General features: G+C 25.3%; 46 protein-coding genes and 1 rRNA gene (1 of these 47 running past the window's edge). 17 read left to right on the top strand and 30 right to left on the bottom strand.

Going from position 1 to position 55,500, the window contains the following annotated elements; genetic code table 4:
* The 3 genes in view from cypl to EXC66_RS04055 are tightly spaced (each overlapping or abutting the next) and all read left to right on the top strand, a layout consistent with a single transcriptional unit that may run on beyond the window.
* Positions 1 to 523, top strand: the final stretch of a protein-coding gene (cypl, locus tag EXC66_RS04045) for an ABC transporter thiamine pyrophosphate-binding lipoprotein p37/Cypl (RefSeq protein WP_006886440.1). Its footprint begins 572 nt before the window's first position; the window shows 523 of its 1,095 coding nt (coding positions 573-1,095); the start codon falls outside the window, past its left edge; its stop codon occupies positions 521 to 523.
* Positions 507 to 1,238 carry an ATP-binding cassette domain-containing protein gene (locus EXC66_RS04050; protein ID WP_158004701.1) on the top strand — a complete coding sequence of 244 codons (732 nt, stop codon included), beginning with the start codon at positions 507 to 509 and terminating at the stop codon, positions 1,236 to 1,238. Before cypl ends, EXC66_RS04050 begins: the two co-directional genes overlap by 17 nt.
* Positions 1,222 to 2,853 carry an ABC transporter permease subunit gene (locus EXC66_RS04055; protein ID WP_006886442.1) on the top strand — a complete coding sequence of 544 codons (1,632 nt, stop codon included), beginning with the start codon at positions 1,222 to 1,224 and terminating at the stop codon, positions 2,851 to 2,853. Before EXC66_RS04050 ends, EXC66_RS04055 begins: the two co-directional genes overlap by 17 nt.
* 59 nt (positions 2,854 to 2,912) lie before the next feature.
* On the opposite strand, the gene EXC66_RS04060 is transcribed toward EXC66_RS04055, so the two are convergent.
* From EXC66_RS04060 to EXC66_RS04160, 21 genes are all read right to left on the bottom strand, one after another.
* On the bottom strand, positions 2,913 to 4,133 hold the full coding sequence (locus tag EXC66_RS04060; protein WP_006886443.1) for a trigger factor-related chaperone: 1,221 nt from the start codon (positions 4,131 to 4,133) through the stop codon (positions 2,913 to 2,915).
* A 2-nt stretch (positions 4,134 to 4,135) separates the two neighbouring features.
* Positions 4,136 to 5,023, bottom strand: a complete 888-nt coding sequence (locus EXC66_RS04065) for a Cof-type HAD-IIB family hydrolase (protein WP_006886444.1) — start codon at positions 5,021 to 5,023, stop codon at positions 4,136 to 4,138.
* Complete coding sequence (gene lysS / locus EXC66_RS04070; RefSeq protein WP_006886445.1) at positions 5,023 to 6,495, bottom strand: lysine--tRNA ligase; 1,473 nt, start codon at positions 6,493 to 6,495, stop codon at positions 5,023 to 5,025. The genes EXC66_RS04065 and lysS overlap by 1 nt, the downstream gene beginning before the upstream one ends.
* A gap of 140 nt (positions 6,496 to 6,635) precedes the next feature.
* The gene (locus tag EXC66_RS04075) at positions 6,636 to 7,523 is read right to left on the bottom strand and encodes an ABC transporter ATP-binding protein (RefSeq protein ID WP_006886446.1); all 888 of its coding nucleotides are present in this window, start codon (positions 7,521 to 7,523) and stop codon (positions 6,636 to 6,638) included.
* Positions 7,523 to 15,238, bottom strand: coding sequence for an ABC transporter permease (locus EXC66_RS04080; protein ID WP_040544327.1), 7,716 nt, complete (start codon positions 15,236 to 15,238; stop codon positions 7,523 to 7,525). The genes EXC66_RS04075 and EXC66_RS04080 overlap by 1 nt, the downstream gene beginning before the upstream one ends.
* Positions 15,239 to 15,330: 92 nt before the next feature.
* Positions 15,331 to 17,340 carry an ATP-dependent zinc metalloprotease FtsH gene (gene ftsH, locus EXC66_RS04085; RefSeq protein WP_006886448.1) on the bottom strand — a complete coding sequence of 670 codons (2,010 nt, stop codon included), beginning with the start codon at positions 17,338 to 17,340 and terminating at the stop codon, positions 15,331 to 15,333.
* A gap of 48 nt (positions 17,341 to 17,388) precedes the next feature.
* Positions 17,389 to 18,282 carry a tRNA lysidine(34) synthetase TilS gene (gene tilS / locus EXC66_RS04090; RefSeq protein WP_006886449.1) on the bottom strand — a complete coding sequence of 298 codons (894 nt, stop codon included), beginning with the start codon at positions 18,280 to 18,282 and terminating at the stop codon, positions 17,389 to 17,391.
* Positions 18,283 to 18,843 carry an aminoacyl-tRNA hydrolase gene (gene pth / locus EXC66_RS04095; RefSeq protein ID WP_006886450.1) on the bottom strand — a complete coding sequence of 187 codons (561 nt, stop codon included), beginning with the start codon at positions 18,841 to 18,843 and terminating at the stop codon, positions 18,283 to 18,285. It lies immediately after the preceding gene.
* Between the two features lie 77 nt (positions 18,844 to 18,920).
* Positions 18,921 to 19,184 (bottom strand): DUF4177 domain-containing protein, encoded by a 264-nt coding sequence (locus tag EXC66_RS04100; RefSeq protein WP_006886451.1) that lies wholly within the window; start codon positions 19,182 to 19,184, stop codon positions 18,921 to 18,923.
* A gap of 18 nt (positions 19,185 to 19,202) precedes the next feature.
* Complete coding sequence (locus tag EXC66_RS04105) at positions 19,203 to 20,009, bottom strand: alpha/beta fold hydrolase (protein ID WP_006886452.1); 807 nt, start codon at positions 20,007 to 20,009, stop codon at positions 19,203 to 19,205.
* Positions 20,009 to 20,989 (bottom strand): lipoate--protein ligase, encoded by a 981-nt coding sequence (locus tag EXC66_RS04110; RefSeq protein ID WP_006886453.1) that lies wholly within the window; start codon positions 20,987 to 20,989, stop codon positions 20,009 to 20,011. Before EXC66_RS04110 ends, EXC66_RS04105 begins: the two co-directional genes overlap by 1 nt.
* A 105-nt stretch (positions 20,990 to 21,094) precedes the next feature.
* Positions 21,095 to 21,574, bottom strand: coding sequence for a signal peptidase I (gene lepB / locus EXC66_RS04115; protein WP_006886454.1), 480 nt, complete (start codon positions 21,572 to 21,574; stop codon positions 21,095 to 21,097).
* A 76-nt stretch (positions 21,575 to 21,650) separates the two neighbouring features.
* On the bottom strand, positions 21,651 to 23,816 hold the full coding sequence (locus EXC66_RS04120; protein ID WP_006886455.1) for an ABC transporter ATP-binding protein: 2,166 nt from the start codon (positions 23,814 to 23,816) through the stop codon (positions 21,651 to 21,653).
* Positions 23,795 to 24,448, bottom strand: coding sequence for a hypothetical protein (locus tag EXC66_RS04125; RefSeq protein ID WP_006886456.1), 654 nt, complete (start codon positions 24,446 to 24,448; stop codon positions 23,795 to 23,797). Before EXC66_RS04125 ends, EXC66_RS04120 begins: the two co-directional genes overlap by 22 nt.
* 59 nt (positions 24,449 to 24,507) lie before the next feature.
* Entirely contained in the window at positions 24,508 to 26,124 is a 1,617-nt protein-coding gene (locus tag EXC66_RS04130) for a hypothetical protein (RefSeq protein ID WP_006886457.1), read from the bottom strand.
* Positions 26,125 to 26,140: 16 nt separating this feature from the next.
* Positions 26,141 to 28,276, bottom strand: a complete 2,136-nt coding sequence (locus EXC66_RS04135) for an ABC transporter ATP-binding protein/permease (protein ID WP_006886458.1) — start codon at positions 28,274 to 28,276, stop codon at positions 26,141 to 26,143.
* A gap of 89 nt (positions 28,277 to 28,365) precedes the next feature.
* On the bottom strand, positions 28,366 to 30,273 hold the full coding sequence (locus EXC66_RS04140) for a M13 family metallopeptidase (protein ID WP_006886459.1): 1,908 nt from the start codon (positions 30,271 to 30,273) through the stop codon (positions 28,366 to 28,368).
* 9 nt (positions 30,274 to 30,282) lie between these two features.
* Positions 30,283 to 30,963 carry a 16S rRNA (guanine(527)-N(7))-methyltransferase RsmG gene (gene rsmG / locus EXC66_RS04145; RefSeq protein WP_006886460.1) on the bottom strand — a complete coding sequence of 227 codons (681 nt, stop codon included), beginning with the start codon at positions 30,961 to 30,963 and terminating at the stop codon, positions 30,283 to 30,285.
* Positions 30,963 to 31,937 carry a ribose-phosphate pyrophosphokinase gene (locus EXC66_RS04150; protein ID WP_006886461.1) on the bottom strand — a complete coding sequence of 325 codons (975 nt, stop codon included), beginning with the start codon at positions 31,935 to 31,937 and terminating at the stop codon, positions 30,963 to 30,965. Before EXC66_RS04150 ends, rsmG begins: the two co-directional genes overlap by 1 nt.
* A gap of 101 nt (positions 31,938 to 32,038) precedes the next feature.
* On the bottom strand, positions 32,039 to 32,815 hold the full coding sequence (gene rsmA / locus EXC66_RS04155; protein WP_112579209.1) for a 16S rRNA (adenine(1518)-N(6)/adenine(1519)-N(6))-dimethyltransferase RsmA: 777 nt from the start codon (positions 32,813 to 32,815) through the stop codon (positions 32,039 to 32,041).
* Entirely contained in the window at positions 32,815 to 33,615 is an 801-nt protein-coding gene (locus EXC66_RS04160; RefSeq protein ID WP_006886463.1) for a TatD family hydrolase, read from the bottom strand. The genes rsmA and EXC66_RS04160 overlap by 1 nt, the downstream gene beginning before the upstream one ends.
* Positions 33,616 to 33,705: 90 nt before the next feature.
* On the opposite strand from EXC66_RS04160, the gene EXC66_RS04165 reads away from it, so the two are divergent.
* Positions 33,706 to 35,610 (top strand): M13 family metallopeptidase, encoded by a 1,905-nt coding sequence (locus EXC66_RS04165; RefSeq protein ID WP_006886464.1) that lies wholly within the window; start codon positions 33,706 to 33,708, stop codon positions 35,608 to 35,610.
* A 56-nt stretch (positions 35,611 to 35,666) separates the two neighbouring features.
* On the opposite strand, the gene EXC66_RS04170 is transcribed toward EXC66_RS04165, so the two are convergent.
* On the bottom strand, positions 35,667 to 37,868 hold the full coding sequence (locus EXC66_RS04170; protein ID WP_083815533.1) for an AAA family ATPase: 2,202 nt from the start codon (positions 37,866 to 37,868) through the stop codon (positions 35,667 to 35,669).
* Between the two features lie 65 nt (positions 37,869 to 37,933).
* Between EXC66_RS04170 and asnA the strand changes: the two genes are divergently transcribed.
* Entirely contained in the window at positions 37,934 to 38,914 is a 981-nt protein-coding gene (asnA, locus tag EXC66_RS04175; protein WP_006886466.1) for an aspartate--ammonia ligase, read from the top strand.
* A gap of 237 nt (positions 38,915 to 39,151) precedes the next feature.
* Here the strand turns inward: asnA and EXC66_RS04180 are convergent, their stop codons facing one another.
* From EXC66_RS04180 to EXC66_RS04190, 3 genes are all read right to left on the bottom strand, one after another.
* Positions 39,152 to 39,265 (bottom strand): RNA-binding S4 domain-containing protein, encoded by a 114-nt coding sequence (locus EXC66_RS04180; RefSeq protein WP_235666075.1) that lies wholly within the window; start codon positions 39,263 to 39,265, stop codon positions 39,152 to 39,154.
* Between the two features lie 106 nt (positions 39,266 to 39,371).
* Positions 39,372 to 40,478 (bottom strand): DNA polymerase III subunit beta, encoded by a 1,107-nt coding sequence (dnaN, locus tag EXC66_RS04185; RefSeq protein WP_006886468.1) that lies wholly within the window; start codon positions 40,476 to 40,478, stop codon positions 39,372 to 39,374.
* Positions 40,479 to 40,606: 128 nt separating this feature from the next.
* On the bottom strand, positions 40,607 to 42,013 hold the full coding sequence (locus tag EXC66_RS04190; protein ID WP_006886469.1) for a helix-turn-helix domain-containing protein: 1,407 nt from the start codon (positions 42,011 to 42,013) through the stop codon (positions 40,607 to 40,609).
* Positions 42,014 to 42,245: 232 nt separating this feature from the next.
* Between EXC66_RS04190 and mnmE the strand changes: the two genes are divergently transcribed.
* From mnmE to EXC66_RS04205, 3 genes are all read left to right on the top strand, one after another.
* Complete coding sequence (mnmE, locus tag EXC66_RS04195) at positions 42,246 to 43,634, top strand: tRNA uridine-5-carboxymethylaminomethyl(34) synthesis GTPase MnmE (protein ID WP_006886470.1); 1,389 nt, start codon at positions 42,246 to 42,248, stop codon at positions 43,632 to 43,634.
* 10 nt (positions 43,635 to 43,644) lie between these two features.
* Positions 43,645 to 44,052, top strand: coding sequence for a ferritin-like domain-containing protein (locus EXC66_RS04200; RefSeq protein WP_006886471.1), 408 nt, complete (start codon positions 43,645 to 43,647; stop codon positions 44,050 to 44,052).
* A gap of 69 nt (positions 44,053 to 44,121) precedes the next feature.
* Complete coding sequence (locus tag EXC66_RS04205; RefSeq protein ID WP_006886472.1) at positions 44,122 to 44,874, top strand: class I SAM-dependent methyltransferase; 753 nt, start codon at positions 44,122 to 44,124, stop codon at positions 44,872 to 44,874.
* A gap of 15 nt (positions 44,875 to 44,889) precedes the next feature.
* On the opposite strand, the gene EXC66_RS04210 is transcribed toward EXC66_RS04205, so the two are convergent.
* The 3 genes from EXC66_RS04210 to EXC66_RS04220 form a co-directional block, all read right to left on the bottom strand.
* Positions 44,890 to 45,216, bottom strand: coding sequence for a hypothetical protein (locus EXC66_RS04210; RefSeq protein WP_223213202.1), 327 nt, complete (start codon positions 45,214 to 45,216; stop codon positions 44,890 to 44,892).
* Complete coding sequence (locus EXC66_RS04215; protein WP_006886179.1) at positions 45,210 to 46,106, bottom strand: UTP--glucose-1-phosphate uridylyltransferase; 897 nt, start codon at positions 46,104 to 46,106, stop codon at positions 45,210 to 45,212. Before EXC66_RS04215 ends, EXC66_RS04210 begins: the two co-directional genes overlap by 7 nt.
* 409 nt (positions 46,107 to 46,515) lie before the next feature.
* Positions 46,516 to 47,436, bottom strand: a complete 921-nt coding sequence (locus EXC66_RS04220) for a Fic family protein (RefSeq protein ID WP_112579206.1) — start codon at positions 47,434 to 47,436, stop codon at positions 46,516 to 46,518.
* 240 nt (positions 47,437 to 47,676) lie between these two features.
* Between EXC66_RS04220 and serS the strand changes: the two genes are divergently transcribed.
* From serS to yidC, 4 genes are all read left to right on the top strand, one after another.
* Positions 47,677 to 48,945, top strand: a complete 1,269-nt coding sequence (gene serS / locus EXC66_RS04225; RefSeq protein WP_006886181.1) for a serine--tRNA ligase — start codon at positions 47,677 to 47,679, stop codon at positions 48,943 to 48,945.
* Positions 48,946 to 49,121: 176 nt separating this feature from the next.
* The gene (gene rpmH, locus EXC66_RS04230) at positions 49,122 to 49,268 is read left to right on the top strand and encodes a 50S ribosomal protein L34 (protein WP_006886182.1); all 147 of its coding nucleotides are present in this window, start codon (positions 49,122 to 49,124) and stop codon (positions 49,266 to 49,268) included.
* 10 nt (positions 49,269 to 49,278) lie between these two features.
* A complete protein-coding gene (rnpA, locus tag EXC66_RS04235; RefSeq protein ID WP_006886183.1) occupies positions 49,279 to 49,611 on the top strand; it encodes a ribonuclease P protein component in 333 nt (110 codons plus the stop codon).
* On the top strand, positions 49,598 to 51,583 hold the full coding sequence (gene yidC, locus EXC66_RS04240) for a membrane protein insertase YidC (protein WP_006886184.1): 1,986 nt from the start codon (positions 49,598 to 49,600) through the stop codon (positions 51,581 to 51,583). Before rnpA ends, yidC begins: the two co-directional genes overlap by 14 nt.
* Positions 51,584 to 51,659: 76 nt before the next feature.
* Here the strand turns inward: yidC and rrf are convergent.
* Both rrf and EXC66_RS04250 read right to left on the bottom strand, forming a co-directional pair.
* Positions 51,660 to 51,765, bottom strand: a 5S ribosomal RNA gene (gene rrf / locus EXC66_RS04245).
* A 40-nt stretch (positions 51,766 to 51,805) separates the two neighbouring features.
* On the bottom strand, positions 51,806 to 52,357 hold the full coding sequence (locus EXC66_RS04250; RefSeq protein WP_112579204.1) for a hypothetical protein: 552 nt from the start codon (positions 52,355 to 52,357) through the stop codon (positions 51,806 to 51,808).
* Positions 52,358 to 52,544: 187 nt separating this feature from the next.
* Between EXC66_RS04250 and EXC66_RS04255 the strand changes: the two genes are divergently transcribed.
* From EXC66_RS04255 to EXC66_RS04270, 5 genes are all read left to right on the top strand, one after another.
* Positions 52,545 to 53,960, top strand: coding sequence for a HinT-interacting membrane complex protein P80 (locus EXC66_RS04255; protein ID WP_129622404.1), 1,416 nt, complete (start codon positions 52,545 to 52,547; stop codon positions 53,958 to 53,960).
* 92 nt (positions 53,961 to 54,052) lie between these two features.
* Positions 54,053 to 54,598: a hypothetical protein gene (locus EXC66_RS04260; protein WP_129622405.1), complete on the top strand. Its 546-nt coding sequence runs from the start codon at positions 54,053 to 54,055 to the stop codon at positions 54,596 to 54,598.
* A 125-nt stretch (positions 54,599 to 54,723) separates the two neighbouring features.
* Entirely contained in the window at positions 54,724 to 54,897 is a 174-nt protein-coding gene (locus EXC66_RS04360; RefSeq protein WP_165166791.1) for a hypothetical protein, read from the top strand.
* Complete coding sequence (locus EXC66_RS04265; protein ID WP_129622408.1) at positions 54,876 to 55,124, top strand: hypothetical protein; 249 nt, start codon at positions 54,876 to 54,878, stop codon at positions 55,122 to 55,124. Before EXC66_RS04360 ends, EXC66_RS04265 begins: the two co-directional genes overlap by 22 nt.
* Positions 55,070 to 55,381 carry a hypothetical protein gene (locus EXC66_RS04270; protein ID WP_129622410.1) on the top strand — a complete coding sequence of 104 codons (312 nt, stop codon included), beginning with the start codon at positions 55,070 to 55,072 and terminating at the stop codon, positions 55,379 to 55,381. Before EXC66_RS04265 ends, EXC66_RS04270 begins: the two co-directional genes overlap by 55 nt.
* Positions 55,382 to 55,500 lie beyond the last annotated feature (119 nt).

Raw genomic sequence — 55,500 nt, forward strand, 5'->3', positions numbered from 1 at the left:
AATATCAGGAACTGATGATGTAAGGCAAAAAATAATTAAAGCATGAAATGAAAAAGATTGAAAAACTTTTAGAAGTTTTGGTATTGTTCATGGTAGTGCTGATTCAGGAAGTAAATATTTATTACCTGAGAAATTATTAAAAAAGCATTTTAATAAAAACGATAATGCATTTAGCTCATTAGCTTCAGAAATAACAAATTATTCAAATTATTTCATAAACGGAAAAACAAAAGACATGCTTAAAAATAATCATTTTCATATTTGTTTTGATAATGAAGGTTCATATTCTTGAACTCAAAATACAAAAGATAATATAGATAAGTACACTCCGCTAAATAACGAAAAAATGGAAATTTTAGCCTTAACAGATCCTTTACAATATAACATTGGTGTAGTAAATACTAATAAAGTAAATTCTGAAATACAAAACTTAATTGTTTCATCTTTAATTCAACTTTACACTTCAAATCAAGATGATTGAGGAAAAACTGTTGGATTTTATGGTTATGCAAAATATAAATAAAATTGAATTGAAAAACCTTTTTGTGTCTGATAAAAATAATTTGTTATTAAGTAATATTAATCTTGATTTTCATGAAGGTGAATTAGTTGGAATCATAGGAAAAAGCGGAGCTGGTAAAACGACAATTTTAAAAACAATTATTTCATTTGACAATATAAAATCAGGTGAAATATCGTTTAATGGTTCAACAGTAAAAGCAAAAAAAGATATCAAGAATTTTAGGAATAACATATCATATATTTCACAATTTCCGAACTTAGTAAATGACATTAGTGTACTCGATAATATAAATAGACTATGTGAATTTAGAACAAATTGGTTTAAAAGAATCTTTTGGAACCCAAAAACAAACGAAACAAAAAAACTCATCGATATTCTTAGAAAGTTTGGTCTTGAAAATAAAATATTCGAGAAAACCGATAAGTTGTCAGGAGGGGAGAAGCAAAGACTTTTGATTGCAATTGAATTTTTTAATGATAAAGCAATTATTTTTGCTGATGAACCCACTTCAAATTTAGATGTATTAAACTCAGAGAAGATAATGAAAGAATTTAAGGAGGTGTCAAAAAATAAATTGATTGTTATAAATATTCATGATCTTAATTTAGCAACAAGATTTTGTGATAAGTTAATTTGTTTAGAAAATGGTACCGTTAAGAAAATAATTCATAAAGAAGATTTTAGTAAAGGTAATTTAAATGAATTTTTTGACTAATATTCAAAATTTACTATATTGAAAAAATGGTAACAACAAAAAAATCAAGTCATTTTGAAAATATTTGATTTATCTAATTTTGATTGCTTTCTTTATATATTGCTTAATTGATTTAAACTTTTTTACAATTTATTCAGATAATTTAATTGACTTAAAAAACACAATTTACAAATTCTTTTTATTCAATACATTTGATGAGAAAAATTTTGTAAATAATAGTTTATGAATGATTAATTGAATATATTTTTCAAGAACCATTCAATACGTTGTTTTAGGTAATTTTTTTGGTTTTATTTTTTCTATATTCACCGCTTTTTATTCTACTAAGAAATTCCATAAAAATAAATATGCAATATTGCTTGTGAAATTTATAATTATTTTCTTAAGAGTTTTACCGGTGTTTGTTTTTATTTCATTAATAAGTAATTCATTTAGTGGAGTTTTAGGAGCCTCTCTAATAATATTTTGATTTACTTGAATATGATTAAGTTCATATTTGACTAATCTTTTTGAAAACACTTCAGATGTGGAATATTGACAAATGATCTACTCAGGTAAAAGTAAGCTTAAATCATTTTATAAAAATATAATACTAAGAAATCGACCAAAAATAATACTTATGTATTTTCTGTCTCTAGAATCAAATATTAGATGAACCACTGTTTTAGGTGCTGTAGGTATTTCAGGTATAGGTTTTTTATTTGAATTATATCAATCTAAAAATGAATATCTTGCAATTACTATTTTATACTTGTTTATATTAATTTTCTCATTAGAAATAATTATGCTTATATTTAACAAATGACTTTTTAACGCCCATAGATTAAAAACAAATTCAATCATGTTAAATAATATAAACAATCGTAAATTACACATAGTTTTATTAATATTGTTTTTGGTAACCATTTTAATATCGGTGGGAATTATTAAAGATTTTCAAACACAAAAAATTAACTTCCATAACTTCTTTAGGACACTTATACGCTTTTTATCTCCTAATTTTAGTGACTATAATAAATCTGAGTTCAACGGGTTGCTTTGGACATGAAGAATTATTAAACAGTCGTATGTTTGTCTTATTATCTCATTATTTTGCAGCCTAACTTATTCAATATTTTTATCTGAAAAAATGAATCATTGAATAATTTCGTATATTTTTAGAACAGTTCTATCATTTTTAAGAATGCTTCCTTCGATATTTGTTTTCTATCTATTAAACATTTTTCTCGACAGTGTTGGTGCTATGAGTTGAACTTTAGCTTTTACTTCATTTAGAGGGTTAACTAAGTATATTTCTGAAAGTATAAATTCTATTGATATAAAATACTTTGAATACTACAAAATAATGAAAAAAAACAAAATTTTTACTTATAAAAAATTAGTGCTACCATTTATCAAAAAGGATTTAATAAGTTACATTCAATTAGAATTCGAAAACACTTGTAGAGATAGTTTATTTTATGGTTCTTTTACAGGTTGAGGCTTAGGAAACTTATATATTATTTATAGTAAAAAGGATGATATCGAAAAAATATCAGCAATTTTAATACCCATTACTATTATGTTTGTTTTATTCGAACTAATATCGATGTATTTAAGAAGAAATCGAAGGTAATCAAGTCACATGATATGTGATTTTTTTTATAAAAAATCACGAATTAATCGTGATAATTATTATTTTTTATTGTAATTATATTTTTCATATAAATCTGGATTATTTTGTAATAAATAATGTTTAGCAACTTTTCTGTCAATTAAAACTTCAGCGATTTTTTGCGGATTTATATTCATTGTATCTCTATCTTTTTCTGTAGTCATTGACATAAGAGTTCTATATTCTTTTTCTATTTCACCATCTACTAAGGTGATTTTTAGTGATCTAGGTAATCAAGAACGAATAAAATTCATCTTAAACGCTTTAGATGTTTGTGATTTAAATTGATCATAATGTTGTTTTTTGATTTCTTCAAATTCTTTATCACTCATTTGTATTTGCTTATTTTCAATTTTAAATTGGGAAATAAAATCATGTAATCTTCTATCAATTTCTGAATCAATAAGTTCTTTAGGTTCATCTTCAGAAATGTCAATTTTGTTTATAAGTGATTCATAAATAGAAAGAGCATAATTGTGTAATTCTTTATTGAATAGTTGTTCAACAACGGTTGAAATAATAAATTTCTTAGCATCTTCTCTATTTTGTATCTCAGGAACTCCAATAAGTGTTGCATTTTCATCGGTGATAGGCATATTTTTCACTTCTCTAACTCTAATAACATCGACTCCATATTCTTTATTCTCAATGTTGATTTCAACATGAGATCCAACTTTAGCACCTTCTAAGGCAACATCAAGTTCTTTGTGGAATGGATCTTTTTCACCTTCACTATCAAATATGTACTCGGTCTTGTTTTCTAAGTTTGATTGTCTATCTGTAATTTTAATTAATACTAAATTATTTTTCTCAATTGCACTATTAGCTTTATCTATTTTAAATGCATATGAATTCATAAATGAATCAATAAATGGTTGAATTTGAGGTGTTTCTTCTAATTTATCATTAATTTTATACTCTGGTTTAACATCTAAATTGCTAAATCTTTCAAGATTATCAATGTAAAAGAAATGCAATTCCGCAGTACACTCTTCTATTTTTGATACTATGTTTTTAACAAGAGGAGAGAAATATATTCTAGAATAATCATTTGAAAATTCCCTAAAACATTCACCAATTTTATTTGAAATAAAACTTGAAGTCGCAATATTTAAAATATCATTTTGATTAAAATCTTTCTTACCTGAGTTTTGTAAAAAATCAGTTGCATTTTTTTGCTCAGTTAATCATTCGTTTATATTAGCATCAATTTTTTTAATTAAAACTTTATTGTTTTCCATTTTTATTCAACCTCCACTGGTACACCATTTCAAATTAAGTAATTAATAGCTTCACCTATTGCATCATCTTCATGATCACCGATAACAAAATCTGCTGCTTCTTTTGCATCTTTGGTTCCATTACCCATAGCAATTCCAATTCCACATTTTGTAAGCATTTCTGTGTCATTTCCGCTATCTCCAAAAGCAATTACATCTTCGATTTTTAACTTAAGTTGTTGACACAAATATAAAAGCCCTTGGAATTTAGAAATACCTTTTTTATTAACATCTGTATAAACTGAATTTGTTAAAACAACTTGATATTTATCTCCAAGTGCTTTTTGCATTTCTTTAGTATTTTCTACAGCCCTATTTTTTGGACTTCTAATCGCTACTTGAGTAATAGATGCATTTTCTTCTTCTAGTGCAACTCTAACTTGGTCTTCAGTAAATCTATTTAATATTGATAAATCCATTGTTTCGTTTTCTAATCATGATGGTAAATTGTTATCATCATTTGAAAAAATAATTGTTCCATTGAAAGCATCTGTATCTACTGAAAAAATCAATTCGTCTTTTCTAGCTTTTTCTAACATTACTTCAAAAGCATCCATACCTATTGATCCTAATATGGTCGTTTCATTTTTTTCTAAATCAAAAATTAATGCCCCATTAGAACAGACTAAATAATCTATATATTTAAGAACACCATTATTTATAAGTGGAATTACCTTTAGCAAACCCCTACCAGTTGCAATTACATTTGTTGAACCAAATCTTTTTGCCTCCATTAACATTTTTTCAGTCTCGGGATGTAAGGTATTGTCTTTTCTTAAAATTGTTCCATCAAGATCAAAAGCTAAAACCTTATTTGCTAATCCTTTTTTCTTTCTACGAACAACAGGCATTAATTTTCAACCTTTCTTTTAAGAGTAGGAAATAGAAGAACATCTCTAATTGAACTCTTTTCGGTAAATAACATACATAATCTATCAATTCCAATTCCACATCCACCTGCTGGAGGCATTCCGTATTCTAACGCTTCTATAAAATCATAGTCTATATCACTAGCTTCGTCATTACCTTTATTTTTCTCTTCTAATTGCAACTCAAATCTTTCGAGTTGATCAATTGGATCATGAAGTTCGGTGTACATATTAGCATATTCTTTTGTGTTAATAAATAACTCTGCTCTTTCGGTAAATCTTGGGTCTTTTCCTTTAGCTGTTAAAGGAGAGATTTCGATTGGATGTCCATAAACAAATGTAGGTTGAACTAAGGTCTCTTCAATTAATACTTCAAAAAGTTCATTAATAATGTGACCAATTGTAAAGTATTTTTCAACTTTAACCTTATATTTCTTTGCTACTTCTACAGCCTCGTCAAAACTAATTGCTCTAAAATTTACACCTGTTGCTGACGAAACTGCGTCAACCATGTCAATTCTATTAAATGGCTTAGATAAATCAATTTCGACATCACCATTCATAACTTTTTCTTTACCTAGTTTTTTAGCTATTTCTTTGAAAAGTGTTTCTGTACGATTCATCATTCCTTCTAAATTAGAATAGGCTTCATAAAATTCGATACTTGTAAATTCAGGGTTGTGAGTTGTGTCGATACCTTCATTTCTAAAAATTCTTCCAATTTCATAAACACGGTCTCAACCACCTACTAATAATTTTTTAAGAGGTACTTCTGTAGCAATTCTTAAAACAAAGTCTTGACTTAAAGCGTTGTGGAATGTCTTAAATGGCCTTGCGGATGCACCTGAGATATAATGATGTAAAATTGGTGTTTCAACTTCGATATATTCTAAATTATCGAAATATCTTCTGATTTCCGAAATAATTCTACTTCTAGTTAACAATACATTTCTACTTTCATGATTCATAATCATGTCAACATATCTTCTTCTATATCTTTCTTCAACATCAGTTAAACCATGGAATTTTTCAGGAAGTGGTCTAAGAGATTTAGTTAATAATTTTAAGTTATTAGTTCTAACTGAAACTTCACCAGTGTGAGTTTTCATAACAGCACCTTCGATGTAAATAATATCCCCTAAATCAAGTGAATTTACCAATTGAGCTAATTCAACATGCTCTTTTTTATTAAAATAAGCCTGAATTCTACCATGATAATCTTGAATAACAATGAAGGGACCTCTCATAGTCATCACTCTACCAGCTATAGCAGTTGAAATATTTTGAGACTCTAATTCTTCTTTAGTTAAACTTTCATATTTTCTTGCCAATTCATCGCTATATTCGATGTTTTTCAAATCATATGCTAACTTAAAAGCATCAATATTATTTTCTTTATAAAAATCTAATTTTTTTCTTCTGATCAATTCTTGTTCAGTATATTTAAAACTCATTTTTTTCCTTTCAAATAATAAGTATATAAATTATATATATTTATTTAGTTTTTTTGTCCTCTAGTTTTAATAAAATATGCTATTTTATTGTTATAAATGGATAATTTAAACAAAAGCACAACCTTTTGTTGTGCTAATTTTTATAACTGTTTTAATTGATTTGGATGTATTTTATTCAAATTTCTTTTATCGCTAGTGATTTTACCATTTTCAACTCTGATAATTCTATCAGCTATAGGCATCATAGAAGGGTTATGCGACACCATTACAATTGTTGTACCTTCATTTTGATTAATATCATATAAATTCGATAAAACAATTCTTGTTGTGTTTTCATCAAGAGCTCCTGTCGGTTCATCAGCGAAAATTAATTCAGCATTTTTAGCCAAAGCTCTTAAAATAGAAATACGTTGTTGTTGACCTCCAGACATTTGAGCTGGATATTTATCCTTGACTTCATAAATTTCGTATTGTTTAAGAAGTTCGTTAATATCTTTATGTTTATCCTTGTTTTTTTGAAGGTAAAGCCCGGTTTCAACATTATCATACCCTGTTAAATTTTCTAATAAATTATAATTTTGGAAAATGAACGAAACATGTTTGCGTCTAAATAAAGTAAGTTGATTATCACTTAAGTAGGGAAGATTATTATCACAAACTATTACATCTCCATGACTTGGACGGTCTAAACCACTAATTAAATTTAGTAGTGTACTTTTACCTGAACCGGATTTACCGTAAATAATAATAAACTCACCTTTTTTAATTTCAAGGTCAACTTCGTTCAGCACTTTTGTCACAGTATTTCCAGAAAGATAATATTTACTTACTTTTTGAACTTCAATAATGTTCTCACTAGAATTTTTCTTATTAATGTTTTTATCTTTTTTACGTTTTGAGTTTGTAGCTTTGTTTAATAATTTAGCTATTTTATTGTTAACAATGCATTCTTTATCTTTAATTTCGTTATTTATGTAATCAAAAACATTATTTTTTGTGATTTTTAATTTCTTATTAAATTTAAACATTATTTTCCTTTCAATAATTCAACTGGTTTTATGCTATTAATGTGTTTTCATGAAGCAAAAGTAGTTATTCCAAATACACCAAAGATAATTATTAGAGTATAAATTACTTGTAAAATTCCCAATTTAATCGGAACTGCAATTGCTGCAATTTGTATCAATAAATTACTAAATACATTAATAATAATTAATGAGAAGGGAATAGCTATTAATGTTGAGATTATTATAAATGGAACAAAAATTGAAAAGAACATCGTAACTTTTTCTTTTTGGCTATAACCTAAAATAGATCATATTGCAATGTTTTTCTTGTTTTCATTAATTAAAATGTGAGAAATAATTACAATGATAGTCATAGTTATAATTAAACCTAGACTAATTATTATTGATGATAAACTTTCCATATTTGTTGAAATAGACTTGGTAAATGAAACTTCAATATCTTTAGATTCTAATGATGAAGCTGTTGTCATGTATAACCAACCATCAAATATTGCTGAATATTTATCTATTGAAGTCTCTGGATTACTTCTAAGATTGTTAAATACAGATTCATAATTATCAGATGATCCTGAACTTAAAAATAGCGCAACATCTTGTTTTGATGTACCGGAAGTTATCATTACACCATTTTCACCAAATAAATTATCATAAATTTCTTGTTTTTCCTTTAAATCAAGATTATTTATATCATATGTTGATAGACCAGCTCAATAACCTGATGGTGAATAAAGTGAAGTTGAACCTAATATTTGTGTTGCTTTATCTGATGAAGATAAAATACCATTAAACGCCTCATTGTCTTTGAACTTCATTTTATTTAACCCGGTAATTCTATCCGCATCTTTCTTAGCAATAATAAATTCTTGATTTATATATGTTTCACTAATACCTATAACTTTAAACTTATAATTTAGAGTTGGTAAATTATATTCAGAATTTATAGATTTACTTATTTTATAGGTGTATCTATCAATATGATTTAATACATTTAAATCTAATATTGAGTCAAGACCTAAATTAAATTTTTTAGCACTTACATGATTTATTACTAAAGGAATGTAATTAGATTCATTATAAGTATTAAGTTTATTGAGAAGATCTTCACCAGAAGAGTCAACTATTTTGATCAATTTTGAGTCTTGATTATATCCGTAAAGTTTGATTGTTTGATTGTCTATCTCACTTAAAACATAAGTGTATTTTTCATCATATTTAGAATCAAAATAAATACCACCAAAAGAAATTAAAAAGTCTTCAACATTATTTTGCTTAATTTTGTTATAAGCGTTAATTAAGAATTCTCTATATTCTTCTCTTAAATATTTTGTTGTAATTTGTTTAATATCATATTCTTTAGTTTTATCATTTCATTCATAATACATAAATTTTGAGTCAGTGATAACACTTTTATTAGGAATGTAATGGAAGAAGTTTAACTCTTTAGTTGTCTTTTCAAAATCTACTTGTCCATCTTCAGTTATAACTAATCCTTCTTGAGTTAATTCAAGATCTTTTCCTATTTTATCCCTAATCATGTTTATTCTAGATTTTTGTGAGTCAGGCATTGAATTGTAAGCGATTGATCATGGATCTACAGCAACACCAGAATCAACTTTAATATTTACAGAGAATTGTGAAAGAATATGTGAGGTAAATTCATCTGGAACACCATTTTTGCCGTCATAATTTATTATTGAAGAGTATCCTGGTCTGAAATAGTCTGCATAATTTCTTTTTAATTCTACTCCTTCACCTAATGGAACATAAAGTGATTTGTTTAAATCGTTAACATCAAAAGGATGTATTGCTCCACCTTGTGATGTAGGCGTTTCTAAATCATATTTAAACTTATAATGTCTATTTTCATAAGTTTTTTGAATTGATTTATCAAATACGTTGTATGTAGATAATCCAAATATTACTGTTATTCCAGTTAAAATGATGCTAAGTGCAAATGACATTAATTTTCAAAAACTATTAAATAATAAAGATCCACTAAATCTAACTTTAACTGAACTTCTTTTAAGGAATTGTTGAAATTTCACTTGTTTTTGACCGATTTTAATCTCAGTAATTCCAGACATTAAATCAATAGGTTTATAACGTAATGAAATTAATGATATTAATATTATTAATATTGACATTCCAATAAATGGAACAATAATTGTAAGAGCAAAACTCAAGAATGAGAATTTGTATGGATTAGGTGGTAATGTTCAATATGAACTAAATATTTTACCTATCGGTTCCTGTAATATAAATCCGATTATATAACCTGAAATTCCACCAATTAATGCAGTGAACATTGCAAAAACAGTAAATGACAAGGCAAGTTGAATTGTTGAATAACCTTGAGCTACTAAGATACCAATAACTTTGTTTTTATTGTTGATATATCTTCTTATAATAAAGACAATTGATGTCGAAACCAAAATAAGTAAAACTGTAAGAATGATATTAGAAACGTTCTGAATAGAATTAATTAAACCTGAGAGTATACTTACTCTAAGAGATCTTTCAGGGTTAATCGGATCCGTTTCAGTCGATGCATAAACTCTTTTTAATGATGTATTACTACTTTCTAGGTTGGAATTTACAACATTTATTATTGTTTGTTTTAAATCATCTACTTTAGTGCCTTCAGGACTTTTAATTAATAAATATTCTTTAACAACATTACCTTGATAAGCAAATCTAACTCTATCAAATCCATTTTTATTAACGTAAATTAAACCTTGATTTCTTGTGTCTACTTGAATATTATTTTCATCAATAACTGGATATAAATAATCGGCAGTTATGTCTTCACCTATAATTATAAACTTAATCCCATTTACATCGATTAGGAATTTAGAGTCAAGTGAATTGATTAATCTTTCTATCTCGGTAGGACTTTGAGGAATTTTACCTTCATAAATTGCTTTATTATTATTTGCTAAATAAGAGTAATTAACCTTTGCAACATATGAACTTGTGTCATTAAATTTAATAACATTTTCATCATATGTCGCTATAGTAATTGAGCTTAGTGTGTCTAAAATTAACTTTGTGATATCTATATCGAAAAAGGTAAATTTACCTATAAAATCTTTCATTTTAATGTTTAGGGTATTATCGATAACCAAATCAAGATCACTTTCATGTTCAAGAAGTGTGTTTAATGGTTTTTCATTCTTAAATAGTATTGAAAATATGTTTGACTCATTTTTAATTAACTCCTCGAAGTTAACAATTTTACTTTGAATGAATCAAGCCAAGTTTCCTTTTGAATCTTGATTTATCCCATTATTTGAATTGTCGGTAAACAACCAAATTAATAATTCGGGTGTTAAATTTCTCAAAATAGGATCTAGTAACACTGAATTTATACCAAAAAGAGTTGTTAATTCACTTATTTGGTCGTTGTCCAAAATAACTTTAAAAATATCCTTGTTATCATAAAATTTATCACTCTTTAAATCACCATCAATGAGATTTCTAACAAGCTTAGATAATAATGCTTCGCCATCTTGTTTATAATATTTATCAGATGATGCAATATAACTAAACATTTTAGTTATTTCTTTTTTGTGTTCAATTATAAATGGTTTAAATTCTATATTTTCGTTTATAAAATCATTTAATTGTTGATTTAATAATTTTCCTTCTTTTTCTTTAAAGAATAATTCAATCATTCCGTTTAGGTCGACAATTGAACGTGAAACTGTAAAATCTGCACTTTCTGGCAACGGTATATTTGATAATGTGGGATTTAATAATTTGGGATTATTGAAATATTCAATAATATCTCTTCTATTTGCAAACACTAATAAATTATGTGCAAATTTGACTTTTTGTTCCCTTGTATATATGTTTTCATCGAGCATAAATATATTGAATCATAATCTAAATAAGTTTAATCCATCTAGACCATAGCTATATTCAGTAGCTGGTGTATAAGGCACAAATTTATTCAATAAACCGCTTATGATTGTTCAATAGGTATTTGAACTTTCATGATCTATTCCAGAACCAAAATTGTAATTTATTAAGTATCTAGAAAGATTTCCTATATTCATATCTTTAGAAAGATTTATATGATTTCTATCGATTTTAATCATTTCTCTAACTTGATTAAATTTATCTACAAACTTATCAAATTCTTGTTTATTAGTTATATTATATTTTTCTAAAAACGTTTTTTCTAGGTAATTTAAGTCCTTTATGGACTTGAAATCTTTAGGTATATTTTCAAAAATAACTACGTCTTTTTCAAAATCATGTAATTTAGATGAAGTTGAGGTATTAGAATCGAATATTTTTATTAAATCAAAGAAGTCTAGTTTTTCTTCATCAGGCGATGGTATTAATAATCTGTTGTTTTCATCAATATTTATGATTGAGTTCTTGGATGAAATATTCAATCCTTCGATTAATAAATTTTTAATCAGTTTATTTGAACCTGGAATCGAAAATAATGCTTTTAAAGCAGATTGGAGTACATCTGAAATTTTAAATGAATAGATAGCATAGTTTTTCTTAATAGTTTCGTATTCTTCTAAACTTTTGTTATATGTAACTAATTCATCAGTTATTTTATAGATATTTAAATGTTTGTTTAATTCTGAAGAAAAAATATTAAAGTCAAATATCTCCAATATTTGAATTAACATAGATTTGAAAATATTAAATTTTTCTGAATTATTTGAGTCAAAAATCTTCGTTTCTGACAATATAGTTTTAAAGGCGTTTTGAGCGGAAGAAGGTAAAAGTGAAAATAATTTATTTGGCAGTGTACTATTTTCACCAATGACAAATGCGTTTCCATCTAAATTATTTAATATATTTATAATAGCTTTTTTTACTGTTGATTGATTTAATGAATCTAAAAGATAAATTATTATTTGTGAAGCACTTAATTTAATCTCTAGATCTTCATTATCGATTTTAACCACCTTGTTATGTTCACCGCTTTCATAAAAATTCATTACTTTTTCGGAAAATATTTTAAAGTTGAACGATAAAATTATATTTGATATGGAATCTAAAACTACTTTTGGATCTTTTGATAAATTAACTAATTCTGATGCACTAAAATATTTTTCTAAATCGAAACCAAAGAAATTATTTATAAATCCAAAAAAGTTAGATATTTGTTGAGTTAAATAAGTTTTCTGTTCATTAATAGTAGGAAAAGTTTCAAGTTTTATTTTTATATTATTAAATAATCCATTAATAATAACAGAGAAATAATCACCATTATTCGTTTGAGTTAGATTATGGATTAATGAAAAAATGGTTTTAGGTAATGTATTAGTATTTGCTTTACCTGTGAATAATTTATATAAATCGTTATCATTTAAAGCTTTTTTGAGCGAATCCATAAAAACTGATATAGATTCTTTAGAAATATAACCATTATGAACTAAATCACTGTCTAGTAGAACTTTTTCAATTGAACTTGTAAAAATATTAAGCGTTTGCTTATTCAAAGCTTCATCGACTATGTCCGCATTAGGAACAACATACCCTAGAGGAAGTGACATAGTATTTTTAAATGAATTATTATTTTTTGCTCACCCATTTGGGTTAATATATGTTGTTCTTAAAGTCCAGTTTTGACTAATTAATAAGTCAATTATATCGTTATCTTTTCAATAAATTGAATTGTGATTATTAAATTCAACATTCTTTCATGTTAATTCGTTGTTGATATTGTGTTGTTTAACAATGATTATTTTGTTTGAGTCGGAAGCAAAACCAAACCCATTAAAACGATTAATATCAGTTCCATTAATATCAAAATTTGCAAATTTAAAGATTTTAGTAGTTATAGTTTTATAATCACCGTTATTTGAGTTGAAGATTTCAACTGTCCCAATTTCATTATCAATAATAACGTATTTAGGGTCAACATTAAGACCTTGATTAAGATATTTAACCAATAGACCCGATACATATATAGGCAATTGATTGCTCTTGAAAAATTTGTCTTGATGCTCATCAATGAAATTTATTGATGTTTTATTATAAAACTCATTATAAAGTTTGCCAATATTTAGTTTAACGCCATTAACAATAGAATCTTGATTACCAACATTAATAAAATTGAATACATTTCTTTTGTTAGTATCTTGATCGACTGCGTCAATCGTTAAAGTTTGCCTATACCCTATATTTGCATCTGTTACAATTTCAGAAACTTTATCAACTAACCGTTTTTTAGTAATAATTAAAGAACCATTTTTAATTCGGTTGAAAGTGTCATCTTTAATGTTTTCATTATTTATATTATCAAGCTCATTATAAATATTTTCTTCATCAAGCTTATCTATTTCCTTAATTGTTTTAGTCCCTTCATAACTAAATTTTTCAAAATTTATAGAATTATTTTGGGAAGTTTTCGGAGCTATAGTTAATCTTAATTCTAAATCATCCTTAGAAACTTTAGAAGTTAAGTCAGATGTTTTAATGGTTTTAATATAATTTCCATTTTCATCAAAGAAATCCGTAAAAATTTCATCTTTCTTCTGTCAATACGAAAAATCTCTTAAGTTTTTAGGAATTTCAAAATTATTCCTATTTATTTGGTCATCAATATACGATTTAAAATCACCACTTCACTTATCTGCGTTAATTTCATCATATGTAATTGTATAATTTCATCTATTAAAGTATGAGTAAATGTTGTTTTTTGTAATTCATTGTTTAGGTAAGTCTAGCTCTATATTTTTAGGGAATGAAAATAAAATTTGTTGTTCTAGACTGGATAAACTATTTCCATTTAAATAACCAATCTGTATAGTGTTATCAATTATAAAATCTTTTACATTATTTGAATTATTAGTTATATATACATTTTTATTAATTAATTTATCAATTGTTGATGTAAAAATATAGCTATTATCAGCAAATTTATCAAAGCCTAAAAACTTAGTTAAATCCTTCGTTTCAATTTTATAAACTTGGTTAAGGTCATCTCATTTTTTACCTTTGATAAAATCAAATGTAGCTTCTAATGTGTTTACATTTATAAATAGTGTTGAAAATTCTGAAGCTATTATTGAACCATCTTCTTTTGTAATGATTTTAGCAATATCATTAAGTTTGTAAACTTTATCTAAATAAATGGTGGAATTAGGATCTAAATTTATCGTTTTAGTTACAATATTAAATTGTCCACCTGTTTTAGAAAATAGTTCGAAATTATATTCTTCATTAAATAAAACAGTTTTAGTATTTTCGTTGATATTGAAGATTACTTTATTTTGTAATTTATTATTATAGAAAATGTTGAAGAATTTAGATAAATCATCCTTCTTAATATATAAATTTTTGTAATGATTATTTAATTCTTTAAAAATAGAAAGATTTATGAAGTCATTTTCTTCATTGAATAACGAAATTCCGTATTCAGCTTTTAAATAGTTGTTTTCGTCAAAGTATCTTATCGGTTCATTATAATCCGAAGGTGTAAGAACACTGTTTTGATCATTTCCATTAATATAATAACCGTTATTGTATGCACTACCATTTGATGGTATATTTAAATCAAGGGTAAGATCGTGTAACTTGGATATTTTAATCCTTTCATTATACTCATCTGTCATGGATTTTGTTATATCACTAGTAAATGTAAAAACTGATGACGATAAAAATACTAGAATAGTTAGTCCAGTAATTGTAACTTTATTTTTAGAAAGAGATTTGAGCGTCTCCTTAAATAAATTCTTCATAATTCTCCTATAAATAAATTTAAATAATTATAATGATTTTTACAGAATTTCCCTTTCATAGAAAGAAAAATTACGGTTTTCCCGTAATTCTCTTACTCTTCTACACTTTTTATTAAATCATCAATACTTACATTTGCATCGTCACTTTTAACTTGTTCTTCTTGTGGATCTTCAGGAAGTCTAAGATTTTTGGCGATGTAGTCGATTTCCTCAGAAACAATTGTTTCTTTTTGTAATAGTCTTTCTTTAATAAGTTCTAATAATTCTCTATTTTCTTGAATTGTCTTAGTTGCTAAAGCTAAAGCATCACTTATAATTTTTCTAACTTCTAAATCGATTTCATGACCAATCTTTGAACTATAATTACTATTTGTAGCTAAAGTTCTTCCTAGGAACGGACTACCTTCATCATTTTCATATTTAACTGGTCCTAAATCACTCATACCATATTGAGTAACCATTTTTCTCGCAATATTCGTTGCTCTATCAATATCGCTTCCAGCACCGGTTGAAATATTTTCTTGTCCGTAGATAATCGATTCAGCGGCACGTCCTCCCATATAACTTGCTATCGTTGCTAATAGCTCACTCTTAGTCATGTTATATTTTTCTTCCTCAGGTATAATTAAGTTATAACCTCCAGCATCTCCACGAGGTACTATGGTAATTTTTTGAACTTTGCTTGCAGAAGGAACTTTAATACCTACAACAGCATGACCAGCTTCATGATATGCGACCATTGTTAGCTCTTCTTTTGTAATAACTCTAGTTTTTTTAGCAGGTCCAGACATAACACGGTCAATAGCTTCATCAAGAATAGCTAATGTTATTTTGTTAGAATTTTCTCTAACTGATAATAATGTAGCTTCATTGATAACATTTTCTAACTGAGCACCTGAATACCCAGGGGTTCTTTTTGCTATATTTTTGAAATCAACATTAGAATCAAATCTTTTTCCTTTTGCGTGTAATTTTAGAATATCTTCACGTTCTTTTACATTTGGTAAACCTACAGTGATAGTTCTGTCGAATCTACCTGGACGGGTTAATGCAGGGTCTAAAACATCGACACGGTTTGTTGCTGCTATATATAATATTCCTGCGTTAGATTCCATTCCATCCATTTCAACTAATAGTTGGTTTAATGTTTGTTCACGTTCATCGTGACCACCACCGATACCACTTCCTCTTGTTCTACCAATAGCATCTAATTCATCGATAAAGATAATCGCAGCAGGGTTTTTTCTAGCTTCTGCTACAACTTGTCTAACTCTTTTTGCCCCTAAACCTACAAACATTTCAACAAAACTTGATGCTGAAATATAGTAGAATGGAACATTAGCTTCTCCTGCTGTTGCTTTTGCAATTAAGGTTTTACCTGTACCTGGAGGACCTCCAAGTAAAATACCATGTGGCATTCTGGCTCCAGAGTCTTTATATTTTTTAGGATTCTTTAAATAATCTACAATTTCTTTAATTTCTTCAATTGGTTCTTGATTTCCTGCAACATCTTTGAATTTTTTATCAGAAATAATTTTTTGAGCAGGACTTTTATCACCAAGGATCCCAGAACCGCCTGCACCGGAATTCATTTTTAAGGTGATTCACATAAAGAATCCAATTACTCCGATTATCAAGATTGTTGGCAATAAAGTTACAAGTCATGAAACAATTGTTGGAGTTTGTTTAGGAATTGCTTGACTTACATCAAATGTTTTGTTAGTTGCTTGATATAGCAAATCTGAAAATGAAGCATCAGGAAACTCTGGAAATTTAATATTTCCTAAAATACTCATATAACTTTGTAGAGCTCCACCAGCTCTATAATTATTAAGTACTAACTTACCATCAATACTGCTTACAACTGTTCACGTAGTTAAATTTGTGTTTGGATCATATACAATATTTTGAATCTTGTTTGTATCGCTTGGACCAGTTTTGACAATTTCTTGAATTTGACTTAATAATTCACCAAAATTGGAATTTTTATAAGCCGAAAATCTTAAAATGTCAAAAAGAATTCAAGTTGCTATTGCTAAAAGCACAATAACTAAAAAACCATAAACTCAAATTTTTCTTGGATTTTGTTTATTATTTTTCATTTTTTCCTTTCTTTAATATAGATTTTAAAATTATACTTTAATGTTGACTTAATTTAAATATAACTTTCCTTTAATTTTAGTTATAAAAATATTATTTTTTAGTTTATATTTTTTTGTTCTATTATTTGATATAACAAAATCGATAATTGATTTAATTTTCATTTTGCTTAAGTTTATATCATTATAATTATCATTTACAAATTTATATATTAAACTTTCCTTGTATTTTAATTTTTTAAAAATATCTTGATCAAATATCGCTTCCTTTCATATAATGTAAAGTTTATTTACTTTAATTTCTTTTCGATGATAAAGTTTTTGCTTCATATTAATATGTAAAACAATTATATTTTTTACAAAATTAGGACAATTTGCGAACTTTATGCGTATTTTGTTTCTTTCATATTTTGTTAGTTTGTTTGTATAATCTGTGGCGTATTTAACTTTATGCTTTATACATAATTTCTCTATTTTATTCTTAAAAAATTTATATAAAAATGGTCTATAAACGTTCATACCATAAATGTGATTAGATTGTTTTATACCTATTGAAAATTTTATTTTATTTTGTTTTTTATTTAGAAAATATGTTTCGATCAAATCATCTTTGTGATGTGCAACTAATAAAAAATCAGCATTGATTTCTTTATAAATTTTTGAAAAAAATAAATATCTTTGCTTACGAGCTCAATCTTGGAAATTGTTTTTAATATAGTCAGATTTTTTTAATATTAATTTGTGTAATTTAATATTGTTTATGCTTGTAAAATCGCTAACTATTTGTTCGTCTTTTCAACTATCTTCACGCTGATTATAATTAACAAAAGCAACCTCAATATCTAAATTATGTTGAATACATTGAAACAATAAAAACATACTGTCAGGTCCACCACTAACAGCAACTAATATTTTTTTGTTTTTTAACTTATTGAAATTATTCATCTAACCTCTTTTTAACTTTGCATTAAAAGAGTTCATCACTGTAGTAATATCATTAAAAGCGAACGAAATAGCAGCATCAGCGGCTAAATTAAGAACAGGTTCTAAAAATAGCAATTCATTACTTGTAAAGCGTCCTAAAACATGATCTTTTAATTCTTTGTTTGGGTTTTGCCCAATTCCAATTCTAATTCTTTTATAATTAGGATTACCTAGACGTTGAGTAATGTTCTTTATTCCGTTATGTCCCGCATCACTTCCACCTATTTTAATTGACGCTTGGCCAACTCTAAAGTCTTTTTCATCATGAATTACTAAAACATCATCCCAAGAGATTTTGAAAAATGAACAAAGGTTCAAAACAAAATCTCCTGAGTTATTCATATAAGTTAAGGGTTTAGCAATAATTAAATCATCAACTTTAACAAACTCCCCATTTGCTCTGCTCTTATTTAATGAAACATTTAATTTCTCACAAATTTTATCAATAACCATAAATCCTGCATTATGTCTAGTTAGATCATATTCTTTACCAGGATTTCCTAAACCAACTATTAATCTCATATTAATATTAATAATACCATTTTAATTCGCTTTTATTATCGAAATTTAGTAATAAAAATCATGCTTGAGCATGAAATTTATCTTAAATCAATTCTTTCAAAAACTAAAGTTGCTTGTATTCTATCTCCGCCTAGTAATCCTTTGCTTGTACTATTTACAGTAGAAATAGTGTGTAATCTATATCCTTTAGCAGCTTGTAAATTAATCACTTCTTCTAAATCACTTAAATTACCTGATCCAGTTCCAAGAAATTTTTCTTTTAAAGTAACTTGAATAACAACATATGGTAAATTTTTACCTGAAGCTGTTGAAAATGTTGAGTAATCTGAATAATCCGCCATAAAACCTCCTAAATATAATTATCAATTGTTATGTTTTATCATCTCTAAAATTTTATTTTTCACTTCACTAAATCCTTCATAAATTGTAGCGTGTCCACAATTATTTATTGTAGTTAGTTCAATTCAATTATTTTCTTCTTTAATTCTGTTAATTAGATGTATTGGAACAAATTTGTCTTGATCACCAGTTATTATTGAATAATTTTTAAGTGAAAACAGTTCTTTTATTAAATTGTTATATTCTATATTAAGAATTTGATTTTTCACCATATATTCAAAATTGTTCATTCTTTGTGTTGAAATTGTTTTAAAACTAATTGCTCTTTTTTCAGCTGCAGTTTTTATTAGCTCATTTAAATTATAAAAAAGTGATGTGTAGGATTCATAAATATCATCAAAACTATCTGGTAATAATCTATTGCTCATTATTTTTACATGTTCTTTTTCTGAAGCAATTAAATAATTAAATGGAGCAATTAAAAGACAAAATTTAATGTTTTTTAATTTTTTAGCAGCATATAAAGCTGATGCTGAACCTAATGAATGAGATACTATATAGATATCTTTATTATAAAAATGTTTGATAATAAATTGTTCTACAACATTTTGATAATCTTCAATTTTTAGTTCATTTTCATACACCGATTGCCCACAACCGGGTAAATCTATCGCAACTGAAATATAATCATTAGAATTAAAAAGTTTAACAAAAGTTCTATAACTATCTGCAAAACCATGCAAAAAGAGAACTATTGGTTTATTTTCTTGAAACTCTTCTGAATAATAATTTATTTCAAAGTTGTTTATTTTTTCTCTATATAACATTACCCAAAAATTAATTCTAAAATTTCGTCAATTTGAATTGTTCCGAAATATTCTTCAAATCTAATTGAATTTAATACATCAATTACTGCTTGTTTTGAATATTCTAAATTATCAAATTTACCAACTATTTCATTGACATCTAGCTTGCTTAAGAAATCACCTTCAAAAACAATTTCTTTAAATTTATTATTTTCTACATTGTACTTAATCTTTAAAATACCACCTGGAAATTTTTTAGCGTTAGAAGCTTGAAAATCAGCATTTTTGTTATATAACCATTCATTTGATTTTTTATATTCAATCATTTGATTTAATTTATCTTCATATTTTTTATATGGTATTTCAATAATTTCTCCATCACCATTTTTAACAAAATGTTCAATTAATTTTTCAATAAATTCTTCAACACTCATTGAATAATTTAATTCTTTTGCAATATTTGTCACTCTTTGGCGAATTGATTGAACACCTTTGGATTCCAATTTTAATTTAGATGGATTTAAAGCATTAGATAATTTTGTTAGGTCTACATCAAATAATAAAGTACCATGCGAAACTATTCTATTACCTTTAATAAATTGTGCATTTCCACTTATTTTAGCACCATTACACAAAATATCGTTTCTTCCGTGGAATTCAGCATTTAAACCTAATGAATTAAGAAAACTGATGATAGGCTGTAAAAATTTTTCATATCCTGCTTGTTTATTGTAATCTGTAATAAATGAAAAATTAATATTGCCCAAATCGTGATAAACAGCTCCTCCACCGCTTATTCTTCTTGCTAATTCTATTTTATTTTCTTCAATATAATCTCTTTTAATTTCTTCATAAGCATTTTGATTTCTTCCAATAATTACAGCATTATTGTGTTGATAAATTAAAAAGATGTCTCCAGTCATCTCTGGATCGCTAGTAATTAACTCTTCTAAACTTAATGTTGTATAAGGACTTGTTGATTTTATTCTAAATATTTTCATATTTTTATTATATTACAAGTTATTTTTGAGTTAAAACAAAAATACAGAATTGATCTGTATTGTAAAATGTGAATTAGTAAGTCTTTGTTAGAAAGTTAATCAATATTAAATTAATACTTTCCCTATCATAGATTCTATTGCTAAAAAACCAAACTTTAAGCTATCATTACTTTTAGATAAATTTGTTCCTAAAACAAAACATGAATCATTTGGAACAATAATATTAATCTCATCAGTTATAAAATTATCAATAATAAAATAATTAGTGATATCTTGGCCATTTAACAAAATTTTGTTATTTGATACAAATATATGATCTCCACTTAATCCTACAAGTTTTTTAATTATTAATGTGTCATTTTTATTGATTAACACATCATCTAAATTTGAAAAATTTTTAGTTTTTCACACTAAATGAATACTGTTGTTTTTGTAATGAGGTAACATTGAATCTCCATCAATCTTAATAATCATAAAATTAATAAAATACACAGATATTATAATGACAAAAATTAAAATTAAAAAAGTAATTAATAAAATTATTTTGTTGATTTTGTGGTTTTTTAAAATATTAATACTTATCATTTTTTAATCTAATACTTTCTTCATTATTATGTATAAAAATAATTAATGAACTCGATTTTTTTTCTAATTTCAAATACTAATTCTTTGTTCTTAATAAACTTAAGCTTTTCTTAAAGAATGTAGTTATCGAAATCGAAGTATAAATAATTATTGTAAATGCAAAAATTATTAATCATAGGATAAACATTTTAAGATATATTTCACTGATAATCGGGGTGATTTTACTAAAATTCTCCATACTTGAATACAATGAATTTTGAAGTAATTGTACTGACGCAAACGAAAACAGTAATGTTAATAACAACATTAAAACAATTGTGCATAAGTGATACATTAAACTTTGTAATGGTTTAGCGCCATAAACTTTTAGTATACCTATTTCTTTTTGTTTGCTATGTATACTCATAAAACTGAATATAGTTATAAAAATCAGCGAAAGCAATCCTAATCCGAATGAAATATAAGCTAATATAATTGAAGTTGAACTTTGACTATTAACAATTTTACTAATAGCTTGATCAGTATAATTCGTTACACTATAATACGATGTGTTTTGTAAGTTTTCAATTTTACCTTTGTCATCAGTATACACATTTATAGACTTGTATAAGTTTTCTTTTCCTATATTGTATAAATCATTCGAAACAAGAATTTCATTAGATTCGTTTTCATAAATCCCTACTGCTTTAACAAGAAAATTATTACGTCACCCACCTATTGTAAAATACTCATTTAAATATTTAGAATTTGCATATTCACTACTTGATGGTATTAAAATTTCATTAAAGTTTGAAATATCTTTACCTTCTAATATTTTAACATTGTCTTGATGTGGTATTACTTTGTAAGATGTCGGTGAAATTAAATTACTAAGGTGTTGGTCTTGGGCGGTTTTACTAATGAAATAAATTTCTTTATCGAATATTCCTGCTATATCTCAAGCCCACTCAAGAGACATGTTTTTGCTAAAATAAGTATAATAGGTATCATTAATAGTAATATTTTCATTTACTCCAACAATATTAAAATCATATTTAATTTCTTTGTTGTTATCAGAAACATAAATTTCAATTTTTTTACCAACAGGATTACTAATATTTAATTTTTCTACTATGTCCTTACCTAAGACAATGTCATTATCATTTAAAAAGGGGATTTTAGTATTCGAATTAATTCATATATTTTCCATCATATATTTACTGTTGTCGCTAAAAAATATATTATTAAAAACTTCCCAATCATTGTTTATGTAAAAATAAGGTACTCGATTAATGTATTCCTCTGAAATATGATCGAACCCGTATTTCTTTAAATTATTTAAATCTCAACTTGTTAAAAAATTTGAGTTTTTATATCCTTTAATTTCATAAATGTTTTGTTCTATTTGATTTTTATACGATTTATTTATATTAAAAGAATGTTGTGTCAAATTAATTGTTGTACTTGTGCTGATGCATGTAGTTACAAATGTAAAAATCACTAGCAAAAATAAAAATCACTTCTTCTTAAAATCGGATCAAGTTAAACTTAAAATAGGTTTAAATTTAGTAAATGAATTTTTCTTACTTTTTATATTACTTATGTTTTTCTGTTCAATACAATCAATATTATTTTGAATCAACGTTTTAGATTCTAAGTCAAATATGTAATCACCATATTTTTTAGCTGCTTCTAAATCGTGAGAAACAACAATAATTGTTTTTGATTTCTTTAGATTTGAAAGTAAACTAAATATTTCATCACTATTTTTAGCGTCTAAATTTCCTGTTGGTTCATCACACAAGATGATATCAGACTCTCTGGTTATAGACCTTAAAATAGCTACTCTCTGTTTTTCTCCGCCACTAAGTTTAGAAACTCTTTTGTTTAATGTTTGCTTAGATATATTAATTTTTGAAGCAATATCATAAATATCTAATTTAGAAATATTTCTATTTATTATTTGATTAGAAATAATAATATTTTGTAGACCACTTAAATTTTCAATTAAATTAAAATCTTGAAAAATGAAATCAATTTTTTGGTCATTGTTGTGGTTATTTATATTATTTGAATCGTCATTAATGAATATTTCGCCTGAATCTGGTTTTTCTAATCCTGCTATTAAATTTAATAATGTTGATTTTCCACAACCTGATCTACCTACTATAAAAATTAACTTATTATTTTCAAATTCTAAATCAAGATTTTCAATCACAACTTGATTATTAAATTTCTTAGTTAAATTTCTAATCTTCATCATATTGCGTTACCACGTAATTTCTTGAAAATTTCCTTTGAAATTGCACTAACTTTTGTGTCAACAGAAGTTGAAAATCCATTACCAATAAAAAATTCGCTTCTTATCACCGTTGCTCCACCCGATCAACTCGAAAATCTAGCGGATAAATCATAATCATAGAATATTAATTCTTGATTTAGGTATTCACGTGTCTCGTTGTACTCTTTATCATTAGAAGAAACAGACACAGAAAAACCTAATGATGCTTCTGCTCCATTTGTACCAGCGCTAATTCCTCCCGAAAAACTACCACCATTAATACCTCAATAATCTAGAAGGTATTTGTTTGTTTGGGCTATTTTAGGAATTTTATATGGTTTTTCGTTTTTGAGAACTTCACTTCAAGATTCTCCACTTCAATGAGCTCGATCTTTTTCGAATCAATTATGAAATATTTTAATTTTTCCTTCGTTTCCCACAAATAAATCAAGTCCTTTAAAATACTTATAAGCATATTTATTTGTAGAAATTTCTTCAATATCTATTGTGACCGCTTTTGCATTTTCAACATTTAATGATATAGCTAATGCGGTCGGAACTGAAACTGCTACTATGGAAGAAGCAGCTATAGTTGTTATATATATTTTTTTCACATTTCTCCTTATTTAAATATTATTTAAAAAGTTTAATTCTAATAAATCTTTTAAAGTAACTAAATTTTTAGGTTAACTAAATAAATATCGATACTATTATCTGGTGTGTTTTTGATACTACTTTTTAATAAATTAAAGTAATTGATTATCGGATCAGAAAGTTCGTTTTCAATTCCTAATAATTTGATTGAATCTAGTAAATCTAAAAATTGTCAAGTTTTAATGGGGTGTAAAACTAATTTGTTTTTATTCTCTATTATTAGATTTTCTAACTTTTTATACTGATTGTGGTAAATGAATTTGGCCATTAATAATGTGTTAATTAAGAAATCGAATGTCATTTCTCTGTCTAATTTTAAAAATGAGTTTAAATTTCATTCTATTAGGTTGTTTATATTTCTTTTTAAATATATTTCATCATCAAAATTCCCAAAAATATTTAATATTTTTAACGCATATAAATATGAAGTAAAGTTATTATCTAATTTTAATTTTTCGTTCACTTTATTCATTATTTCTTTTCATAAAGTATTTAAATAGTTATTATCATATTTAAATAATATTTTTGAGTAGTAATAAATTTGTATAAAGTCATCTGAACTTCAGATTTCATCACTTCTAATTAATTTAATAACACTTTGTTTAATATACTTATTAACGCTTTTGTAAAATTGATCAGAATTGGGTGAAATTGATAAACTAAAAAAAGTATTTTTTGCATCATGAGTATAATATGTATAAAGTGATTTTTTTCAATAATTTATATGAGAAATAATTAAATCATCAGAGATGTTCTCGTTCATTAATTCTAAATAATAAGAAAATAAATTTGGATCAAATTCAATAATTTCATCGGTTGATTTGTTTGAATATCAACTTTTTAGTTGGTCCATTTTTTCTGGATAGAATGCTGGTAAAATTCTAGTTCAATATCTTAATCAAGTTATATTATTATTTAAATTCATGTCTATTCATGTTCGAATTTTTTCTTTATCAAAACTGTAAGATGAAATATCGCTTGCAGCAATATATATCGCAGTAATAGCCATTCAAAATGAAGTATTGTTGACATCAAAATTATTCAATATTTTTTGAATATAACTAGAAATATCGTATCTTTTATAAAAGTATTCTAAATTATTTTCGATAAAAAAGTTATAAATTTGTCCGTTAACGAGAATGTAATTATTTATATTATTCTCATTTGCAAAATAACCTTCAGAAGCATTTCAATATTGATCTAATTTTTTTTCTATTTCACTTGTATTAAATTTACCAAGATCATATAAAGTAGACATTGAACTAACTAGAGAAGAGTCTAATAAATAGTATTCTAATTCAGTTGTATTTAATAAATTTTCTATTTTATTAACTATTTCATAATCTTTATTATTTAAATATTTTATGATTTTTTGAAAATCGAACAATGATTGTTGATCTAAAACTTGTTTTTTATCATAAATAAATACATCACCTTCATAATTTATAATTTTAGTTCTTACTAAATCATCATACTGAGTTGTTTCTAAATCTTTTTCAATATTAATTGGTAATAAATTTACTTTAATATTACTCTTTAATTTATTGCTCACTAAAATAACCGTTGGAATAGATATAAATAAAGTTCCTAAAATCAAACCACTAGTTAATAAATATTTTTTGTGTATTTTCTTCATAATATTTCCTTTTATTTTATTTAAGTAAATTTGCCGTTTTTTTATTAAATTTAAATATAGATATCATTGTGTAAATTAGCACTGAAATAATAGATAAACTAATTCAACTAACAAATAAGGCGGTAAAATTGTAAGCTCAATCAAAATTAATTTGAAATTCCATAACTTCTATATAACTGGAAACTCATAAATGAACAGGATAGTAAAGCGAAAAACTTATTATTCCTGTTACTAATAAAATTAGAATGAGAGAAGTTATATGATATGAAATGCACATAAAATTTTTAGCACCTAATACTTTAAATACTCCTATGTCTTTAGTTTTAGAATCATTTAGCATTTTACCTGTTGTGACTAAAATTAAGAATGATATTAATGAAATCGATAAGGAAACATATTTAAGTGCTGTATGCAGTCCTAATGAATTATTTAATACTTTTGCTAAAAATAATGTTGAAGGTTTTGAAATATTATATAAGTAATTAGTGTTTTGGAGTTTTGATGTTATTTCTGTATCATCGCTATATATTTTTAAAAAATTCGTTTGTACCTTATCAATATTTTCAAGAAACTGTTTAGAACCTGCTATTTCATTTTTGTCTGATTCAAAAACACCCACGATTTTAGCATAAATATTTTTACTTGGTGCTTGTATTAAAAATTCAGAATTTAATTTAATATTAGAGTTATAAATTGCTGATGAAATTAATATTTCATCATTATTTTGAATTTCTCTACCATTAGTTATTGTTAAATTACTATTATTTAGAAAATCTGTTATTTTTATATCTATAATCCGGCTATTTGAAAAATAAGTTAATGTATATCAGCCATCGATTAAGAAATGTTCTTGAACTAATTTTAGTTTAAGATCAGGATTTATAAAACTTAAATAAAAATGATAATTTAATGAGGTTGAGTAATTTATATCTACAACAGTAAACTCATGATTATAAATTTTGATTTTATTTCCAATTAAATCTTCAGGTTTCAATTTTAATTTAGAAACTATATCACTACTTAATATAATTTCGTTTTCTTGTAAGAATTTAATTTCGTTATTTAAATGCAATTTAACATTATTTCTATGGTAATCAATATTATCATATCCCTCAACTTCTAAATTATTTATTAATATTTCACGGTCATTATAACTAACTAAGTAATATTGATCGCCAAATTTGTATTCTTCAACTATTCTAGTTACATTAAAATTATTTTTTATATATTCAATTTCTTCATTGGAAAAAACTGCTTTATTTTTCTTGGTTAAATTATATTCATCTAAATTTGTTTTATTAACGTTAGATTGAACCATATTTTCGTTAATGTGAATTAAATTATTAGATGTTGAAATGAATAGTGTTGAAAACACAAAAGAAAACATTAGTAAAATAAAAAGTACAAATTTCTTTTTATAGTCAGATCACACTAACTTTAAAGTAGGTTTTCATTTTGAATTTTTAATTTCTACTTTTATTTCGTTACTTATTTCTTTATTTTCTGTCTCGATAATTTCATTATTAATAAAAATATTTTTTTCTAAATCATAAATGTAATCGCCATAGCATTTAGCTGCTTTTATATCATGAGTAATTACAATTATTGTTTTATTAGATTTTAAGCTAGATAAAATTTTAAAAACTTCATCGCTATTATTTTGATCTAAATTTCCTGTCGGTTCATCACATAAAATGATTTCTGAATCTCTAGTAATTGATCTTAAAATTGCTATTCTTTGTTTTTGACCACCACTTAATTTACTTACTTCTTTATTTAATATTTCTTCAGAAATATCTAGTTTTTTGGCTAATTTGATTATTTCTTTTTTACTAATGTTTCTATTGATTATTTGATTAGCAATCAAAATATTATCCATCGCTGATATATTTTCAACTAAATTATAACTTTGAAAAACACAATCAATTTTTTTGTTTTTTAAATATTCATTAAGTCTTGTTCTTTCTTCCCCAATATAAATTTCACCCGAATCTGATGTTTCAATTCCTAAAATTAAATTTAGTAATGTTGTTTTACCACTACCCGATCTTCCAGTAATAAAAATCATCTTATTTTTAGGGAATTTTATGTTTAAATTATTAAAAATAACTTGATCATTAAATTTCTTGCTTATGTTTTTTAATTCAATCAAAATTCCCCCCTTTTACGTAAATTATTTTAAATTATAAAAGAAAAATGACGTATATTTTTATGTTTTCTTCATAAAACACGTCATTTATATTATCATATTTCAAAAATCTCTTCTTTTTTAGAAAATAATTTATCACCTTCATCGAGGTTATAAAACTCTTGAAATTCCTTAATATTTTTAAGTTGTAAATTAACTCTTTCTTTTGCAGGAGAATGCACATCTGTTAAAAGTCTTCTAATTGAATGTTCTTTATTAGCATAACCTCTTTCACAATATGCATAATTAGTGAAGAAATCATTAAGATCAAAATCTTTTTCGCTTGAACCAGCTATTAAGGCCGAAACAATTCCTCCATTATCAGCAATATTTTCAGAAACAGTTAATTTACCATTAACCTTTCCATATTCAGTTTTGTAATTATCAAACAAATCGATCATCTTTTGGGTTTTGTTTTTAAAGTTATCATAATCTTGTTCAGTTCATCAATTTTTAAAACTTCCATTTTCATCAAATTGTGCACCATTATTATCAAAAGCATGAGAAATTTCATGACCAATAGTCATTCCTAATCCTCCATAATTTTTCCCACTTGATGCATTATAATCATAAAATGGAGCTTGTAAATATCCTGCTGGAAAAACAATTCTATTAGAAAATGGATTGAAATATGCATTTACTTCGTAAGAACCCATATGTCAAATATTTTCATCTACATTTTGATTATATTTAGAATGTTCAAAATCTGCTAACACTTTATCTAAGTATCTAAAATTACTTAATAAATTTCCACCTTCGGAAAAGTTTAAAATCTTGAAATCATCAAAATATTTCTCAATGTATCCTGGATAACCTACCATTGGTTGAATTTTTTCTAATTTTTTAATAGCCATTTTAATTGTATCTCTAGACAATCAGGTGTTTTTTTCTAATCTTTCTTTATAAACATCAATAATTTTGTATACCATTTTTTTAACATCTTCTTTAGCTTCATCACTAAAATTCTTTTTACCATAATATAAACTTAAAACTTCGCCAAAGTAAGAAAGTGTTAAATAGTATGCTCATTTTTCTAAAGTTTTATTTTCTTTAGCTCCAGTTAAAGCTTGAGTTAATTCAAAATAAATTTTTCTTGTTTCTTCAGTTAAAAACGAACCATAGAATAAAAAGTTTTTTACTAAAATTAATGATATAAATTTATCAAAATTATCTTGATTATAAATATTTTGATAATTATCAATGTATTTTGGATTTTCTACAATAATTTGATTAGGTAATTCCTTAATAGTATCTAAAATATAACTCTTGGCATCAATATTATTATAAATATTTAAGAAATCATTCATTTTATAAGGATTATAGTATTTTGCTGTATCTGCTTTTTCTTCACTTGATTTCATGAATTGAGCAGCAAATTGATCAAATTCAAAGGCTTTTTTAACAATTGATTCAATTCTGCTATTTTCAAAACCGTAAAGTTTCATTAGCTGTGTCACAACATTTCTTATAGCGTTGAAAATTTTATTTTTCTTTTCTTCATCTTCATAATATTCTTTAGAAGGCAGTAGACCTCTATAGTCATTTGCTCAAATTGTATAAATTTTATTATTAATAAAATCTTCTGAAATGTTTATTTCTAAAGGTAAAAAGGCAAAAACTTCTTCATATTTTTCTAAATTCTCATAAATTTCAGAATAACTTTTTGTGTTAAGAATCAAATTAACTTCATTTTTAATACTTGCTCAAGCACTTTTGTTTCTGTTTTCTTCATCAATGAGCATTTTATAAAAATGAACCATTTCTCTCATTTTATATTCATTAGGAATTGAATCTTCATTCTTAGCTCAATTTTTCATTAGTTTTCTTAATTCTTCATCAATTTCTAAACTTTTTTGTGAATATGAGCTTATTTCACTTCTATCAGCTGGGATTGGTGTATTTTTTAATCATTCTTGATTAACAAAAGTGAAAAAATCATTTTTAAGTAATTTATTATCCATATATCCCTCCTATTTTTTAATATCTTTTCATTTATAAGGAAATTCTTTAGGTGTACTTCTTAATTTTGTAAGGTGTACAATATAGTTGTTTTTATCACTATTTAATATATCTAATTTATCAACTTTAATGTCATATTTTAGTTTCTTTAAGATTTCACTTGCATTTTCAATTTCTGATTCGTAATTTTGACCTTTTATTAAACTCATTTTCCCATTGATTTTTAATAAATGAAATGAGCTCATCAACATGCTTCTAATATCCGCTACAGCTCTAGCTACTATTAAATCAAAAATGTTTTTCTCATAAACTTCTTCCGAGCGAATTCTAACTACCTTTGCGCGATCGCTTATGTCGAACATATCAATAACTTCATTAAGAAAATTAACTCTTTTTTGAATAGGTTCGTAAATAGTTAATTTATTCTTATTATTTAATAAAACGTATGGAATGGATGGAAAACCTACTCCAGCTCCTATATCTAAAATTTCGATATTTTCTTCATCCTTACATACTTTTTCCATATACATTAGTGATTCAAAAATACCTTCACCTCAAAGTTTGTCATCATAAAAACCCGTAAGGTTCATTACTTTATTTTTTTCTTCAATAAAATTTACGTATTTTTCAAGTATAGAAAAATCATAATTATTGCTTTTACAATAATTAATAACGATTTCTTTGTTTGTCATTAGAATTTTTTAATTTTCCTTTTAAATTTACTGTATAAATCAGAAATGCTTTTGCCTTCAATAGAAGATTCAATAACACCTGCTAAAAATTCACCTAAACTAACTATTTCTAATTTAGTATATTTTTTAGCTAATTCATAATTATCTATCGAATCTGTAATAATAACTTTTTCAACATTAGGATTTTGTTCAAAAGCGTCAAAACCTCTGGAGAAAATACCATGACTGGCCATGACAATAATTTTTTTCGCACCATTTTCTTTCAGTGCGTCAACAGCTTTTAAAATTGTTCCACCAGTATCGATAATATCATCAATAATTACTGCATTTTGGTTTTCAATACTTCCAATAAGCCCCATAACCTCTGTTTGGTTTACTCCAGTTCTTCTTTTATCAATAATGCTAATTCTTACTGAGTTGGCTATTAACTCTGCTAATTTTCTTGCTCTAACTGTTCCACCATGATCAGGAGAAACCACTGTAAATTTTTCATTTCTTTCAACTAAAGCTTTAGCTAATGGATATTGACCTCTTAAATCGTCAATAGGAATATCAAAAAATCCTTGAATTGAAGGATTGTGTAAATCTACACAAATTAATTTAGTTGCACCTGCTTTTTGTAAAAAATCTGCAACTAATTTAGCACCAATAGGTTGTCTACCCGCAGCTTTTCTATCTTGTCTAGCATATCCATAATAACTTAAACAAACCGTAATAGATTTTGCACTAGCTCTTTTAAGCGAGTCTAAAAATAATGATAATTCCATAATATTATCATTAACTGGTCTAGAAGTGTTGGCTATAATATAAACATCTTTCCCTCTAACAGTTTCATCAGCCACCATCATAATTTCACCATCTGCATAAACAGTTTTAGTTATTCCGGTGAGAGGAATATTTAATATTTCAGAGACTTTATTAGCTAAATTTTTTGAATTATCAAGCCCAAAAAGCATCACATCTTTCTTTTTCATTTTTCCACCTTTATTATAATTTATTAAATTATAATATAAATTCTTAATTACCTTTATTCTTAATCGTTAATTTTATTAATAAAACAGAGTGCTTAAACACTCTAATTATTGAATTTTTCTAAAGATTCATAAAGTTTAATTAAAGATTCTAAATCAAGTTGTTGAACTCTAATACTACTATCTATTTTTAGTTCAGAATACGCTTTGTTTATAGTGTCTAAAGAATACTTATTTAATAATGAATAACTCATTTTTTTTCTTCTTGCAATAAAGCATAACTTAAAGAATTCTTTTAATTCTTGATAGTTTTTAATATTTTTTTTGAATTTTAATGAAATGATGGCTGAATCAACCTTAGGTGCCGGACTAAATGAATTAGATTTAACAATAAACTCTAATTTACATTCTGCTAGATATTGACAAGTGAGGGAAAGTTTTGAATAGTCTGGTGAATTTTTTTGAGCAATAATTCTTTGAGCAACTTCCTTTTGAACCATTAAAATTGCACTATTAAAATTTTTAACATAGTCAAAAATTTTAAAAAGTATATCTGTTGTTATGTAGTATGGAATGTTAGCAATTACATCATAACCTTTGTATTCTTCCAAATTAGCATTTAAAAAATCTATTTGATTTAGCTCAAAATTATCTTCATCAATTTCTTTTTTTAAAATAGCGACCATATCAGGATCAATCTCAAAACAAACAAGTTTATTTGCTTCTTTTACAAGAATTTTTGTTAGTGCACCTCGTCCAGGTCCAATCTCTATGATATTTTTGTTTTTTGGTTGTGAAACTTCGATTATTTTTTTAATAATATTCTGGTCTATTAAAAAATTTTGACCGAATTTCTTTTTTGCATAAATTTCTTTTTTCATTATTTTATATTAAATAACTCTCTTAAATTTTTGTTAACAATCGAAATAAACTTATCCATACCCATTTCTAATAATCCACCAATATAATAACTGACAAATAAAACTTTATTTGGTTCATTTTTCTCATCAACATATGGGTGGGGTCTTAAATAAGGACTATCTGTTTCAACCAAAATTCTATTCAATGGTGTTATTTTAATAACCTCTCTCGCGTTTTGGTTAGATGCAAAAGTTATAGTTCCACTAAAACTAAAGTATGCATCTAGTTCTTGAAATTTTTTAGCTCACTCTACTGTACCGCTATAGGTGTGAAGCATAAATTTAACTTTGTATTTTTTTATTAAATCATAAACGTCTTGATATGCTTGATCACAATTATCTTTATCTCTAATATGAATTACAACAGGTAAATTTAATTTTTGAGCTAATTTTAATTGTCCTTCCATGCTTTTGATTTGATTTTCACGAGTCGGAGCGTCTTCATAATAGTAATCTAATCCTATTTCCCCGATAGCTTTGATATTTCAATCGATTAAGGATTCAATTCTTAAATAATCTTTTTCATCTTTACCATCCTCTGGATGAATACCGATTGCCGGAATTAAAATATTAAGATGTTTATATCTATTTATTAAATCTAATATTTGTAGATTTTCTTTTTCATGTCCACCATTGACTACTAAAAACTCAATATTGTTTGATATAGCTTGCTCAATTATCATATCAATATGTTCTAATAAATATGAACTATTTGTTAGGTGACAATGTGCGTCAACAAATTTACTTCTTTTTTTACTCATGTGTTTATTATAATAAAAAAATATTTTTATGTAATTTATTGCTCATTTAAATTAAAATATTATTATAAAAATAATATATTAAGGAGAAAAATGAGTAAAAATAGTTTAAAAAATGATTTTTTTAATTATATAAATCAAGAGTGACTTGAAAAAACACAAATTCCTTCAGATAGACCTGCAATATCTGGTTTTGGAGAATTAGATTTAGCGATCGAAAAATTAACAATTGATTTAACATTAGGTTTTGCTGATGGTTCAAAACAAATGCCGAATGATAAATATATCAAAGAATATATTAAATTATTCAAAAAATTCTATGATGCTGAACAAAGAAATAAAATTTCCTATGAGCCAGTACACAAAATTTTATCTAAAATTGAAAAATTAAGTTCTTTTGAAGAACTAAATAAAAACTATTTAGAATTTCAAAAATACTTTAGTTATCTTCCTGTTGATTTTGGTGTTGCTGAAGATATGAAAAACAGCAAAATTAATGTTTTATGAGCTGAAACGCCAAATTTAATTCTTCCTGACAAAACTGATTATGAAAACGTTGAAAATAGAGACAAAAAATTGAACGCTTGAAAATCAATGACTAGAAAATTATTGAACAAATATGGTAAAAATGATTTAGAAATTGAAAAACTTCTTGAAGATACAATTAAATTCGATTCATTATTAATTGAATCAGCAAAAAATAGTGTTGAATACGCTCAATATACAAAACTTTATAATCCATTAACACCAAATGAAGTTAAGAAGTATTTTGTTGGTTTTGATTTTATGTCACATGCATCTAAGTTAGTGCAAAACAAAGAAATTGACAAAATTATTTTCCCTAACGAAAAAATCTTTCCAGTGTTTAAAGATATTTTTAACGAACATAACTTTGAATTATATAAATCTGCATTTTTAGTATTTAACTTATTAAAATTAACCCCATATTTAGATGAAGAATCAAGAATAATTTCGGGTGAATTTAGTAGATTTTTAAGTGGTACAAAAGAAGCTAAATCATTAACAAAATATGCTATGAATTCATCTTTATCATATTATTCAATTCCATTTGGAATTTACTATGCCAAAACTTACTTTGGAGAAGAAAATAAGAGAGAAGTTGAGAAAATGATTCAAGAAATGATTCAAGTTTACAAAGAAAGACTTGAAACTAATAGTTGACTTGAACCTCAAACAATAGAAAAAGCATTGGAAAAATTAAACAAAATTGAATACATGGTTGCATACCCAGAAGAGCTTCAACCTGTTTATGATCACTTAATAGTTGATGAAGACAAATCTCTTGTTGAGAATGTTCTTGAATTCAACTCAATCAGAAATGAATTTAATTTCAAAAAATATTTAGAAGAAACTAACCCTAAATATTGAAGTATGTCTCCAGCAACTGTAAATGCTTACTACAATCCAATGAAAAACCACATTGTATTCCCCGCAGCAATTCTTTCTTACCCATTTTATTCACCTAAAAATAGTTCAGCAGCTAATTTTGGTGGAATTGGTGCGGTTATAGCTCACGAGATTTCTCACGCTTTTGATAATAATGGTTCGCAATTCGATTCAGAAGGTAATTTAAATAATTGATGAACAGAAAATGACCTAGAAAAATTCAACAAAAAAATAGAACATATTATTAGACTATTTGATGGTAGAGAAGTTATTTCTGGTGAAAAATGTAATGGTACTTTAACAGCTTCAGAAAATATTGCTGATTGTGGTGGTTTCCAATGCGCTTATGAAGCAGCAAGCAGAAGAAGTGATTTCAATAGAAAAGATTTCTTTGAATCTTGAGCTAGAATTTGAAGATTTAAATCAAGTGATGAATACATTAAATTACTTTTAAGTACTGATGTTCATGCTCCAGCTAAACTAAGAGCAAACGTACATTTAATGAATTCTCCACAATTCCAAGAAGAATATGGTATTTCAGAAAATGATCAGATGTATCTTTCAAAAGATGAAATGTTAGAAATTTGATAGTTAATTAAGTGCATTATTTGCACTTTTTTAAATATAAAAATGCAATTAAATTGCATTTATTTAATTCTAAAACCTTTAATCAAGAGATTTTTCATCTTTGTATTTACTTTAATTTCTTTTTCTCTTTCCTCTGATACTTTATTTATGTAATATTGATAATCTCCTATTATAATTAAGTTTTTTCTTGCACGGGAAACTGCTGTGTAAATAAGTTTTTTATTTAACATAAAATCAAACGATGAATTAAACGGGAAAATAACACAATCAGATTCACTACCCTGAAACTTATGTATTGTTATAGCATAAGCTAAGCTAACTTGTGTTTTAAATGCACTTTCATTATAAATAACTCTTTTTACTTCGCCATCAAGAGATTTAAAATCAACAGTTATTTTTTTACCATGTTTGGATGATTCACCACTTTTTTTAAGTGTATTTTCAACGTTAGTAATATAGCCAATATCACCATTAAAAACATTATCTTCATATCTATTTTCAGTTTGAATAACTTTATCACCAACTCTAAATTCAATTTTAAATTGTCCATTAGTTATTTGTGTCACAATTTTCCCTTTAGGGTTAACTTTATCTTGAATTAAATTGTTTACTTCATTGATTCCAAACTCTGTTTTATAGGTAGGAATCAAAATAACAACATCATCTAAAGAAAATTCCTTAACTTTTTTTAGATATTGCTCTACAACCGTATTATTAAAATTATCATCGTTTGTTTCAATTATTTTTACAACTTCTTGATCAAACGATGGGTTTTTATTTGTGTTAATTATAGCATTGAAATGTTTAGGTATTTCCTTATATTCGCTTCTATGATTAAGTGTTAAAAAACATGTAGTTATAACTTTAGAATCAATAAAATCTTTCAATAAATTTCCGCATGAAATTGAAGGTAATTGATTAATATCACCTATTAAAATAATTTTTCTAATATTTTTTGAGTTATATAAAAGTTTATAAAATATTTTTTGATTAACCATTGAAAACTCATCAATAATTAAAACCTCTTTTTCATTAAGTTCATCAACATTTATTGAAATATCCGCATCATCTTCATCAATCTTTAAGTAACTATGAATAGTTTTACATTTCACTTTCGCTTTTAAACTTACGTTGGAAGCTGCTCTTCCTGTTGGAGCTAAAACTAAAACTTTATCTTGGTCTGTTAAATTATTGTGTTTTAAGTTTTCAATAATTTTAGCTATAAGAAAAGTTTTACCAGTTCCTGGTGCACCAGAAATAATAGTAATATTGCTATTTCATACATTACTAAAAGCATTTTTTTGCGACTCATCTAGTTGACTTAAATATTGTTGATGAACATTTAGCTTAAACAATTCAGATGAATTAATTCTACTAATAATTTCACTAATTGTTTCTTCTTCATCTTTAGTCGATAATAAGGAAATATATATATTTGAGTTGATTCGCTCAACTAAAAAATATTTTTTTTCAATACCATATTCAATGGCTTCGTTAAATATGGGAATATCAAAGGCTGCGTAGTTTTTACTTTTATTATAAATTTTCTCTAAATCATAAAATGTATCATTATTTCTTTGTTGTTCGTAAGAAATTAATGAATATATATAAGCACAAATTCTCTCAAAATCTAAATTAATTAATTCATCACTATTTTTAATTTCTAAAAGTCTAACTAATTCATCTAATTTAACTATCGGAATTGGATGATCATAAACTAATTTGTATGGATTAATTCTAATAAATTCATTCTTTAATATTGCATTTGGGTTATTAAGCACTCTGTTTTTAATGTAATCAGTTACTGTAGTTAAGCCATTTTCTTCAAATATTTTTTGTTCATTTAACATTTCTAAATTAGCTTTAAGAAGTTCATAAACACTAGGAAAATTGTTTCTTAGGTCTGATATCAATTCGACATCTTCGTTTTGAAAAAGCATAAAAAGTTTATCAGCATAGGTATCTTTAAGATATTTAATGGTTATTTTATTTACATTGTTTTCTAATAAAAAATCATAAATTTCATAAGATTCATTCAATATTTTTTCAAATTTAACCAATGTATATCTACCTTCATATTTTTGATTCTTTTCAATTCAAATCGAATACATTTTATGTAATTCAGGGATGTTATGAGTACAATAAACAGTGTAATTTTCAGAAACTTTTCCTTCTTTAAATGATTTAAAAGTAAGAAGAGCGTAATTACCCCCTTCATGTTTCATTATATATTTAATAAATTTCCCTATTATGTTAATCATAATTTTTTATTTTAAACTATTTTGTAAATAAAACTATTATTTTAACTTTTTAGTAAAATTTAATTATGTATAAAACAAAATTGGATATCAAAAAAACTCAAAAAGCTATTGAATTGTTGAAATTTACATTTACTAAAGAGTTGCATAAAAATCTTAATTTAACAAGAGTTTCAGCTCCATTATTTGTATTTTCAAGTAACAAAATTAACGATGGTTTAAATGGTGAAAAACCAGTAATTTTTAATGCTAAAACAATTGATCAAGACATTGAAATAGTTCACTCATTGGCTAAATGAAAAAGAATGGCACTAAAAAAATATAGATTTGATGTTTATGAAGGAATTTGAACAGATATGAATGCAATCAGAAGAGAGGAAGATTTAGATAATAAGCACTCATTATATGTTGATCAATGAGATTGAGAAATGATCATAAAACAAAGCGATAGGAATCTTAATTTTTTATTTAATGTTGTTAAAAAGATCTACAAATCAATTTTACACACTGAAAGAAAACTAAATATAGAATATGCTGAATTAAGTGAAAAATTACCTAAAACTATTAAGTTCATTTCAAGTGTTGAACTTTACAATTTATACCCTAATTTAACACCTGAAGAAAGAGAAAGAGAAATTGTTAAATTACATGGTGCTGTTTTTGTTTATGGTATAGGGAACAAATTAAACGATGGTTTAGAACATTCAAAAAGAGCTTTTGATTATGATGATTGAACGTTAAATGGGGATTTATTATTCTATGACAAAATTAATGACGATTGTATTGAAATTAGTTCTATGGGAATAAGAGTTGATAAAAATTCATTATTAAATCAAAAACAAAAATTAAATAAATCTGATGAATTTATGAAAGAGTATCATCAAATGATTTTAAATAATCAGCTTCCTTTCACTATCGGTGGAGGAATCGGACAAAGTCGTTTATCTATGTTTTTATTAGAGAAAAAACACATTGCAGAAGTTCAAGTGTCATTATGAGACGAACAAAACAATAATTTCTTTGAAGAAAATAATATTGAATTTTTATAATTATGTGTGGTGGAAAAAATGTGTGGAGAAATTATTCTCTACATTTTTTTATTACACCCATAATTACTTATAGTTTTAGGAATTTTATCCTGTATTTCCCACTAAATGTGAAAAATGGAGGATTTTTTAAGTGGGGAATGTAGGTCACACCTGTTATTTTTTATGTAATTTCAAAAAATGATAATTAACACATTAATTTGTATTTTTTTTATTAAAAAAAATAGTTGAATTAATCAACTATTGTTCACTTTCTATTTTAAATAATGAATCATTTACTCAAACAATATCGCCTGGTTTAATCTTTGAGCTACGTCCTTTAGCTTCATTACCATTAATAACCACTTTATTCACTTTAAGGAAATTTTTAGATTCACCACCTGTGCTTGTTTCCTGAATTTTTTAAGAAATTGACTTACTTTTATAGAATCACCATAAATTTTAACTGTCATATGTCTCCTTAGTATCTTCTTAATGGCGTAATAACTTGTTTGTTGTTTTCGTTAGATTTACTTACTATTAACATTATATTACCATTTTTATTGATGCATAAATTAATTTCATCATTTTCAAATGCAGATAAGGCATCTTTTATGAAAATATAATTAAAATCTATATCGATTGGTTCACCAATTAACTCAAATTCTGTTGTTGAACCTGTAGATTGACCTATTTCACTTAAATTAGTTGATAACGTTAATAAATCTTTATTAATTTTAAATTCTACTCTGTTGTATTTTTCTTGTTGAACAAAAACAACTTTATTTAATAAATCTAATAACTCTGATTTCTTTATCGTTATTTTTCTACTGAATTCAGTTGGTATAATTCCTTCGAAAGAAACAAAAGGTACATCTACAATTGAAGACTGAATAATTGTGTTTTCATAAACTATTCCTACTTTAGACTCATCCAAAAACATTATAACATTCTTAGGAGCTTCTTTAGTAATCATATTTTTGATATTTTTACTTTCAATAGAGAAGTTTACATTTATGGGTTTATTAATTTTAATTGTTTCAGTAGAAAGTCTAAAAGTATCGGTTGCAACTAATCTCAAAATATCATTTTTACTTGAAAAATTTATACATTTTAAAATTAAACTTTTTCCACTTGTTTCATTAGATGCAGAAAATGAAACATTTCTTATAGCTCTTTCTAATTTACTAGTATTTATTTCAAAACTATTTTCAGGTTTTTTAAAATCTATATTAGGAAATTCTACGTCTACACAATTTAATGAATACGATATTTCTTTTTCTCAGATTTTGATTTCTTTTCCGTTGGATTCAATTGAAATTTCTTCGTTTAATTTTTTGATAATGTTTTTAAAGTATTGATTATTTATTAATGCATTACCAACTGTTTCAACTTTAATATTTAATTCATCCACTTTTAATATTTTTTTAGTTGACATCAAACCATTTGATGCTGTAAAAATTATTTTTTCATACGAAACGTCTATTTTAACACATCTAAATGGCATAAAAACATTAATAGGATCAACGTACTTACTTATGAATTCTATTGTTTGGTCAAGTATATTTTTTTTAATTGTAAATTTCATTCCATTCTCCTAAATAATAATTAATATATGCATATCAAATCTGTTGATAACTCTTTAAAAATCATTTTTTATATAATAAATCAGCTAAAAATTAATTTTTTATAATAAAAATGATGTTGATAAAGTTGTTATTTTATTTTGTAAAGTTCGTTATTTAAGTAGTTGTATGCCATTTTAAAAGTGTTTGAATTTTCTTCGTCTTTTTTCTTTAAGGCATTAGTTACTGTTGAATGATCCCTACTAAAATATGATCCAATTTCTTCTAAAGAAATTTTTAAATTATCTCTTATCAAACACATAGCAATATGTCTGGCGGTTACAATATTTTTATTTCTTCTTTTACCTATTATTTCTTTTTTTGATATTTTATAGTATTTACATACTTCTTCTATAATTAACTCAGGAGTTATATTTTCCTTATTTTTTATAACTTCTTTAAATATTGATGCAACAACAGGATAAATATAATTCGAATTTAATATATCGCTTTTATAAAATTTGATTCTATTAACAGCACCCTCTAAAGACCTTATAGAAGCTTGAAAGTTTTTTATTATAAAATTTCTAGTTTTATCATCAAATTTAGTTTTATCGAATTCATTTTTTTCAAGTAAAGCATCCAATAAAGTATTTAAATCATTATCTGTTGGAATTTTGATTTGACTCTGAAAACCCGATGCTAATCTTGTTATTATTCTGTTATCAAACAATCCCTTTAATTTTTCTAATGGATATTCACTAGCAATTATTGTCGGTTTTTCATATTGTATTCTGTAATCAATTATTTGGAAAATAAAATTAATTGTAGCTTTTTTGTTTCCCTCTCCAAAAATTTGAAAATCATCAAATAAAATTAAGTCACATTCAGAATAAAAACTGATTAATTTTGAAATTTTCAATTGATTATTTTCAGCCAAATAGGTTGAAATATTTCTTGTAAATTCCACTGGATTGACATATATTGTTTTTTTCTTTTCTTTTTCAAATTCTAATTGAACACCTTTTAATAAATGTGTTTTTCCTAAACCTGATAAGGAAGAAATATAAATTGGATTAAATTCGCTGCTACCGTTAATAGCAAACATGCAAGCTTTAATTGCTTCTTTATTAAAATCGCTCTCAATGTAATTAGATAAAGAATATTTTTCGTTTATAGTATCATTTTTTAAATCTACTTTAATATTTTTAATAAATTCATCTTCTTTATCTTTTTTATTTTTTTCCACCCTAGGAGTACTTTTTTTATCTTTTTTGTTATTTTTATATTCTTCATTTGTGATTAGCTTAAAAACACAACCATATCCAAATAACTCAGAAACTATTTCAGTTATTTCATTACTATAGTGTTCATTAAAAATTTTCAACATCTCAGAATCAATGAATAAAACAATACCTAAAACAGAATTGTTCAATTCAACTAAATCTAAATTATCCAGAAAAGTTTTTCAAATCATTCTGTCATTAATTTTTTCTTTAGCTAAATTTATAAATTTTTTCTTGTTTACTTCTATATTTAAACTTAATTTATTTTCCATTATTATTTAATTTTAAAATAAATAATTAAAATTCATAAAATATTGTTAATAAATGTTTTATTAAACTAATTTTACCAAACTTATTCACAGACTTTAAATCTATAAAATAAGTTAAAAAGTAAGTTATCAACAGTATAATTCAATTTATTATATTTTTGTTTATAAGTATGTTGTTAAAACCTGGAAAAAATAAAAATTTAATATAATTATATTTATAAAACCAAGGAGTAATATGTTTGATACAATAGCTGCTATAAGTTCAGGAAATAAAGTTAATCAACCCATTTCAATTATTAGAATTAGCGGTCCAAATACTCTAGAAATAATGAATAGAATTTTTAAAGGAAAAGTTGGAAAGGATCATGAAATAACCTATGGTCATATTATTGATGAGAACAAAAGCATAATAGATGAAGTTTTAGTAATGTGATTTGTTGGAAAAATGAACAATGATAATACTATGGTATTCAATAATTATGTAGGTGATATTTTAGTAGAAATAAATTGTCACGGTGGTATTTTGGTTACTAATCTAATCTTGGAATTAATTTTGAGTAATGGTGCTAGGCTAGCCTTACCAGGTGAATTTACTCGAAGAGCATTTTTAAATGGGAAAATGGATTTAGTTAAAGCTGAAGCTATACATGATTTAATTATGGCTAAAACAAAAAAACAAGCTAGTGCCGCAATAAAAAAATTCGATGGTAAAACATCAAATTTAATTAACGCTTTAATTAAAGAAATTGAGTATTTGATTGGTTTATGTGAAGTGAATATTGACTACCCAGAATACGACGACATTGAAAAAATCAACGATGAAATAATGAAAGAGAAGTTAACTATACTTATAAAAAAAATTAATGAAATAGTAAAGCTAAGTCAAAGTTCTAGGTTGATATTTGAAGGTGTGAAAGTTGCAATTTTAGGTAAACCAAATGTAGGAAAAAGTAGTTTATTAAACGCTTTACTTAATGAAGAAAAAGCGATCGTAACTGATATAGCCGGTACTACTAGAGATATAATTGAAGAAAATATTCAACTTGATGGAATTTTGTTTAAATTAATTGACACAGCTGGATTGCGTCAAACAGAAGAAAAAATTGAAAGTATTGGAATTAAAAAATCTCTTGAACAAATTGAACGTGCTGACCTATTAATTCATGTTTTAGATCCTAAACAAAAAAATGATCGTTTTGATTTTTTAATAAAAGAAAAAGCAAATGAATTAAATAAAATTTACATTCCTGTAGCCAATAAAAAAGATATATGTAGTGATGAAGAAATAAAAAGAAGTTTGTTTGATTTAAAAATAGATAAGATTAGTTTTATTTCAGCATTAAATGGTGATATTGATGAATTAAAGACTGAAATGATTAGATTATTTAAAGACATAGATATTGAAAATGATATAATTGTGACAAACACAAGGCAGCTTTCTTTAGTTCAAATAGCATTTAAAAGCCTAGTTGATGCACTTAACAGTTTAAATAATGATATGACATTTGATGTAATTATTATCGATATAACTAAAGCGTGAGAATCTCTAAAAGAGATAACCGGTGTTGCTGATAAAGAAGATTTATTGGATGCTATGTTTTCAAACTTCTGTCTTGGTAAATAAAGGAGAAAATATGAAAAATTTAAAAGTTTTAGAAGCTAGTTTTGCTACTTTAGCTTTAAAAGTGAAAAATTTACATTGGAATGTTAGCGAAGAGTTTTTTACATTACACAAACAATTAGACAAATTATATGATGACGTAAATGAATTTACAGATAAATACGCAGAAAAATTAGTTATTTTAGATCATCTTGCATTAGGCTCATTTGAAGAAATGAAGGAATTCAGTTTAATCAAAGAAGTTAAATCTAAATGATTTAATGCTAAGGAAGTTAAAGAATCAGTTGTTAATGATTTAACATTAATTATTGATTATGTTCTAGCTCACAGGGATGAAGAAGAAACATGTTTAATTGATCCGTTGTATGATGAAACTTTAGAAAAATTATTATTTTGACGTTGAAATTTCAAAAAAGCTTAATAGTAAATTACCTACATGTTAGGTTTTTTATTTCAATTTTTAACATTGTTAGTCTGATAAAATTAGTTTATGTCAAAAGATTTAAATAAAATATTTAATAAAGTTTACGATACTGAAGAAGCTATTGAAATTTACGCAAATTCCTTACCTAGAGTTGGTTTGTGAAATTCTGAAAGGATTTTAATTAATAAATATAAAGAAGGTAAAAAAGTCTTTTTAGATCTGGGCACGGGTATTGGTAGAATTCCTTTCAATTTAGAGAATTTTGGATTTGAAAAAATCTATGCAAATGATTTATGTGAGAAATTTATTTTTATAGCCGAGTTAATAAACAGACAAGAAAAAAGGGATGATATAACCTTTTTACATTTAGATTCAGCAAAGCTAACTACTGAAATTAAAGAAGGATCAGTTGATTTTGCTTTTTATAGTTTTAACGGGATAATGTGCGTCCCAACAGAAGAAAAAAGAATTAAAATATTAAGAGAAATTTATAAGGTTTTAAGTCCGAATGGTATCGCAATCATAACAGCAGCAAACAGGGATAGTAGTGAAAAAATTAAAAAATTCTTTATTGAAGAGCAAGCGAAATGAAACAACAATCAAAATAATAGAACTTTGGAAAAATTCGGTGATACAACATATAAATTTGATAATGTAGACGGTTTTATTAGATATACATCAATTAGTGAAATGAAACAATTTATTAGTAACACGGATTTTAAAATAATTGAATATATTTCAAGAGATGAACTTGCTGATGAAGATGAAGTTGTGAAGGAATTCGGAAATAACACAACTTTTTGGGTTTTAAAAAAATAAAATCACCAAAGGTGATTAATCAATAATATAAACATCAAAACTTGTTACTTTTTCTTTAAAAAAAGCACCAAGTTTTTTTATTTCATCTTCTGTTAATTTTAAATTTTTACAATTGTGTAAATTTATAACTCCAATATCTCATCTTAATTGATATTTATTTGATAATAAAAAATCTATTAAATCTTCCATAAATCATTCACAATATTTTTCATTAAATTGTAAATTTCTAAAAATTCCACCGATATTAATTTCAAAAATTCTGTCATTAAACTTTAAAATATTAAAATCAAATGATAGATCTAAGTCTTTTGCTGTTTTATAAATTTTTATTTCATCTAACATTGTTTATCCTCCAAAACTTTATTGATATGATTATAAATTTCATCAGAAATTTCTTTATTTTTTAATGCATAATCTATATTGGCTTTAATAAAACCAGAAATACTTCCTAAATCATAACGAGTACCCTTAAATTCGAAAGCATAAATTTTTTCATACTTCATAACTCTTTTGAAAGCATCAACAACTTGTATTTCTCCATTTACACTGGGTTTTGTATTTTTTAAATAATCTAAAATTCTAGGGTTAAATACATAACGTCCTAAAATAGCTTTATTTGATGGTGCTTCGTGAAGATGAGGTTTTTCTACCGCATCTTTTATTTCAAAATAATTATTATCTCTTTCACTATTATTTTTAGGTACGACAATTCCATATTTATTAACATCTTTATCTGGAACTGATTGAACTCCTAAAATATTTGCTCCATTAGTTTCATAATAAAAATCGATTAATTGTTTAATTGCAGGTTTTTCTGAATAGATTAAATCATCTCCGAGTATTACGGCAAAAGGTTCATCATCAATGTAATCATAAGCACATGCCAAAGCATGTCCTAAACCAAGTTGTTCTTCTTGTATAACAACCGAAATTACAGCTTCCTTATTTGTTTCTTTAACTACCTTTAACAATTCTTTTTTGCATTTGACTCTTAATTCATTTTGTAAGTCTTGATCTACAGAAAAATATTTAACTATATCTTTTTTTCTGAAACTTGTAATCAAAATAATTTCTTCAATATCAGACTGAATAGCCTCGTCAACAAGATAATCAAGTGCGGGTTTATTTAAGATAGGAAGCAATTCTTTAGGAGTACTTTTTGTATAGGGTAAAAATCTTGTTCCTCAACCAGCACAAGGAATAATGACTTTTTTAATTTTTTTAATTTCCATAAAATTATTATACTAATTTAGTTATTTTTAAATAATGAGAAAATTTTATACAACTTAATTATTTAATTATTAATTTGTATATTTTAATAAGCAATCGCATATAAAATCAATTATTTATATTCTTATTTTTAATTAAATTTCATTTTAACGCTCAATATAGCAAGAAGAATAAGTAATGTCATCGTGTGCTTTATAATAATTTAATTACTTTATCTAAAAAGGTTCTAATATTTTTTATTTCAAAGATTGTGTTTTTTCATAAAATTGTGAAAAACAATATTATTTTCAAATACATCAAACTCAGTAAAAAATTATCCATTTTGTATTTTTGATATCACATCTTCTTACATTTTAAATTTATCATATATAAATTAATATATTAAGAATGTGAATTTAAATGAATTTAACATTAATATTTAATATTAAAATATTTTAATCACTCCTTGATTGTGTCTTGACCATCATGACAAGTTTCGATTAAATAAGTTTTATGATTTTCGTATTCCTGTAGTCCACGGTAATAAAAGTATTTTTTTGTGCCTTCAATAATAAAAGGAACAATATTATTTTTTAAACATTCCTTAAATGCAATTAATCTACCTACTCTACCATTGCCATCTTGAAAAGGGTGAATTATTTCAAATTTATAATGAAAATCAACAATATCTTCTAATGTTATAGTTTTAATACTGTTATATTTTTTTAAAAGATTTTTGATATCTTTTTGGACATTTTGTGGATCAGAAGTTTCTATGTCGCCTATTATGTTAGGTCTAGTTTTATAATCTCCTATTTTAATTCAAGGTATATTTTCTGCTTTAGTAGCTCTTTTGATCAAGTAATGCAATGTTTTTATAAATTCTTCAGTTAAATCATTTTCAGCATTTTGAATGCAAAAATCTATCGCTTTAAAATGATTTGTTGTTTCGATAATATCATCAATATTTCATGAATTTTCACTAGTCAGTGTTCTTGTTTCGTATATTAGTTTTGTTTGCTCTTCATTTAATGTACTACCTTCAATATGATTAGAGTTATAGGTCAGTAAAATTTGCAATTTATGATACAATCCACCCTTGATTTTAGATTTCATTTCCTCATTTAAAATGTTTAATATTTTATTGGTTGATATAACTCTACAAATTTCATTTTCATTGCAACAAAAATAATCGCATAATTTTTTAATAACAGATTTAGCAATTTTTTCATTTTTTGAAATTTTAGCGATTGTTTTAGATGAAATATTTAGTGTTTTTACTAAATCTGATTTATTTATATTTTTATTTGATATTAATTTTAATAATCCGAAATAATCATATATCTTGTTCATTTCTTTACTTATTTTATTAAATTTTCCCCAAAAGTAAAGATTTATTGATTTAATCGCATAATTTAGTAAAGATCTGAATAAAATTTATTAATTAACATCAAGATTTTATGACACAAACTTAGTTTTTATACTCAAATAATCTATCTAAATAGAAATAAAATAACCAGTTTTACAAAACTCATTTTTTTATTAAAAAAAATTCTTAATAGTATAATTAATACTAATTAAGGTAGGAGTAATATGTTAAACATTAAATTCATTCTTGAAAACGAAGAAAAAGTTAGAAGTGGTTTATTAAAAAGAGGGTTTGAAATTGAGATTTTTGACGAAGCAATTTCTTTAGCTAAAGATCGTGGTCAAACAATGTTTGCTAGTCAACAAAAGAAAGCTGAATTAAGTAAATTTTCACAACAATTTTCCGAATTTAAATCTGATAAAGAAAAAATTAAACAATTGCAAGAAGAAGTTAAGAAAATTAAAGAAGAACAACTTAATCTTGAAGAAAAAACAAAAAATCTTAACGAAAGATTAAATGAATTATTATTAAAAATTCCTAATCTTCCTCTAGATGAAGTGCCTGAAGGTGTTGATGAAACAACAAATGTTGTCTTAAGAACAAGAGATAAAATAGGACGTGGTTTGGTTTCTGGTGTATTACCACATTATGAAATAGCCGAAAAATTAAAATTATTTGATTTAGAAAGAGGCGCTAAATTAAGCGGTTCAAGATTTGTTTTATATACAAATTATGGTGCAAAATTATGTCGTGCTTTAATGAACTTTATGTTAGATTTACATGAAACTAAAGGTTATACTGAAATTTTACCACCGGTATTAGTTAAATCAGAAATGTTGTATGGTACAGGACAGTTACCAAAATTTAAAGAAGACTTATTTAGTATTAATGATTGAAACTTATACTTAATTCCAACTGCTGAAGTTCCTCTAACAAATATCCACAATAACGAAATTATCGACTTAACAACACCAATTAGAGTTACTGGTTTTACTGAATGTTTTAGAAGTGAGTCAGGAAGTTCAGGTAAAGATACGAAAGGAATTATTAGACAACACCAATTCAAAAAAGTTGAATTAGTTAAAATAACTTCTGAAAAAGATGGTATTAAAGAGTTTGAAATGATGCTTGAAGATGCAAAAGATGTTCTTGAAAAACTAGAAATACCATATAGAGAGTTATTATTATGTACAGGTGATTTAGGGTTCTCATCAAGAAAAACAATAGATTTAGAATTGTGACTACCTAGTGAAATGAGATTTAGAGAAGTTTCAAGTGTAAGTTACATGGGTGATTTTCAAGCAAGAAGAGCCATGATTAGATATAGAGATGAAAATAATGAAACTCAATATGCGCACACAATGAATGGTTCAGGTTTAGCAATTGATAGAATTTTAGCTGCTATTTTAGAAAATTATCAAAATCCTGATGGAAGCCTAACAATTCCAAAAGTATTGGTTCCATATATGAATGGGTTAGAAATTATTAAATAGTATGAAATGCACTAAGGTGCGTTTTTTATTACCTTTAACTACTTTCTATAGTATAATAATTTTAAATATTTAAAAGATTTTTTGATGTCTTTTTTATATTTAATATTTAATTTAATAAAAATTTATTTTGTTTTATAATTTATAAGCTTATTTTAGAAATTTTTAAGGAGATAAACATGAGTAAAAGAACTTATCAACCTAACAAACGTAAACACGCAAAAGTTCACGGTTTTAGAGCTAGAATGAAAACTTCAAATGGTAGAAAAGTTTTAGCAGCAAGAAGAGCTAAAGGTAGAAAATACTTAACTGTTTCTGACAAATAGTTAGTTTAAAATGAAGAGAAAATATCGGCTAAAGAAGAATTGAGAATTTGAAAGTGTAATACTTTCTAAATTACAAATTTCTAATAAAATGGCTGTTATTCACTACGTTCAACATTCAAATGTTAAAATTGGGATTACAGTTCCAAAAAAATTTGAGAAAGCAGTTGGACGAAATTTTTATAAAAGACAAATGCGTGCCATTTTACAAAGCTTTAATATAAATGATTTGAAATATAAAATTGTAATAATTGTGAGAAAAAATTTTATAACTGAAGAAAATTTTGAATTAAAGCAAAAAATGGTGCATAAATTATTGGAACAATTGTTAAATGAGCAAAATTAAAAGTCATTTAAGATCAGAAAAGTTTAATTATTTTACCGAAGGTCAAGACCCAAAAGAAAAACGTAAATCAAAATTAAAGAAAATATGACGTTGAACAAAGATTCTATTGTATGTTCTTATTTTTGGTATTACTTTAACAGGGTGTGTGCAATCCTTTGTTATACCTTCAAGTACAACTACAGGTAACGCAATTGAAATTTATCTAGATAAAGATAAAGTTGCCCCCCATGTTACAACATTAAAAGTTGATAAAGAAAATGTCTCTTCAACAACTGGTGAAGGCGAAAATAAAACTACTACTAATTTAAGTTTTGAAGTTATTAAAATTGATGACTTGATTAACAGACACATAACAGACAAAGAAGTAATAAGTGAATTAAGAGATAAAACAAATAAAGAAAAAGGTGAATATGGAAAATATGATACATATTCATCAGCTATAAGTATTTACACAAATAGCGATAAACAATATTTAGGTGAAAAACCTGAAAGTTATTTATATTCTAAAAATGGAAATTACTTATTTATGAGTGAAACATCTAAAGAATATAATCCAATCAATACTTTCACAAATATTTATCTTGTAGCTCAAGCTGGTGTTATTGACGAAAAAACTAAACAATTAAAACCAGCAGGTGCATCAAATATTCTTTTAGAATTTGGTGATCATGGAAGAGTTATTGGTTTTACAGGGCTAGCACAAGTTTCAAACGATTTTATTGGTGCTAAAGATAAATTCGCAAGAGATGTTTTACAAACATTCTATAATGAAACTATTGCAAAATGAAATTTTGGTGAATATTTAAATGGTTTAACACCATCCGAGTTTATTAAAATTGAAATTTATGACAAAATTGCTAATGGTGAAATTCCAGAATTATCAAAAATTCAATATGATATTCTAAATAAATATAATTCAGTTATTAGTTCATACTTATCTGCTGCCAATATCGGTTATAACAATGAACAATTAATAACATTTAGTTCATTTGTAGTTAAAAAAGATAATGATAAGGACAAAGATAAAGAATCCTCAACAACATCTGCACCTTCAATTGAAAACAAAACATTAGAATTATCAATAAATAGAACTGAATGAGAAAATAATAATAAATTTAAAGTTTATGACGCTATAAAATCTTCAGCTCTAACTTACTCAGGTGATAGACCTCAAAAAGTTCTTACAACATGATCAGATTCTTGAGCTTTAGGTCCTTTTTATGGATTATTTGTTTATCCATTAGCAGCTTTAATGCAAAGTATGTCGATAATAACCCCTGTCTGAGCAGGTTGAGGAACAATTTGAATTATTGTTTTTGCTGTTGTTGTCACAAAATCAATTGCATTAGCTATTTCATTCAAATCTAGATTTTCACAATCTATCCAAGATGATTTAAGAATTAAAAAAGCAGCTATCGAAGCTAAATATAAAGGTTTTGAAAATAATAAACAAATGAAAATACGTAAGAGCCAAGAACTTAGCGCGTTATATAGCAAAAATAATATTAACCCTATGGATTCTATGGCTAACATGATAATTACGATGCCAATATTTTTAGCTATTTGAAGAGCTTTACAAATTACACCAGAAATTAAATCTACCATTTGATTAACAATTAACTTCGCTTCTACCTCGTGACAAAAATTGTTTGAAGGTTACTGACCTTACTTAATTCTTATTGTTACAGCGGTTGCTGTTCAAGTAATATCTCAAGTTTTACCTAGAATTCTTAATAGAAAGAAAGAAAACCAAAGATTGACAGCAGATCAAAAAGAAGCAATTAAAAAATCAGAAAAAACTCAAAGAATCACAATGATAGTCTTCTTATTCTTTACAGTAGCGTTCACGGCTGGAGTTCAAATATACTGAATCGCTTCAGGAATTTGAACAATCCTTGAAACAATAGCTATTCACTGATTGAAAAAGACGAAGTGATACAGATTGTCATATTCTAAGAAATTTAAAAAATAACAGCAAGTTTATACTTGCTGTTTTTTTATCATTAAAAATCAAGAATTTAATTATTACCATTTTTTAAAAATAAAAAAAACAGCGGCGCCCTATTTTCACCTTTCGGCTATCGTCGGCACTAAGAGGCTTAACTACTGAGTTCGGAATGGTATCAGGTGATCCCTCTTGCTATAACCACTGATAATATGATAACATGTTTTATAATTTTTCCAAGTATTTTTTTTATTTTTTTAGAATATTTTTTGAATAAGGAATTTTTACACCCTCAAAGTCGAAAAACTCAATATTTTCTTTATTAAAAGCTTCAATTACTTTCAATTCAGGTTCTTCATCATCTATTAAAATTCATATAGAGCCATTCTCTTTGTATATTTCATCTACCAAAAAACCAATTTCGTTAAAATTATCAAAATGCTTATTTTCAAATCTTGTCTTAAAAAGTTGTTTCACAAAACTTCTTTTAATTTTTTTAACAATCTCTCTTTCACTTTTAACTAATAATTGTATATATATTTTATCATTTCCAATCTTAAAAAATGGTAGTATGCTATCTGATATAACATCACGTCTTAAAGAGATTTCTCCTTTATTTTCATTTAATAAAGAGATAAAGTCTATCCAATTCATCGATAATTTTAATGGATATAGGTTTTCTAACTCTTGATTAAAAAACTTTTTCTCTAAGAGAACACCAGAAATAGAATATAGCACATTTCTCTCATTTAAATATTGTGCAATAGCTTTAATGCTTTGTACAGGATTCTTTTGATTCATATTAAAATTTTAATCTATTATTTTATGATTGTAAATTAAATATTATTATTAGTTTAATAATAATTAACCTTTTTTACAAAATAATTAACTTAAATGTAAAATCAACCATTATTTTTTTAATTTTGTAGATAAAATTAATACTATATAATTTTAAAAATATATTTTAAATATTAGATTTGAGGTGAAAATGGCAAAAAAACAAAAATCATTTTTTGAGAAATTAGCTGAAAAAAATGATAAACATTTAGAAAGAACTAAACCAAAAATTATTAAAAAAAGAAATACTAAAGCATATGTAATATTAGGTCTTTTAGGTGTTGTTGTAGCTACTTCTATTGCAGTCCCAGTGACTGTTAATACAGTAAAGGTAAATTACACACCAGCATTAAAAGATACAGATAAGGTTCTTGAATTTATTAAACCTGATAATTCAAAAACACCAATTAACGTTAAAGACATTATTGGCAAATTAGAAGCGAATAAAAATATAAATAGTGAGAATACAGAAAAAATATATAAAGAAGCAATTTTTTATCTATATGAACAAGAAGTTAAAGCATCTAAAGAATTTCAACGTTTATGAAACGAATCCCTTTATCCTGGGGACACCGAGAGAACTGATATTGCACTAAAGACCCTAGATGAAGTTAGAAAAGAACAAGAAAATAAAATTAAAGATCTAAAAAGACAAATTCAAGCAGGATATGGTTTTGATAATTGAGAAAAACAATTTAATTCAGTTATAACAAGTGAACAATATGGTAATTCTTCAACTGAACAAGAAGCGGTTGATTATTTGATTATTAAAAGCATTGAAAAAGACGCCTTAAGAAAATTTACTATTGAATCTTCAAATAATTCACTATTTAAAAGCCAAAAAGACGTTAATAGAGTTGCGATGCGTGATATTTATTATGTTGATCAAAACAATAATAATGTTGTTGATGAAACTACTGGAAAACCTAAAGTTATGTTCCATAAAGGTGACAAAGTATTTACTCAATTTGTTGAAGGCAAGAATTATTTTGTTGACCAGAATTCAAATAAAATTACATTATTAAAGTCAAGTAGCTTTGTTTTTGAAAATTGAAATACAATTTTAGATTATTTCAAAGAATTTAATAAATTAAACAAGAATTTTGTTGTAAGTACATTTACAATTCCTGGTGTTTTAGAAAATTCTGTTACAGGCTCATTCAAAGTTGATAAAAATCAATATCTTCAATTTTTAATTAATTCTTTAATAGAGGATGAATTAGTACCTAATTACACATTAATTCAAAAGTTTGAAAAATTAGAATATTATTTATTGGAAAATGATCTAATTTCTAACAAAGCCAAAAGTAATTATGAAAATTATCTAAAACTTCTTTCTATTGATAGTTCTGAAGTGAAAGAAAATTTAGGTTCATTAGGTATTCAAAATTATTTAACTTTGGCTAAAAATAAAGATATGGCATATGCATTGAGTACAATGACAAATATTTTTGAAAACAAAGAACATAAACTGCCAAGTATAGAATTAAATAAATTATTTAACTTTAAGTTTGCTGAAAAACAGAAATTAGAATTCAATCTCTTAAAGATGAAATTCAATCACTAAAAGAATCTGATTCATATAAAAATGGTTCTAGAGAAGAAAAAATCGCTGTTAAAAATAAAATTATCGATAAAGCTTCTGAAATAATCAGCATCATGGAAGGTGAAATAACTTCGATGACTGATTTGGAATTTAGTCAAAAAATATCTGAAATTTATAACAATGCATTATCATTGAATGTAAATGGAAAAAACTTCTATTCTATAGTTTATTCAATAGAAGGAATGAATAATGCAAAATTAATACCAACCTCCACAGGTTTAACAATATTTAAGTTTGATGAAGTGACAGATTATGAAAAATTAATGAAATTGGTTAAATACGATTTAAATGCTGTCGCTAATGATAAAACACCATACTTCAATTCACTTGATGTTATCAACGATGAATTAAAAAACAAAAATATTATTTTAGAAAAAATGTTGAAAGACAAAGATTTTAATGAATACCTTAAATCAAATAATAAGTTATCTTCAACCAAAAATTCATTCACTGACGAAGATATTCAAAATACAATTATTTCAAATGAAGTATTAATTAATGGAAACAAACAAACTGAAGTTATAAATATATATTCAAAAGCAAATGACTGAATTAAAGAGCTGGTAAATAAAGGGTCAATTTACAATATTTCTCTATAAATGGTAAAGTATATATTGATTATGATAAAAATCAGAAACAACTAACTTATCAGAAAAAGAGTTTGGTGAATTTTATATCACCAATTAAATGAGTATTTAAATGTAGATAAAGGAGAAGAAAAATAATGAATAAGGCGAAATATTTATTATCATCTGTTCTTTTAACCCTACCTGCCTTAGCAGTTGTTTCTTGTGGTAGAGTAGAAAATTCAATTGAAAAAACAAAACAAGACGAGCAATTCAAAAGTAATGAGATTAAAACTATTGCCGAAAATTTATGAACTGAAAGGTATTATTAGATTTATATAAAGATGAGAATAATGATGTTAAATCATTGTCTGAATATTTAAATAATAAATCTTCAAAATTCTATAAAGATGCTCTCTTAGCCTTTAATATATATGCTTCATCTAATTTATCAAAAGATCCAAATTTCTTTGTTAAGTTGTATGCAGAATGAAATAAAAAAGGATGATTAACCAAAGAAGAACAAAAAGTTATATCACCTATAACATTCCCACAGTAAAACCTGGTGAACAAGTATTTGAGTTGATTTATAAAAATGGTAAAACAGAGGTTAATAAAACCATCAACAATTCTCTTTTAATATTAAAATACTTTTCAATAAATAACGAAGATATGCTTAAAAAACTCGATTCTAATTATGAATCTAATAAAAATAAGTATGATTTAAATTATTTCAATTTAATTAGTTACATTTTAGATAGTAAACCATACCAAGTTTGAGAATATGAAGAACAAACAAAACAAACATTTATGTAGCTAGACAAAAATAATTGCTTCAACCAAAGATTTTCTTGAGTTGCTATCCGATAAATATGATTTAAATTATAAAGCAACAGAAAACGAAAAACTTTTACCAGCAAGAGAATTTTTAACAG

This window comes from Mycoplasmopsis anatis, assembly GCF_900660655.1.
GTDB classification, from domain to species: Bacteria; Bacillota_I; Bacilli_A; order Mycoplasmatales; family Metamycoplasmataceae; genus Mycoplasmopsis; species Mycoplasmopsis anatis.